This window comes from Planctomycetia bacterium (genome assembly GCA_021413845.1).
Taxonomy (GTDB): Bacteria; Planctomycetota; Planctomycetia; order Pirellulales; family PNKZ01; genus PNKZ01.
Genome location: JAIOPP010000077.1, coordinates 1 through 40,723 on the forward strand (window position 1 = coordinate 1; position 40,723 = coordinate 40,723).

At 61.4% G+C, this 40,723-nt stretch carries 22 protein-coding genes; 13 read left to right on the plus strand and 9 right to left on the minus strand.

Annotated elements, in window-relative coordinates; genetic code table 11:
• Positions 1 to 331: 331 nt before the first annotated feature.
• From K8U03_13925 to K8U03_13970, 10 genes are all read left to right on the plus strand, one after another.
• Positions 332 to 4,132, plus strand: coding sequence for a hypothetical protein (locus K8U03_13925; GenBank protein ID MCE9605989.1), 3,801 nt, complete (start codon positions 332 to 334; stop codon positions 4,130 to 4,132).
• Positions 4,129 to 5,400, plus strand: coding sequence for a hypothetical protein (locus tag K8U03_13930; GenBank protein MCE9605990.1), 1,272 nt, complete (start codon positions 4,129 to 4,131; stop codon positions 5,398 to 5,400). The genes K8U03_13925 and K8U03_13930 overlap by 4 nt, the downstream gene beginning before the upstream one ends.
• Positions 5,397 to 6,062: a hypothetical protein gene (locus tag K8U03_13935; GenBank protein ID MCE9605991.1), complete on the plus strand. Its 666-nt coding sequence runs from the start codon at positions 5,397 to 5,399 to the stop codon at positions 6,060 to 6,062. Before K8U03_13930 ends, K8U03_13935 begins: the two co-directional genes overlap by 4 nt.
• 814 nt (positions 6,063 to 6,876) lie before the next feature.
• Complete coding sequence (locus K8U03_13940; protein MCE9605992.1) at positions 6,877 to 8,775, plus strand: PKD domain-containing protein; 1,899 nt, start codon at positions 6,877 to 6,879, stop codon at positions 8,773 to 8,775.
• Between the two features lie 44 nt (positions 8,776 to 8,819).
• Positions 8,820 to 10,409: a right-handed parallel beta-helix repeat-containing protein gene (locus K8U03_13945; protein ID MCE9605993.1), complete on the plus strand. Its 1,590-nt coding sequence runs from the start codon at positions 8,820 to 8,822 to the stop codon at positions 10,407 to 10,409.
• Positions 10,406 to 11,944, plus strand: a complete 1,539-nt coding sequence (locus tag K8U03_13950) for a DUF4159 domain-containing protein (protein ID MCE9605994.1) — start codon at positions 10,406 to 10,408, stop codon at positions 11,942 to 11,944. The genes K8U03_13945 and K8U03_13950 overlap by 4 nt, the downstream gene beginning before the upstream one ends.
• A 94-nt stretch (positions 11,945 to 12,038) precedes the next feature.
• Positions 12,039 to 12,986, plus strand: a complete 948-nt coding sequence (locus K8U03_13955; protein MCE9605995.1) for a MoxR family ATPase — start codon at positions 12,039 to 12,041, stop codon at positions 12,984 to 12,986.
• On the plus strand, positions 12,986 to 14,020 hold the full coding sequence (locus tag K8U03_13960) for a DUF58 domain-containing protein (GenBank protein ID MCE9605996.1): 1,035 nt from the start codon (positions 12,986 to 12,988) through the stop codon (positions 14,018 to 14,020). Before K8U03_13955 ends, K8U03_13960 begins: the two co-directional genes overlap by 1 nt.
• Before the next feature lie 21 nt (positions 14,021 to 14,041).
• Positions 14,042 to 16,270: a BatA domain-containing protein gene (locus K8U03_13965; protein MCE9605997.1), complete on the plus strand. Its 2,229-nt coding sequence runs from the start codon at positions 14,042 to 14,044 to the stop codon at positions 16,268 to 16,270.
• An 8-nt stretch (positions 16,271 to 16,278) separates the two neighbouring features.
• On the plus strand, positions 16,279 to 18,534 hold the full coding sequence (locus K8U03_13970; protein MCE9605998.1) for a VWA domain-containing protein: 2,256 nt from the start codon (positions 16,279 to 16,281) through the stop codon (positions 18,532 to 18,534).
• Between the two features lie 122 nt (positions 18,535 to 18,656).
• Here the strand turns inward: K8U03_13970 and K8U03_13975 are convergent, their stop codons facing one another.
• The 4 genes from K8U03_13975 to K8U03_13990 all read right to left on the minus strand — a co-directional run bounded on the left by K8U03_13975 (position 18,657) and on the right by K8U03_13990 (position 26,414).
• Complete coding sequence (locus K8U03_13975; protein MCE9605999.1) at positions 18,657 to 20,417, minus strand: hypothetical protein; 1,761 nt, start codon at positions 20,415 to 20,417, stop codon at positions 18,657 to 18,659.
• A 246-nt stretch (positions 20,418 to 20,663) separates the two neighbouring features.
• Positions 20,664 to 22,745, minus strand: coding sequence for a pre-peptidase C-terminal domain-containing protein (locus K8U03_13980; protein ID MCE9606000.1), 2,082 nt, complete (start codon positions 22,743 to 22,745; stop codon positions 20,664 to 20,666).
• 81 nt (positions 22,746 to 22,826) lie between these two features.
• The gene (locus K8U03_13985; protein MCE9606001.1) at positions 22,827 to 24,167 is read right to left on the minus strand and encodes a DUF1501 domain-containing protein; all 1,341 of its coding nucleotides are present in this window, start codon (positions 24,165 to 24,167) and stop codon (positions 22,827 to 22,829) included.
• Positions 24,168 to 24,215: 48 nt separating this feature from the next.
• Entirely contained in the window at positions 24,216 to 26,414 is a 2,199-nt protein-coding gene (locus tag K8U03_13990) for a DUF1553 domain-containing protein (GenBank protein ID MCE9606002.1), read from the minus strand.
• 573 nt (positions 26,415 to 26,987) lie between these two features.
• Between K8U03_13990 and K8U03_13995 the strand changes: the two genes are divergently transcribed.
• Positions 26,988 to 28,274, plus strand: coding sequence for a DUF1552 domain-containing protein (locus K8U03_13995; GenBank protein ID MCE9606003.1), 1,287 nt, complete (start codon positions 26,988 to 26,990; stop codon positions 28,272 to 28,274).
• A gap of 159 nt (positions 28,275 to 28,433) precedes the next feature.
• The gene (locus K8U03_14000) at positions 28,434 to 30,911 is read left to right on the plus strand and encodes a DUF1592 domain-containing protein (protein MCE9606004.1); all 2,478 of its coding nucleotides are present in this window, start codon (positions 28,434 to 28,436) and stop codon (positions 30,909 to 30,911) included.
• Between the two features lie 102 nt (positions 30,912 to 31,013).
• Here the strand turns inward: K8U03_14000 and K8U03_14005 are convergent, their stop codons facing one another.
• The 5 genes from K8U03_14005 to K8U03_14025 all read right to left on the minus strand — a co-directional run bounded on the left by K8U03_14005 (position 31,014) and on the right by K8U03_14025 (position 39,640).
• Positions 31,014 to 32,324, minus strand: coding sequence for a hypothetical protein (locus K8U03_14005; GenBank protein MCE9606005.1), 1,311 nt, complete (start codon positions 32,322 to 32,324; stop codon positions 31,014 to 31,016).
• A gap of 61 nt (positions 32,325 to 32,385) precedes the next feature.
• Positions 32,386 to 33,279: an SgcJ/EcaC family oxidoreductase gene (locus tag K8U03_14010; GenBank protein ID MCE9606006.1), complete on the minus strand. Its 894-nt coding sequence runs from the start codon at positions 33,277 to 33,279 to the stop codon at positions 32,386 to 32,388.
• Between the two features lie 367 nt (positions 33,280 to 33,646).
• Complete coding sequence (locus tag K8U03_14015; protein ID MCE9606007.1) at positions 33,647 to 34,939, minus strand: DUF1552 domain-containing protein; 1,293 nt, start codon at positions 34,937 to 34,939, stop codon at positions 33,647 to 33,649.
• A gap of 53 nt (positions 34,940 to 34,992) precedes the next feature.
• A complete protein-coding gene (locus K8U03_14020; protein ID MCE9606008.1) occupies positions 34,993 to 37,452 on the minus strand; it encodes a DUF1592 domain-containing protein in 2,460 nt (819 codons plus the stop codon).
• Between the two features lie 214 nt (positions 37,453 to 37,666).
• Positions 37,667 to 39,640, minus strand: coding sequence for a hypothetical protein (locus K8U03_14025; GenBank protein ID MCE9606009.1), 1,974 nt, complete (start codon positions 39,638 to 39,640; stop codon positions 37,667 to 37,669).
• 195 nt (positions 39,641 to 39,835) lie between these two features.
• Between K8U03_14025 and K8U03_14030 the strand changes: the two genes are divergently transcribed.
• Positions 39,836 to 40,717, plus strand: a complete 882-nt coding sequence (locus K8U03_14030; protein MCE9606010.1) for an SGNH/GDSL hydrolase family protein — start codon at positions 39,836 to 39,838, stop codon at positions 40,715 to 40,717.
• The last annotated feature ends 6 nt before the right edge of the window (positions 40,718 to 40,723 follow it).

Genomic DNA, 40,723 nt, shown 5'->3' on the forward strand with positions numbered 1-40,723 from the left:
TGCGTCCCCTGTCCGCAGTCGCACGCCGCCAAAATCTGACGACGGAATTCCTTCGAGTAAATCATCGATCACCTCCGGTGATCGCCTAGCCTACTCAACTCCCGCCGATCGCGCTACGGCAATTTGGGATGCGCTCTAGGTCGTGTCGCGACGGAACGATTGCGACGTGGAGCGTCTTACCGAGCCGATTTGCAAACGGCAATCTGCGAGCTTATAAAAGTGAGTGCATTTACCCTCGCATGCGAATGCGTGGCTGTCTCGTCCCCGCCTTTCGTCGCTCCAGCGACCAGTCCGATTTGCCTCCGCGATCCGCCCTTCGGAACGTTAGCTTATGAGCGAAGCCGCGATGCGCACCGATTCGCCTGCGACGTTGCTCGGCGAGAATCCTCGTCTGCGGCAGGTCCGCTTGCTCGTCGACGGCAACATGCGGCGCTGGAAACTCCTCACGCTGCTCGAAGGTTTCGGGTTCGCCGTTTCGATTCTGCTGGCATACCTGTTGGTGGTCGTGTGGCTCGACGATACCTTTCATCTCCCGCGTCTCGGCCGCATTCTTGCCGGGTCGGGCTTGTTGATCGGCTTGGCGGTTATCGCCGTCGGGCTCGTTCGTCGTCGCCGTCGGTTGCGGATGTCGGAAGATCAGGTTGCGCTGGCGATCGAGCGTCGCACGCAAGGCGGCTTGCAGAATCGATTGATCAATGCTCTGCAACTCGCTCGGACGACCGATGCGAGCTCGCTGGAGATTAGCCGCGCGGTGATCGAGGAGAACGTCGCGGGGATGCAGCGGCTCAAGTTGGAGCAAGCCGCGGCGTTGAGCCCGGCGTTGGTGCGCGTCGGCGTCGCCGGTTTGCTGGTCGTCGTTGCCGCAGGATTCTACTATCGGCAGCCCGGTCGGTTTACGAACTCCGCACAACGCATTTTGCTTCCGTTCGTCGATGTCGAGCCGATTTATCGTACGACTCTCAGCGTAACGCCCGGCGATATCGAAATAGCGGGAGATGTCGAGATTTCGATCGCTATCGAAGGGGTGCGACCGACCGAATTATTGCTCATGAACGAAAGCGCCGGGAAACGGTCGGACTCGACCATCCCCGTCCCGCCTCAAGGGGTCGTTCGTCATACGATCCGTGATGTGCGTCAAACGCAGCTCTACGCCGTTCGCGGCGGCGACTTCACTACTCCCTTCTATCGGATCACGGTCCCGACTCCTGCGAACGTCAGTCTGCTCACGGCACGATATCGGTATCCCGAGTACAGTGGCCTAGCCCCGCGGACGACCGAGAGCGCCGCCGGCGATCTCGAAGGCTTGAGCGGCACCGAGGTCGAGCTCACGTTCGACTTCGATTCGCCCTGCGCCGAAGCGACGATGTGCATCGAGCGTCGCTCCACAGCTGAGAAAAAGATAGACGACAAACGCTCGGCCCCGCCGGTCGAACGCCTCGCGCTCCGGAGTGTCTCGCCCGTTCGATTCACCGGCAAGCTCGTGTTGCGCGATCAAGCGGAGTATCGCGTCGAATCGCGTCGATCCGAGCGCGCACCGTTCGTCGGCCGAGCCTACCCGATTCGAATTCTTTCCGACATCGAGCCGCAACTCCAACTCACCGGCTTCGACGGCAAGTCCGAGACGACGATCGACGCGGTCTTGCCCTATCGCGCCGTCGCTTCCGACGACTGGGGCCTCACCGAAGTCGGGCTCTTTATTCGTCGGCTAGGTACGACCTCGCCGGCGACCGTCGCGACCGACTCGGCGACGAAACTCTCGGACGCGAAGGGGGCCACCGTCGCGAGCGGTCCCGCTTGGGAAAAGATCGAGCTCTGGTCGATCGACGGCAAGAAGGAGTTCGACCACGCCGGCGACCTCACGCTCTTGTCGCTGGCCGCCGCGGAAGGAGAACGGATCGAGCTCGCGCTTCGAGGCCGCGACCGCGACCCGGCGAAAGCCGAGCGCTGGACCGAAGGCACCGTTTATTCATTGAGCATCGGCGGCGATGCGGCGGCGTTACAGCTGCTCTACGAGCGCATCCTGCGTACCGAAACGGAGCTTAAGCAGGTGCTCGCCGAACAGCGGCGCATCCTCGTGCAAACCGTCGATTGGTTGCGCAAACTCGATGGCGAAGGGGGCCTCAAGTGGGACGACCCGAAGAACATCACGGCCCTGCATACCGGAGTCGGCGAGCTGACGAAGCAACAGGCCGCGCTGCGTGCCAAGAGCGGCGCCGCGGCCCGCGCGATGCCGACCGAAGCGGGGAGCCTCCAGATGTCGGTCGGGCTCTTGGCCGACACCGAGATGGTCCGCGCCGAGCGGATCTTCGAGAGCCTTCCTACGCGCGACCTCTTGCAAGCCAAACGCTCGGCGATCGCCGACGCGCAGCTGACCGAGCAGCGCACGATCGTGAGTTTACAACAGATCCTCGACGGCTATGCGACGTTTCGCTTCGAGTGGGAGCTCGATCACCTGACCGGCTTCGCGAAGATGCTCGCCGAGCGTCAAACGGCGCTGCACGAGACGTCGTTGATCAACGCGGCGCGTCCACGCGATAAGCCGAGCGAGCCGTGGCAAGCGTCGGCCGTCCGTCGCCAAGAAAAGCTCACGGAGCTCGTCGCGCTCGTCGAAACCGGCTTCATCGGTATCGGGGAGAAACTCGCGGATGCGGCGCCGGAAGGCAGCGATGCCTCGCTGGCGACGGCATTCACGACCGCCGGCGAAGCAGCAGGCGCGGGAGAACTGACCGCGGCGCTCGCCCAATCGGCCGAACTGTTGAAAGCCGGAAAATGGAACGACGCGGCCTCTCGGCAGCAGGTTGCCGCCGCCAAGCTAACGGCACTTCACGACGCGCTCCGCAAAGCGCAGGTCGACGCGGCGCAAGCGGCGCTGAAGGCTCTCGAAGAAATGGCGAAGGGCGACGTCGCCGCGCAGCAAGCAATCGAGAAACTCAAGGCCGGCACCGACAAACAGTTCGGCCTGTTGCCCGAGAAGATGCCGGTGAAAGACCTGATCGAGATGCGCGAGAAGCTCGACCTCGATAAAAAGGGAGGCCCGCAGGAGAAAACCGGCAAGGTTACCGACTACACGGTCAGCGCCAAAACGATCGAAAGCCTGAATCGGCCCGATGGCGGGAAGCGACAGGACTTCGACGTTCTCAAGCTCGGCGGCTCGAAAGGACAAAAAACGCCGAGCTACCCGGGAACGTCCGACACCGAATCGAACGTCGTCAACGCGCCGGTGCAAGAAGAATTGAAGGATCTCGTCGGCGCGCTGCTCGAAGAAGCCGATGAGATGCAAAAGAACTTCGAAACATCGACCCTCAACACGGCGTTCAACATCAATGAAGCCGGGGAGGTCGGCAAGCTCGGCGGCGATATGAACTCGTTCGCCGCCGCCGCCACGACCGGCAATAAGAAGCCCCCCACGCGCAACGTCGGCGGCGCATCGCGCTCCGGCCGTCGCGGAGCGCGAGCCCACGGCGTAGTCGTCGGCGATGAGTCGGTCAATCGGCGCGGGCGCGATCAGGTGCAGGAAGGCCAAGAGCGCGTCGCCGATCAGGCCGGGCTCATCAAAGAAACTATGAGCGGCGATCCGCAGAATGACACTTCGACCGGCGTGGGGGGCAAGCGCGTGCAGTCCGACGACACGAAGTTCAGCACGGCGAACGTCGGCAAATGGACCGACGACATGGCGAATCGGATGGGAAAGCCGCAGAACAAGAACTATATCGTCGAACGGCAGGACGGCCGGATGGATCCGCAAGTCGCCGAGATGCTGCGCGACATGACGAGCCGACACGAGCAGATCATCGAGCGCGTGAAGGCGATTCGGAAAGAGCTGAAGAACCTCTATCTTCCTACGGATCATCTCGACGCGATCCTCGCCGAGCTGCAAGGTCAGCTCGATCAACTCAAGGAGCGACCGACGGCCGAAGTGTTCCGTCTGCAGAACGAAACGCTCGATAAACTACGCGGCACGGTGCGTGTGTTCCAGCAGCCGGCCTCCGGCTTTCAGCCGAGCTTGCCGCGCGAGCAAGTCGTGCGCGGTCGTGTGTTGGACGACGCCGATCGCCCGCCGCCGCCGGAATACGCCGAGGCCATCAAACGCTACTACGAGCGGCTCAGCAGCGGCGCGGGTGCGAAACCGTGACCGGCGCTCGAATTCTTTTCATCGTGATGCTCCTGCCGGTGGCGTCGACTTCGCTCGACGGCCGCCCGACGCGCGCCCAATCGCCGGCTCTTTCGCCGATCGTGACGAAGCGCGAAGTGTCGCTGGTCGGCAAGCCCGGCACGCTTGACGTGCTGACCAAGGTGCCGGCCGCGTCGGCGTTCGTTTCGGTCGTCAGCGATACGTCCGGCGTGCTCGCTGTCGCTCATGCGCCGCAGCCGACCGTCACGAAGGCGATGCCGGGCGACTACGAGATCACGAACGATCCCGATGTGACGCTCTATCGGTTGGATGCGAAGGGAGAACTCGGCGCGACGACGTCGATTCGCCTGCCGCGTGCGCCGAAGCTCGCCGCGCGTCGGCACTACCCCCTCGCACTCGCGGCGCATCCCAAGCTGCCGCTCTTGTACGTTTGGCAAGATGTGATCGTGTCCGGCGAAGCATCCCCGGCGAAACCGGATCCGACCGACGATTTCGCCGGCGACGGGTTCCGGCATCTTCACGTGTACGATCTCTCGTCGCCCGAGCCTCGGCTCGTGCAAAGTGCGCTCGGCGGCGAGAGCTTCTCGCGCGGCAACTACGCCGCCGCGCTCGCTTTCGATCGCAATGCCGGCCGGCTGTTCCTCCCCAACCTGCAACGGCGCATTAAGACCGGCTTCGCGACGGCGATCGGCTACATCAAGCTCCGCGACGACGGCAAGCTGGTCGACGACTCGCCGGCGGCGGAGCCCGACGCCGCGAAGGTCTCGCTGTACGGCGAGTCGCCATGCGGGCTCGGTTTTCTCAATCTTTCCGATACGCGCACGATCGTCTGCGCAGGGCTCGGCCCCGCGACGTGGGACGAAGCGAATCGGCGCGGGCAATTGAGCGTGATGACGTTCTTTCCCACGGTGGGCGGCGGCTATCGCTACCGGATGGTTCAGCACCCGACTCTGCCGGTCTTGTTTCTCACCGGACTCGGCGGCAACTATGTCTTTCGTGTCGAGCACGTCGACGGCTTCATGACGATGTTCCCGCAGCGCGGCCTGCTTCCCGATGCGGTGCTCACCTCGCCGCCGGTGATCGTCGGCAAACGCCCGTTCGTGGCTTGCTACAGTTTGGGGGTCTTGCATCTGCTGGGGTTCGACGCCGAAGGGTATTTCAACGGCGAGCGAACAGACATTCCCTTGTCGACGCGCAAGGTCGAAGCGTTGGCGTACTCTGCGAAGTACGATCGGCTCTACGTGACGCATGAGGAGGCGAAGAAGTGACCCTCGCTCGACGACGCTTCCCGTACTTCTCGATGTTCGCGGCGCTTGCGTGCGCGGCGGCGTCGGCTTGCGCGGTCTCGGCGCGGACGATCGAGCTCACCGATTTCGATTGCGATCGCATGGCGGTCATCAGCCCGCAGATTCCGCTGTCGGGTTGGGCCGGCGCCGAGAACGTGCCGGGGCAGTTCACTTCGTCGCTCTTGGATCTCCAAGGACAGCGGGTGTTTCTCGTGCGGTATCCGCTCGATCGCATCCCGACCGGCCAGCGAATCGTGCGGGCCGAGTGGATCGTACCCGTCGATCTGATCGCCGGTGCCGGCGAAGCGAAGATTTATGTGCGGCGTGTGCTTGGCCCGTGGGGCAAGGGAGTGTGCTACGACTTCCGCACGCGCGTGCCGAAGCCGGTGCCGTGGGGACAAGCCGGCGCGAGGGGAGTAGCTACCGACCGGGCCGCGCAGCCCACGGCGATCGTTAGTGTCTCGGAAACCGCCGAGGTGACGATCAACGTCACGGAAGACGTGGAGCTTTGGAACACCGGCGCCGCGGAAAATCAGGGCTGGCTCATGACGGTCGAACATCCCACGGCTCTCGTCCGATTGGCTTCGCCCCTCTGGACCGGCGTAGGAAGGTACAAACTCCGGGTGACTTATGAACCGGAATAAGACACCGTCGATTTTCCTCGCGCTCGTCGTGCTCGCGCTGCTGCCGGGCCGAAGCACGGACGCTGCGCCGCCGAAGATCGAGCCGCCGCATAATCCGGTCGAGGCGATTCCGGCTGATGCGCCTACAGAGCTTGCGCCGTTTCGCTTGCGCTACGCGTTGCACATCGGCGGCGATCGGACGAAGTCGCCGGCGAAGTCGGTCATCGCCCATTTGCCGACCGGCGGTCGACTACGCAGCGACGCATCGGACCTCGCGGTCGTCGATGGGACCGGCGCGCGGTTGCCGGTGACCATCTTGTCGCACGACCCGCAGGGGACGACGCTCATCCAGTTTCCGCGCCGCGGCGATGCCGCTTGGTACTATGCCTTCGCGTCCGCACCGGAAGGGGCGACCTTGCCGCCGACGATCGCGCCTGAGGCGAAGGCCGTGCAGGAAGGATTGACGTTCGAGATTCGTCGCTGGGCCGGCGAAGAACTCGGCGACTGGGCGTTGGTGCGGGAAGGACTGACGTCGAGCAAGAACGTGATCGGCAACGGTCCGGTCGCGGAAGTAATCGAGAACTGCAACCCGATGCGGCCGAATGACCCGTCCAACTACGCCTCCTCGTATCGCGGATTCCTCAACATTCCGACCGACGGCACCTATCGCTTCTTCCTCAACGCGGAAGACGCGGCGTTTCTCTTCATCGACGGCTTCAAGGTGACCGAACGCACGGGGACCAACGCGCGGATCACCGGCGCGGTGAAGCTGCGCGAGATCGGCAACGACGTCGAGTTGAAGGCCGGCATTCATCCGTTCGAAGTCCATCATGTGATGGGGAACAATCCGACGGCGATCGGCTATTGCGCGCTCATGTGGGCGCCGCCCGAGGCGAAGACGTGGGCCTATGTGCCGCACGGCTTGTTCGTGCAGGCCGATTACGCGCGCGTGGCGGGCATCGATGAGTCGAAGCATACGGCAGCCGCGGCGTTCGTCTTCGGCATCGACGACACGCTCCGCTCCGGCGACGGCGAGCTCGTGTATCTCGTCGATTTCGCCGCGATCGGGCCGACGAAGCCGAAAGTCGTGCAGGATCCGAACTCGCTCGTGTGGGATTTCGGTGACGGAACGACGGGCCGCGGCGCGCGGCCGAGCCACGTTTACTTCCAAGGAGGCGACTATAACGTCACGCTCACCTCCGGCGGTCTGCCGCCGTATCGCGCGAACGTGCATATTTGGCCCGCGCCGGGGAACACGAGCCCGAGGTCGCTAGCGAAGACGCTCACGGCGCTGCGCAACTCGGAGTGGGAGAAGCTCGACGCCGAGCGCTTGAACCGGATGTTTCAGTTTCTGCTCGTCTGCGAGCAGGCCGATCGTTGGGTGCTGATCGACCGTGTGGCCGAAAAGCTGCTGGCGGAGCCGGGCCTGGAGCTCAAGCAAAAAGTCGTCATTCAACGGACGCGGATGGAATCGCTGGCGCATCAAGGCAAGGGGGACGAAGCGATCAAACTCGGCGAGAAGATTCTGACCGAGTTCGGTCGGGTGCCGAGCTTGCAGGTGGGGATTAAGCTCGAGACGGCGCAGATTTATCATCGGCATCTGAAGAAGTTCGACGACGCTGCCGCTCAATACGAAAAGATCGTGAATGAGAACCGGCGGGTCGAGCATCCCGACGTGCGCGTGGCGGCGATTCGTTGGGGGGATCTGTACGCGGAAACCGGCGATCTGCGCCGCGCCGGCGAATGTTATCGGATGGCGAACGCGCTCGGCGGGCAGGCCTTCGCGGAGTCGTCGCTGACCGGCGCCGTGACGCGCGGTGGATTGTTACGGATGGCCGAGCAACGTCTGAAGGCCGGCGACATCCAACAAACGCGGCATCTACTCGAACGGATCGAGCTCAATTATCCGGAAGAGAAACTCGAAGGGCTGTACCGCGTATTGCGCGCCGAAGCCGATCGCCGGACCGGACGCTATGAAGAAGCGCTGCGCAACTACGAAATTCTCTTGAAGCTCTCGCAATGGTCGGGCTTTCACGACCGCGCGCTGCATGGGATGGCCGACACCTACTTCCGGTTGAATGATTACGTGAAAGCGACGGAGTGGCTCGATCTGCTGGAGAAGTCGTATCCGAAGTTCTACGAGAAGCAGAAGCTCGCGGACTTTCGCAAGTTGGTGCGCGAACGCAAGGCCAGGGCCGAGGCTTTAGCGGCGCTGAAGCAAGGAGGCGCGGAGTTCGCCGATGTGTTGTGCGGCTTCGAGCCGGAAGAAAAGGAAGCCTGGGGGAAGCCGCTGTATTTTAAGGTCGGCGGCGGGCTCGGAATCGCCGGGCCGCACGTCGGCGTCGGGATCAACTTTCCGACGTACTACTCGTACTTCGACATGTCGCGCGAGATTCCGGTGTTGCCGGGCGGTGAGTACTGGATCGAGATGTGGTACCGCGAGACGCTGATGCCGATGAACATGGCGCCGCACCTGCACATGTACTTGCTCGACGAAAAGAAGTCGACGGACACGCTCCATCAAGGAACGAGCCAAGTCGAGCGAAGCTACAGCGGCTGGCGCAAGGTCGGCTTTCCGATGCAGGTGCCGCTCTCGGCCTCGAGCGGATCGGCGGCCTTTACGATCCGCCAAGTCGCCGGCGTGTTCGAGTTCGACGGGCTGGCGATCTACGCGGTTACCGATCAGCAAGCGGACGCGCTCAACAACTTCTTAAAGGGGGCCGACACGGAATGATCTCGCGGCCCATTCGCTTACATCCGTTTATCTTTGCGATCGCCTTGTCGATCGCTGTTTGTTCGACGACCGGCGCCGCGTTCGCGGTCGAACTCCACTCGAACGGGCTGGGCGGCGGTGAATGGAGCGATCCGCTTTCGTGGCGCGAGAAGGTGGCCCCGACGGCGGCCGACGACGTCGTGATCTCGCGCGGCGACGTCATCACGTTCGATCGCAATGACGACGGCAAGACGAGCTGCAACCGGATCTATATCGACCCCAACGGCTCGTTTGTCTTCAAGACCGGCGCGGGGCGGATCGTTTGTTGTCCGGCCGGGCAGGTGGAATCGTTCGGCGTAATTCTGATCGACGGCACCCGCAGCGCCGCCGACAAGTTCGAGCTACGGATGGTCGGCGCCACGGCCGACGAGCGCGTCGTCACGCTCTTGAAAGGCGGCAAGCTCACCATCAACGGCCGCCGCAATCTCGCGCACGGAAAGCACAACGTCGTTATCTCGACGGCAGTCGAGCCGGCAGTGAAGGACGCACCCGTCAAAGCGCCGATCGAAGCGACCGTCGCCGCGAAAGACGGCGCGAGCATCGACGCACAGCGGGCCGAAATCATGAACGTGCATCTCACGGCCAACGACATCGACAACACCGGTGCCGAAGTCGGTGAGCGGGTCAACCTCGTCGGTAACAGCTTCACCGGCGTCGCCCACATGTCGATCACGAGTTGCGACAGCCCGCTGATCGCCGATAATCGCTTCGAGCTGGCGGCCGGTCTTGCGTCGCCCCATTCGGCGATGTTCGTCAACGGCTGTTATTTGGCCGAGATTCGCGGCAACCTAGTCCGTGGCCGCTTCAGCTTCGGCATTCAAGCCCGATCGATGACCGATTCGACTCTTACCGATTGCGACTTCGAAGGGCAAGCTACCGGCGTTTATTGGTACGGCACCAACGGCATGCTCAAGGATCTGATGATTCGCAAATGCGATACCGGCCTTACCATGACATCGGCCTCGGGCGTCGTCGAAGACACTCTCGTCGAAGGGTGCAAGACCGGCTACTACCACGGCCCATCGACGGTGCAAATGACGAACGTCCGAATCGTCGACCTGCAGAAAGACGGCACGAGCGTCCTCTATTACAACGGTCCGCTGAAGCTCCTCAACTGCAATGTCACGGCCGAGCAAATCAAGACGGCCGGCACCGTCGACCGGAACACGCCCGACGGTTCGCCCCCGATCGAATGCTTGAACTTTTTGGTCGTCCGCCCCTCGGGCAAGTTGCCGCCGGGGACGCGCGTCGAAGTCGTCTCGGCGGACCGTGCTACGGCCGCCGCGAAGTCGCCGGCCGCCGCGCGAGCCGCCGACCCGAACGTACGCAACTCACCGTCCACGCTGCGCTCCGACGGGCTCACTCCGCTGCCGGACTCGCTTGAGCCGCTCATCGTCCGTTCCTGGTCGTTCGATGCGGCGATGAAGCCGATCGCGGCGCCGAGCTACGTTGTCCGCGTCTTGCTGCCGGCCGGCGATTCGAAGTCGGCCGCCGCAACGAAGCCGCTTGCGGAGCTGAAGGTCGCGCCGGATGCCTCTTGGTATCGCGAAGAACCGAACAAGCCGACGCCGACTCTCGAGGTGCCGATCCCATGAGCCGATTTATTCTTGCTTGGCTATTGATCTTCGGCCTGGCGGCTCCGCTCGTCGCGCAGACGCGCAGCGTCAACTTTCCGCCGGCCGAAAGCAAGCCACCCCCGCCGGCGAAGTCGCCTCCGAAGACGCAATCTTCGGGCGAAGAAACCGGCATTTTGCCCGACGCCGGTCCGACGATGCGCAAGACGCAAGATCGCGCGCCGCCGCCGCCGACCAACCTCACGGTCATGTACAAGCTCGAATACGGCACGACGCTCGAGTACGTCCATGAAGACGGCACCGTTCAGAAGTTCGAGCAGTGGAAGAGCTATCCCAACGACGGCTCGACCCTCATGTCGATGGTCAATCGGCGTTTGGCCGACGGCAACAACTATCAATACGCGACGAAGAAGCTCGCGAGCGAAGGGTTCGATCCGGTCGACATTCCGCTGTTGTTCATGGCCGGCGATTACGACTTCGTCTTCACCGATGCGGAAGTCGAGAATCTCCGCAAATTCATCCACGACGGCGGTACTATTCTCTTCAACGCGGCTCGCGGCCGCGACGAGTTTACGCAGGCCGTCGTGCGCGAGATGGGAAAGGTTTTCCCGCAGAAACGGTTCATGAAGCTCTCGCTCGACCATCCGGTCTTCAACGCGCGTTATCGGATTCAACAACTCCTCACGATGGTCAGCGGCGTGCAATTCATGCGGCCGCCCGAGGTCTACTCGATCGACATCGGTACCCGCGCCGCCGCCATTCTCGTGCCGACGGGCATGGGAGCCGCTTGGAGCGGCACGACCTATCACCCGCAAGGGAAGCATCTCGTCGGCGAGTCGGCTTCGCGTCTGGGCGTGAATCTCATCGGCTACGTGTTGGGAAGCACCGAGTATGGCCGGTTCCTCGCCCAGCAGTTTCCCGAATACGACGGACGGACGGCGAAGGGGGATATCTTCCGCTTCGCGGCCGTCGAATACTCGGGCAGTTGGAACGTCAATCCGGCGCTGCAGAACAGCGTCTTGCAGGGCTTAAAGGACAACACCGGTATCGACGTCGACTACGCTCCGGAAGCCGTGCCGCTCGACGATCCCGGCCTCGGCAACTTTCCGCTCGTCTGGATGACCGGTCACTACGACTTTCAACTTACGCCCGAAGAAGTCGCGAGCCTCACGCGCTACCTCAAGCAAGGGGGCATGCTGATGGCGACTGCGGCGGCGGGCCTGAAACCGTTCGATGCGGCGCTGCGTCGCGAGTTGAAGAAGGTCTTGCCCGACGCCGAGTTCGTGAAGCTCCCGCCGACTCATCCGCTCTTCGTCGGCGGTTGGAACGCCGTCGAAAAGATCGCCTACACGCCTGCCGCCTTGCGCGAAGACCCGTCGCTCGAGTATCCCGAGTTTTACGGCCTCTTCATCGCCGGCCGCTTGGCGGTCGTCTACACCCCGCTCGATCTGATGAGCGGCGTGAATCGCGAATCGAACGCCTACGCCAAGGGGGTGACCTCGGACGACGCGCTCCGGCTCGTTACGAATCTCATCACCTACGCCCTCAGTAATTGATTCCTTCCCGCTGTCATTTTTCCTCCGACGGACCTTCACCGTGCCCTCTGCCATCGAAACTCAGATCGCCGACCTGCAATCGCATTACCAGCGCATGCTCGACGAGTTCGCCAAGGTCGTCGTCGGCCAGCGCGACGTGCTCGAAGAGTTGCTCATCACCGTCTTCGCCGGCGGCCACAATCTCCTCGAAGGAGTGCCGGGCCTCGCCAAAACGTTGATGATCAACACGCTCGCTCAGCTGCTGAACTTAGAGTTCAAGCGCATCCAGTTCACGCCCGACTTGATGCCCTCGGACATCGTCGGCACCAACGTCATCGAAGAAGACCACACGACGGGCAAGCGGGTCACGGTGTTCGTCGCCGGCCCGATCTTTACCAATATCGTGCTTGCCGACGAAATCAACCGGACGCCGCCGAAGACGCAAGCCGCCTTGCTGCAGGCGATGCAAGAGAAGGAAGTGACCGCCGGCGGCAAGACCTACAAGCTCGAGAAGCCGTTCTTCGTGCTGGCGACGCAGAACCCGATCGATCAAGAAGGAACTTATCCGCTGCCGGAAGCGCAGAAGGATCGGTTTTTGATGAACACGCTGATCAAGTATCCGCAACTGGCCGACGAAGAGGCGATCGTCGAACGGACTACGGCGAACGACGCCGGTAGCGTGCAGCCGATTTGCGATCGGACGAAGTTGCTTGAGTTCCAACGCTTGGTTCGCGATATTCCCGTGTCGAAGCATGTGACCGGTTATGCGGTCGATCTCGTCCGCGCGACGCGCCCGAACGAGCCCGGCGTGCCGAAGTTCGTGAGCGAGCAGATCGGCTGGGGCGCGGGGCCGCGGGCGAGCCAAGCTTTAATTCTCTGCGCCAAGACCTATGCCGCGGTCCATGGCCGCGTGAACGTTTCTTGCGACGACATCCGCAAACTCGTCCTCCCGGTCTTGCGACACCGCATCCTGTGCAGCTTCGCCGCCGAAGCCGAAGGAATCACGACGGATCACATCGTGCGACGATTGATCGAAGAAGTACCGGAAAGGGCGGATCGCTAATGTCGTCCGACTCGGCATCCGCCGGTTCCTCTTCTTGGCTGCCGCGCCTTGGTCCTCAGGCTCGCGGTATCTTTGCCAAGCTGCGCCGCGCGCTCGGCGAGAGTGCCGGCGGGGTTACGCAAGCCGAGGCGATGACGACCTTCGATCCGCAGCGCTACTTCGACCCGGCTATTTTGGCCAAGGTCGGGTTTTCGCCGTTGTTGGCGCGTGTGGTCGTCGAGGGTTTCATCAACGGCTTGCACAAGAGCCCGTTTCACGGCTTCTCGGTCGAGTTCGCCGATCATCGCGAGTATGTGCCGGGCGACGACTTGAAGTTCCTCGATTGGCATCTCTATGCCCGAACCGACCACTACTACATTAAGCGCTTCGAGGAAGAGACGAATCTCCGCTGCACGATCTTGCTCGATCGTTCGGCGTCGATGGGGTTCGGGACCGGCAAGTTGACGAAGTGGGACTACTCGTGCTTTCTGGCTTCTTGCTTGGCTTATCTCATGTTGCGCCAACAAGACGCCGCAGGCCTGGCGTTGTTCGGCGCCGCGCCGGGCCTCGTCGTGCAGCCTCGCTGCCGACGAACGCACCTCCGGCAATTGATGAAGGCGATGATGGACCATGCCCCCTCGGGCACGACGAACGTATCGCTTAGTCTCCAAGCAATCTCACAGCGATTGAAGCGCCGCGGCCTCGTGGTCGTGATCAGCGACTTGATCGACGAGCCGGAAGCAACACTCCGCGCACTGCGGATGCTCTCGAGCCGCCGGCACGACGTCGTCGTCTTCCACGTGCAAGATGCGGCCGAGACGAGCTTTCCCTTCGAAGGGGCGGCGTTGTTCCAAGATCTCGAAACCGGCGAAGAGATCGAGATCGATCCCGTCTCGGTGCGGAAAAGCTATCTCGAACGCATGCAGGCCCTTACGGCATTCTATCGCAAGGGGCTTAACGAAATGGGCGCCGATTACCACCTGATCGACACGACACAACCGTACGAGCAGGCCTTGTCGGCCTACTTGAACCGCCGCACGAAAATCCGCAAGTAAGAACGCTTCGCCAGCCATTCGATGCTGACTTTTCTCGCACCCGCCGCGCTCTTCGGACTCTCGCTGCTCGCGATTCCGATCGTCATTCACTTACTGAAGCCGCGGAAGATGCGCCGCACACCGTTCAGTAGTTTGCGCTGGCTGCAACTCACGCAGCAAAAGCTTTCGCGGCGGTTGCGGTGGCACCAAGTGTTGCTGTTTTTACTGCGCGCCGCGTTCATCGCGCTCTTGGTCGCCGCGGTCGCGAAGCCGATCGTCGATCGACGCACGACCGCGGCGCCGAGCGAACGCTTCGTGATTCTCGACGTGAGCCGAAGCATGGGCTACCGCGCATCGGAGCAACCGACACCGCTGGAAGTGGGTAAGCAGGCCGCCTCGGCACTCCTCGCCGGCGGCGGAGCCGACGATCGCACGGCGCTGCTGACGGTCGCCGCGAAGACGAAAATTCTCGGACCGCTCGCGCGCGGCGGCGAACGGCACGCGCCGAAGCTCTCGCCCGTCGCCGTTGAATCGACGGCGACCGACATCGGCTCGGCGTTGGATACCGTGCGCACGCTCATGGCCCGGGGTCGCACGGAAGCTAAGATCGAACTGTTCTTGATTACCGACCGCCATCAAGGCTCGTGTCGACCCGAAGCGGTGGAGGCGTTCGTCGCCGAGTTCCCGAACCGCGTCACGGCGACGATCGTCGATGCGGCTGCTCCGAAAGCCGCGAATGGTTGGATCGCCGACGCGGTGTTCCTGCCGGCTCAGTCGGGTGAGCCGCCGGCGGTCGAGGTGCAGTTACGCGCCGTCGGCCTGGCGCAAGAGCGGACGGTGCGGCTCGTCGGTATCGCCGGGCGCGACGATCGCTCGCAGACGATTACACTCGATCCGGAGAAGCAGCTTTCGGTCACATTCAAGTTGCCGGCCGATTTCGATTCGCGCGGCAAAACCTGCGAGCTCGTGCTCGACCCGCCTGACGGGTTGCCTACCGACGATCGGCGGCATCTACCGTTCGACGGCGGTGCGGCGTTAGAAGTACTGATCGTCGAGGGGCGCGATCGCTCGGGGAACGTCGCGGCGGGGTTCACGCTGCGAACGGCGTTGGAGGCGCTGTCGTCGTCGACGAAGCCGATTCGGGTAGCCGCGAAGAAGTACAACGAAGTCGAACCCGCCGACTTCGCCAAGGTCGACGTCGTCTTGTGGGCCGACGTGCCGCAACTTTCCGATCTCGCCATGGATGCGCTGGCCGCACGGGTGCGCGGGGGCCTAGGGCTCGGCATCTTTCTCGGGCCCGACGCGGCGATCGAGTTCTACAATCGGCGGCTGATCGATCCGCTCGACCGCACGAAAAGTTTGCTACCTGCCCAGCTCGACCGGATCGCCGATGTGCCGCGCTCGTCAGGCGGCTCGGCTCTGCTCGAATCGGTCGAGTGGAAGCATCCGCTGCTCGCCGGACTGTTCGATCCGATGATCGGCGACCTGGCGCAGACGCGCGTACGATCGTACTTTCGCTTCGTCGCGCCGATCGGCCGCAACGCGACCGTCTTGGCATCCGCCGCCGGCTCGCCGCTTCTTGTCCAACAGCCGGTCGGGCAAGGAAACGTCGTGCTCTTCAACACGACCGCCGACGACGCCTGGAGCGATTTGGCACGTCGCAAGAGCTTTGTACCGCTATTGGATCGATTGCTCGACGAACTCTCGGGCGGGATGACGAAGCGCACGTTCATGACGGGCGAAGCGATCGCGCTCTCGATGCCGATGCCGGCCGAAGGAGAGTCGCTCAAGGTCGTAACGCCGGGGGGTGGCGAGCTTGTGCCGGTCCTGGCTACTACAGGTAATAAGACGCGAGTTAGTATTCCGCCGCAAAATGAGGCCGGCATTTATCGTATTCGGCGCGAAGGGGGAGCGGCGAGCAAGCCCGACCCCATCGAAACCGCATTCGTCGTGCAGGTCGATCGGGCGGATAGCACGCTCGTGCCGGTTGCCGAAGAACTCATCCGTACGTGGTGGGAGCCGGCGCGGTGCGAATTTACGACCGCAGCCGCCGTGATCGAGGCACCCGGCCGGGATCAAATCTCGCTCGTCGGTTGGGCGGCGCTCCTGGCGGCGTCGCTCCTGACGATCGAGATGTTCGTCGTGCATCGCATGTGTCCGAAGATGAATCCTCAGTCGGCCGAATCGATCGTTCGCCGACAGTCGATCGTGTCGACGACGCGCAGCGAAACATCGGAAGGTTCGATTCCCGCTATGATCCGCAACGCTTAACGACTTTCATGCCGCCACGATTCACCATCGACTGGTTTCCGCTGCTCCCTCTCGACGCGATCGCGCTAGTGGCGCTGGTGTTATCGGCGCTCGTTGCTTGGGGCTCGTGGATTCTCGCGCGGAAGCAAGTGCCGCGACGCTCGATCGTCGTCCTCGCGGTGTTGCGAGCGGCAGCGGTGTTGCTGTTTGTCGCTTGCTTGCTGCAACCGGTCGTTTCGTATTTCGGTAGCCATACGCAAGAACCGGAACTCATCGTGCTCGTCGATGCTTCGGCGAGCATGGGGCAAGTCGATTCACCGAACGGAGGGACGCGTCTGCAGGTTGCGACCGCGGCGATCAAGAACTCGAAACTGCTCGACGAGCTCGGGCGCAAGTTCGACGTGAAGCTATTCACGTTCGATCACCGCGCCTATCCACTCGATTCGGTCGAGATGAGTGCGCCTTCGGCAGCAGGAGCGACGACCGACTATGCCGCGAGTTTCGCCGCGGCCGGCGATCTACTGGCCGCCGAAAGCGACGGCGGCTCGCCCGCCGATTCGCCGCGGCGCGTGTTACTCGTTAGCGACGGGCTCGACCACGGCGACGAAAACTTCGCCGCGGCGGCCGAGCGAGCCGGTGCGATCGTCGACGTGTTGCCCGTCGGTCAAGCGAGGTCCTCGGGACCCGATGCGGTGGGAATCGCCGACGTGCAGGCGCCGTCGCGCGTGTTGCTCGCTTCCGAAACGAAGTTTGTCGCCACGCTCCGCCGCAGCGACGACGGGGCGGCTCAATATGTCGTGACGCTTTTCGAAGACGATCAAGAACAGAGTCAACAGGAAGTCGAGTTCGCCGCCGAAAGCCGCGAGCGTCAGGTGACGATCGCCCATCGCCCAACGGAAACCGGCCTAAAGCATTACGAGTTCGAGCTGCGCGCCAAAAATCAGCCGGCCGGCGCGGCTGCGGCCGAGGTCGAACGTTACGGTGTCGACGTCCAGGTGATCGACGACAAGGTCGAAGTGTTGATCTTGGAAGATCGTTGGCGTTGGGAGTTTAAGTATCTGAAGCGAGTTCTTGAAGACGATCCGAGCTTCAACCTCACGGCATTGCTCGCGCGCGGCTCCGGTGCGTTCTTGCAGATGGGTGAGCCCGAGGCGAAGGCCGATCTCGGCGCGTTTCCGCAGAATCGTGCCGAGATAGATCGATTCGATTGCATCGTCCTAGGAGACGTACGACCGACGCGCTGGCCCGCCGGCTTGAGCGGGGCGCTGGCCGACGCGGTAATCGAAGACGGGAAATCGCTGATCATGGTCGCGGGCCCGTCGCTCGGCGAGTTGGCGCAAATCGCCGAACTGCAATCTCTACTCCCCGTTGAACTCTCGGTCGATTCGGCCGCGCCGGTCGAAGGGCCGCTGGAAGTCCGGCTTACGCCGGACGGAGCAGCGAGCGGGCTCTTTGCCGACGGCGGCCGCGTAGGCACCGCCGCGATGCCTTCGGTCGATCGAATCTACGCCCCGTTGCGGAAGAAGCCCGCCGCGTCGGTGCTCGTCGAGGCGGCGAGCAAGGCCAACACGTCGGGCCCGCTGATCCTGGTGGCCGAGCAAACCGTCGGGCGAGGCCGGGTGTTGTTCATCGGCACCGATGCGCTTTGGAAGTGGCAAACATTACCTGCAGCCGATGAAGATGGCCGCACGCCGTACGAGAAGCTGTGGCAACAGGCGCTGCGCGCCTTCACGCCGCACCGCACATCGGGCATGCCGCTTCGGCTCGTTACGGCTCGAAGTCGCTATGAAGCCGGCGAACGGGTGGTCTTGCATGCTCAAATTCCGGCCGGCGACGGAGACCAAAACAAGCTCGAAGCGACGGTCGTGTTGCCGGACAAACGTCGTCTGCCGCTGTCGTTAGAACCCGATCCATCGACAGCCGGCATGGCAACGGCAACGTTCGACGCCGTTGCACCTGGCCGGTATCGCATTACGGCGACCACGACCGCCGCAGGCCGGCCGGTTGCTCAAGCGTCGACTGCCGTGGTGGTCGTGGCAAGCGGCGGCGAAGCCGATGATCGAGGCGTCGATCATGCGGCGCTGGCGAAGATCGCTGCGCGGACCGGCGGACAAGTCGTCGACCTCGCCGATGCGCGCAGTTGGCCGACGCCGGGAGAGAGGCCCGTCTCCGTAGTCGAAGAACGCCGCAGCATCAATCTCTGGGACGATTTCGTACTTCTGACGTTGCTCTGCCTCGTCCTCGGCGCCGACTGGCTGCTGCGTCTCCTGCGCGGCTACGTTTAACTCGAACGCTTCGGTCGAAGTATCCGACACTCTTGAGCCGGTGAGCCGGCATTGGGCGGGAAAAGAGCGGCTCACCTGTGTAAACCAGCCGCAGAGACTCGCTTCGAATTTCGAGCGCCGTTTTAATCGAAGGGAAACGCGAACGTGGGAGCATGGGCGTAGCGTTTCATGCGGAATGTAAGACGTCCTCCCGCCCCGGGAAGCAATTTGACTCGTACCGTGCTGGAGTCGATCGGCGTGATTTTGCCCGTGGAGTCCGACAGTGTGATTACTTCGTGTTCTCCATAAGCGCCGGCTTGCACGACGAGCGTTCGCTCGGCAAGTTGGTTCACATTCACGAGCGTCACGTCCGTCTCGTCGTTCGTCATCCGACTAACCAGCGCAGCGACGTCGGCGGGCAGACCCGGGCGACGGGTAATGGGATCGAAGTACCGGACGCGAGCGCAGATCGGATTACATCCGCGACCCGGATGTGGCGCCCCAAGCGTCAGTTCGAGTAAGGCGGAGACGCTTGCCGGATTAAAAGCCATCGGATCATCGGCGAGCCGCGTGTCGGGGGTCGTCCGGTCGGCGCGGAACTCGGTGACGCGCTGAGCCACTCTCGCCAAATCGGACCGCAATGCCGTTTCGGGATAGCTGGGATTGGCGCCGCGAAGGTATTCGAGCCAAGGATGTTTCGGTACACGATCGCGGTCCGAATCTTTCATCGACAAACAATAAAGGGCCAGGGAGTGCTCGGTATAGGGCTCGGCGCTCCAGCCATACCAACCTCCGTCGCCGTACATCCGTGGGTATTTCAAGCGACCCTCGATCATGCGGGCTTGAGCGTTGATCGCATTGCTTTGTTTGCGCCATACGTCGAGGTAGGCGTCGTCCCCCGTCAGCATCATCGCGGTCCACAAACCCGAGAAGCCCGCGGCCGTCGTCGAGCGGTCGATCGGCTTGCCGTCGTGAGGCTGAATGACGGTAAAGCCCCAGCCGTACACGCCGCCATACCATTTGCCGCCCGCAGCCCCACCGATCTTGCCGTCGAGACCGATGTTCGAAGGAAAGATGTCGCCGTTTGCTCCGGCTCGTTGTCGCCAGGCGTCGACATATTCGAGCAGCCAGTGTTTATACTTCTCTTCCTGCGTCAGTGCGTAAGCATTGAAGGCGAGCGTCGTGGCTTGCAAGTTTTGCGGATGATCACCGACAATGTCGTTGTAGTCCTTGAAGTGTGCGAGCATCTCTTCGTAGCTTCGTTCTTGGTGTTTCGGAGCGAAACGATGGGCGATCTCGATCGGGTCGCCGGCCCAATCGACCGCCGTCGCCTTACGAAGCAGCGGGCCTCGACTTCCGTTGAACAGGCTGCGGATGATCTTCTTCTCGGCATCGTAGTTAGGCGCGCCGGGATCCTCGTTCATATAGAAGCCCGCATAACGTCGCACGCGCTGCTCGAACGCGCGGCCGTGCGGAGCGGCGAGCCCCAAGCGATTAAAGACCCCTAGGCCCTCACCGTTGTGAAGCCAGTCGAACGACACCGGGAACTCCTTGTAGTACATGCCATCGCGAGCCATCGGCACCTCGATGGTCTTCGCCGCCGTGTATTGGCGCAGATGCCCTTCCCAGGCCCGCTCGACCAGGAGGCGAACATCGTCATGTGCTCCGAGGGCGTACAATAAGGGCCAGTCGTTGCAATTCTCGATGGCGTCGTCGGGCCCGTCGTCGCCTCCCCAGCGTTCGACGCACAGCAGGTACCCGCGCTCGTCGAAATACTTAGCATAGAACTCGCGACATCCCTCGGCCGACGTATCCAACAGTTGTCGTTCGAGCAGCGCCCAGATCGGCGGCGACATCGGAGTTGAGATCGTTAATGTCGCCGGTCGTGCAGCAACGGCGAACATACCTTGCAATACGATCAACCAGAAAGCGGCCGCCATCAGCCGCCACCCGTGACAAAGATGAATCATGATGCGACCTTACATTGCGAGCCGGGGTTCTCCACATCGGCAACGCTAACCGATGCCGATACCCGGAGCAACCGACTCGGCGGATTGACTCACTGTGCAAAACGAAAGGCGCGATCGAATGCTATTCGCGAGCACGTGCCGTACTCTTAACGAGCATCACGGACTCCAATTGCCGACATCTTATTTAGCCGGTAGGACCGTCAACCGGATGAGAGGTGTGCAGGGACCGGGCATGCCGATGCGAATGTCGCTGCGCCAAGTCTGTGCGATAGTGATTCCGTAGGTGCCGGGATGCATCTCACGCGCAATTTTAAGCGGCACCTCGACCATGCCCTTCACGACCGGAATATTTTGTGGCGTCGACAAGCCACAGGCCACGCCGGCGCTCGCGAGGTTGACGACGATAGGCATTGTTTTCAGATCTTGTGCGCCGCAGACCTTGACGGCGATCAGTTCGCTTTCTCCCTGAGCGATCGAAAGCTCACGGACCGCGGTTTCCAGCCACACGCCTGGCGATTTGGCAACGGCGGCACGCGACGTCGGGCTCGCGCGGAAAAAACCGGTGTCGCTCGAATAGAAAAGCGTGAGCGGAATCGACTGTCGCTCGATCGCGGTGCCGTCGGAACGCTTGGCCCGTCCTACGATCCGAAACGGCACACAAGTGCCGGGCGCCGCATCGGCCGGCGCGGTGAGCGAAAGGAAGACTTTGAGTTGATATGGGTCGTAAGGTCGCGTCCCTTTATTGCCGAGCGACACGGCCGACTTCGTCGACCAGCCGCTGGGAAGATCGACGACGGAGAGTTCGATGTCGTCGTCACAGCCGCCGCTGCGATCGATACGAACTAATACACAAGCGGAAGACCCGGGACCCCAGATCGGCACCGCATCGGGAAAGTGCGACAATCGAAAGTCGGGACGCGCTTCGTCGATCGACAATCGGTAGATCGCGCGCAGGCCGTTCAAACCGGATTGCTCCGTCACCTTGATGAAGTATTCACCGGCATTCACCGCCGTAAAAGTGAACTTGCTATCGGTCGTCTTAAAGTCGTGATACGACTCGTAGCCGGGCTCGAACACGTCGTCGTCATTTTCACCGAGCGGCTTTCCGCTCGCATCGTAAATCTGCAGCAGCGTGTCGACAGGGGAGCGAATGAACCGCTGCGCATAGATCTCCAGCGTGATCTTCCTGCCGGCTTCAAGCCGCACGCGATACCAATCGACATCACCCGATCGTTGGAAACGACCGTTGATCGTGCTCGGCCAAGCGACCAACGCCGATTGCGAACGCTCGTCGTTAGGCTCGACTTCGAGCGATTCCGGCAAGTCGCCGACGACGAGCGGAACATCGAGCCCTGAAGTCTCGGCTTGCTGGAGGGTGACGAACTGCAATGGGCCAGAGGTCGCCGGCGAAACCGGCGGCGATAGCTTCGTATTCGGCGGGACATTAGAACCGAGCAGTTCGATTTCGGACTTGGTGCCGCGCCGATAACCGGCCGGGAACGCACCGACGATGTACGGCGTTTCGCCGAGCGTAAGACGATAGATCGCCTCAGGATAGCCGCCGTAGTTCAAGAGCTGCACGCGCACGAAATAGTCGCCGTCGGTGGGCAGCGTATGCTCGATCAGCGGATCGAAGCCGAGTACATCGTCGGCCACCGCGAGCGTACGGCCTCGTGCATCGATCAGTGCGAGGTCGAAATCGGCGATGCCGTAGTTCTTACTCTGACCGTGAACGTCCAACGCGTGAGCCGCAATCGCCGCGACGAATCGTTGCCCCGCTTTGCCGTGGAACCGAAACACGTCGAGATCGGCGGTCGGGTTGATCCTGCCGTTGATGACCGTCGGCATCACGACCGATTGCGACTTCTCCGTGTCCGGGTTTGGTTCGATCTCGATCTGCTCGGGCAAGTTTCCGACGACGAAGTAGGCGAAGTTCGTGAGCCCGCTATGTTCGTTAAGGACTCGCAGCCAGCGTCGCCCGAGCGGCGCGTCGGCGGCGATGTCGAGCACAGCTTCCAGCGTGTTACCGTTGACCGACTTGATTCCTTTGACGGTGAGGCCCGGTGCGCCATCGATGACGATATCGCGCGGCGATGTCAAGCCTGCCCCGGTCCCCTTGAATTCGACGGTTACCCTCGTGCCTCGTCGGCCGCCGTTAGGAAAGATGGAATCCAGGCGACACTCTACATACGACGGCGCCTCGGGCTGCGCAAGGAGCGGTGTCGGCGTACTCGGCAGTTCGAGAAAGATCGATAAGCCCACCAGGAAACGAATAACGAGAACGCACAGCCACACCTGCGCTCGACGTGACGTCTGCTCCGATTTCATAGTACCCCGTATTTCCTAAGTCAGTGCTTCGGCGATCGCACTGCCGCCGTTGTTGATCTGAATCGGACGGCCGTCGTTCGAGATGTACTCTTGCGAGTCGTCGATCCCCATCAGGCGAAAAATCGTGGCGGCGTAGTCGAGCGTGCTATGACGACGGCCGACGACCTGCTCGCACTTCGCGTCGGTCGCGCCGACGACTTCTCCCATGCGAATTCCCGCGCCGCTGAAGCCGATCGTGTTCGACAACGACCAGTGATCACGACCGGCCGCAGCGTTGATCCGCGGAGTGCGTCCGAACTCGCCGGCGCATAAGACGACCGTGTTGCTGAGCATCCCGCGCTCGGAAAGATCTGCGAGCAAGGCCGACCAGGCACGATCCAATGTGGGCAGCAACTTATCCTTCAATGTGGTGAAGTTCTTGGCATGCGTGTCGTAGCCGCTGAAATCGACGGCGACGAAGCGCACGCCCGACTCCACCAATCGCCGCGCTAATAGCGTGGCCTGCCCTTCGCGCGTGCGCCCGTAACGATCGCGTAACGCGTCGGGCTCGGCATTTAGGTCGAAGGCTCGTTTTGCCGTGGGAGAAGTGATCAGATCGTAGGCCTGCCGATAGAACACACCTCGATCGGCGACGGCTCCGGCCGAGCGATCGATCTGCCGCTGCCATGTATCGAGTCGATCGAGGATTCGCCGGCGGCGCTGCGTGCGCTCGTTGCCGACTTGCGAAGGGATGGAGACATCGTCGACGGTGAAATCTTTTTCATGAGGGCTACGCCGCACCATCAGCGGATTGTACGCCGAGCCGAGATACCCACCGCCGGAGTACATCATCGACTCCGACGCGCATTGCACATACGGGGGCATCCCGTTCTTCCAGCCGAGTTCCTTCGTCACCACGGAACCGAAGCAGGGATAAATCGTCGAGCCGACCGGAGCACCATTCACGTCGGGCACCTGAGGGTAGCCGGTCAGCATCCAATGTGTTGCTTCGGAATGCTGACTCCCTTGATGAACGATGGAGCGGACTTGGCACACTTTACTCATCTGCCGACTCATCAGCGGCAGGTGTTCGCAGACGCTGATGCCTGGTAGGTCGGTCGCGATGGTCTTGAACTCGCCTCGATACTCGACCGGCGCCTGCGGTTTCATATCGAGCGTATCGATATTGCTCATCCCGCCGTTGGTCCACAGCAGAATGAAATTGACGTCGCGAAGCGCGGTTCGAGACTGCGCCTGCTCTGCGGCAAGCAGTTTCGGCAACGACAACCCGAACAGGCCAAGACTGCCCACTTGCAGCAAACTGCGGCGAGAAAGACTCTCGCAGGTTTGCGTCGGCCGATTATCGACTTCAAACATCGTCGTGCATCCTGAGAAGAGGCGATGTGCCGGTTTCGTTTCGAGCACTCAATGACCGAACATGAACTCGGAACAGTTGATCAGCGCCCACAAAATGTCCTGCCAAGCCTCGTCGCGCGAGGGTCCGGCCGCGAGCACCTCAGTCACGATTTGTGTCTCGCTCGCCGTCGGCCGTCGCGCAAAGGCCGTCAAATAGAGTTCTTCCGTTAACTCTTGATCGGAACGCTTCGTCCGCAGGCGTTCCGATAAGCGACCCTTCGTGGCGATGATCTTTTCATGCAAAGCCGTCCCGTTAGCGAAGTGCAGAACTTGTGACAAGTCAGGAGCGATCCCACGCGCACAGTCGCAAGGGCTGCTTCTCGGCGGTCGTCCGAAAGTGTTTAAGAAGTGCGAGGCGATGCTCGGGTCAGGGAGCGCAATCGCCCTCGTTCCTAGCGGTTGCCCGACGAAGGTTTCAACGTTCCCAGTGACCTGGTTGACGGCGTCGAGCAAGACCTCGGCCGAAAGCCTGCGCGGCACGCGGTGCGTAAAAAGCGAACCGTCGGCATCGCGCTGCGGGCTGAGTTCCGGTGCGAGTTGGTAGATGCGCGAGTTGCAAATCGTACGCAGCAGGTGCTTCGTATCGAAACCGTGATGAGCGAAGTCTTCGGCTAGCGCGTCGAGCAGTCGGGGCATCGAGGCCGGATTAGTGGCCCGCATGTCGTCCACCGGCTCGACGAGCCCTACTCCCATGAGCGCTGCCCAGTAGCGATTCGCGAAGTTGCGGGAAAAGTAAGGGTTGTCGCGACGCGTGATCCACGTGGCGAGTTCGGCGCGAGGATCGACGATCGACCCGGCAGCCCCGGGCTCGGCAGGAACGAGATCGGCCACACCGAAGGCGCGCGGCGCGGCGGCCATCTCCGGCATCCGATTCGGATTGACGGCTGCCGACGGACGAACGCTCTTCGGTCCGCCGAAGCGAGCGCCGGCTTGGCCGCTGTCCTTCGTTTCAAGTTTCGAAAAGAATGCCGCCAACCCGTAGTAGTCTTGTTGACTCCAAACCTCGTTCGGATGGTGATGACACTTCGTACACTGTAACCTCACACCGAGGAAGACTTGCGACGTCGTCTCGGCCAAGTCTTCGACTTTTGCATCGATGAAGTAGTAGGCAACCGGCCCGTTGGTGAAGAGATTGCCTTGCGCCGTAAGCAACTCGCGCGTCATGACGTCGAGCGGCTTGTTGTCGCGAACCGATTGTCGAATCCAACCGTTGAAGCTTGCTAGTCCTTTGTCACCTAAGTATCGGCGATGCGCACGGAGCAAGTCGCCCCAACGGAGGGACCAGTAATCGACGTACTCGGCCCGTTCGAGCAACGCATCTACGACGCGGGACCGCTTATCGAATGCCGCATCGGCTAAGAATCGTCGAGTTTCATCGGCGGTCGGTAACGTCCCGATGAGGTCGAGATGCACACGCCGCAGAAATGTAGAATCATCGGCCAAAGCTGCCGGTTGGATACCAAGTCGCTTCCATTCGTCCGCTGCAATTACATCGAGAAAATGTCGGGAGGGAAAAGAGAATTCGGTAGGAGCAGCGAAGGGAACCGAGACGCTTACCGACGCCACTTGTCCAAGAAAACGGACGTTCACCGGCGTCTTGCCTGCCTCCAGCGCCGTAATTCGGCCGGCATCGTCGACGTCGACACGCGCTTTGATTCGGCTATCGTACTGCGCGAGCTTCGTGACGTCTTGCGTTGTCTTATCCGACCAATGGGCCGTTACGACTAACTGTGCTTCGCTGCCGACTCGCAGCGTTAATTCGCGCGGCGAAGTTTCCAGCCGAACGATTTCCGGTTCTCGAATGCCGGGTGGGTTAGCACCTTGAGCGATATAGTCTCGAATCGCTCGGTAAGCTACGGAGTCTTCTTCGAAACGACGGCCTCCGCCGTGCGGAACCGCAGCAGTTGCTTTTCGTAACAACAGGCTTTGATCGGGAGCGCTCGGGCTCACTCGTCGTCCACGGCTTTGCTTAAAGAGCACGTCATAGTCGGCCGTGGGATTAAATCCCAGCAACGACAACGTCATGCCGCCGCGACCTTGAAACGATCCGTGACACGCCCCCATGTTGCAGCCGGCCTTGGTCAAAACAGGCACGATATCGCGTGAGAACAGCAACGACTTGTCGTGAGTTCGTTCTTCGCCGACCGACGACTGGGACGTCGGCTGACCCGCGTCGAGAATGCCTCCGCTCGCGAGTATCGCTAACATCCCGCAGATCGTCTGCATATTTGCGAGCGCGATCAACGATTATTCCTCATGAGGCCGATGAATGTTGCGCATTCGTGAGGGGGAACGCAACGTGTCGATATCGGGTATGTTGTCGTCAGTCTAGCCCCTAGCGCACGACCGCGTCCACGAAGTTAGGGACGAAGAAGTGTAACGTTCCTTATTCGAGACTTGAATCGTTGCTAAAGTGAAGACATCTACATTCGTAGGAATGATCGCCCCACTCGATATCGATGGCCGCGCTCCGAACGAAGAAACGATGGAATAACGCCGTTTGGAAACCGATCGTCCTCGAAGGAATCGACGAACCCGACGTTATCACGTCATATGACTAAGTCCGATGCTCAACTTCGGCAACGACACCGGCCGGGCCGGTTTTCTGTTGCCCGTCACAAGGCGCATGCATCGGCGAGCGTTGCTTCGTCGCGTCCGGCTTCGCGAAACATCGCGGAACTCTCGAAAAATCCGTTTTCAGAACGACACGTGGATTATAATTTCGGAACCGCAGTTGGGCGCTTTCACTCGACCGAAGATCCGTGGAGTTGAGGATTGAAGATGCAAGATTTCGACCGATGCCATCGCGTGACGCGCCGGACTTTTCTCCGCGGCGCCGGCGTGGCGATGGCGCTTCCTTGGCTGGATGCCATGACTCCCGGTTTGTTCGCGCGAGCAGCCTCGCCCAAGCCCTGGCGCATGGTCGTCGTCTACAACGACATGGGCTTCATGCCTCAATTTTTCTTTCCCGAACAAGCGGGACGGGACTACGCGCTCACGCCTTATCTAGAAACGTTGAAGGACTTTCGCAAAGACTTCACCGTCTTTTCCGGCGTTTCGCATCCGGGTGTCGATGGCGGCCACGCGGCCGACATTTGTTTTCTCACCGGGGCACCGCACCCCGGCAGCGGCGGGTTTCGCAATACGATATCGCTCGATCAATACGCCGCCGAGCGCATCGGCGTGCATACGCGCTTTCCGCATTTAAACTTAATCGTCGGCAACGAGCTCAATCAGAGCCTGTCGTGGACTTCCAACGGCGTGCGGCTTCCGCCCGAGCAAAAGCCGTCGGTGCTCTTTAAGCGATTGTTCCTGCAAGGCAATCCCCAGCAGGTCGAAGCGCAGGTTCGTCAACTCCGCGAAGGTCGGAGCATTCTCGACGTCGTCGCCGATCGGGCTCAAAGCCTAGAACGGAGCGTCAACGCCGGCGACCGCGGCCGGCTCGATCAATACTTTACCGCGGTGCGTGAACTCGAAGGCCGCATGGTGAAGGCCGAGGAATGGGAACGTCGGCCGAAACCGACCGTCAACGTCGCTCCACCTCGCGACAATGAAGACCGCAACGACACGTTGGGGCGGAGCCGGTTGATGTTCGACATGGTTCGGCTCGCGCTGCAAACGGACTCGACACGGCTGATCACGATCATGGTTCAAGACGGCGGCTCGACCCATAACGTTGCCGGCGGCGACCAGCATCACAATCTCACGCACCACGGCAGCCGTCCCGAGGTCGTCGGAAAGCTTCGCCAAATGGAAGAGGGCCAACTCAAAGTCCTGAACGAGTTGCTGACAGCGCTTCGCAACACGCCGGAAGACGGCGAAACGCTGCTGGATCGCACGATGGTTCTTTCGGGAGCGGGCATGGGAAACGCCAACGCGCACAGCAACTCGAATTTGCCTGTCTTGCTTGCGGGCGGCGGCTTCAAGCATGGTCAGCACTTGGTCTTCGACAAGCATCGCAACTACCCGCTGGCAAATCTGTACGTCAGCATGTTGCAGCGCCTGGGGATCGAAGCCGATCAGTTCGCCACAAGCACGGGCACGATGCGCGATTTGGAAATGATTTGACACCGCTTGCAATAGATCGCGTGGGGCGTGCTTTCTCCTTCTACGAAGCCGAGTCGTTTTGAAATGTCGAGCGAACGCTTACTACGAAAAATGCCACCGATGCAGCCGGCTCTATGTTGGAAGGCGCTAGTCGTAGCGCTGATATGGGCATTGCCCTTAGTGGCTCTCGCCGCCGATGCAAAGCCTGCCGACACCGATGCGTTTCATCAACGAATCAAGCCCTTCTTGGTCAAGCACTGTGACGAATGCCACGGCGCGAAAAAGGCAGAGGGAGACCTGAGGCTTGATACTCTCTCGGCCGACTTCGGTGACCAAAAGACGGCCGACGTGTGGGCTCGAGTGCGCGAACGGATGCGCGACGGTGAGATGCCGCCCCCTAAACGTCCTCGACCCGACGATGCCGAAGCGCAAGCCGTGCTCACCTGGGTAGCCGAGCAAACGCGTTCCGGCGTCCGGCCGCCGGTTATGCGGCGATTGAATCGAATCGAGTACGAGAACACGCTCCGCGATCTGTTCGACCTCCCCGGCCTCGAGGTCAAAGAATTGTTACCGCCCGACGGCGACGCCGAAGGCTTCGATACCGTGGCCGAGGCGCTCGATATTTCTTACGTGCAAATGGCCCGCTATCTCGAAACGGCCGACGTCGCGCTCGATCTGGCCATCGCACTCGGTTTGCAGCCGACGAAGCCCGAACCGACTAAGCAGCTTCTCTGGCCGCAAGATTCCGGCGACTGGGATGTCAGGGTTCACGATGGCGCCGTCCTTCCGCTGGGGCCGAATGGTCCCGATCCGATCTGGAATCCGGAAACCGGTTTCATCGACAAGAGTATTCGTCTGCCGAAATATACTCGCCGGATCCGCGCTCTCGCGTCGTTCTTTCATGCCGACTCGGCGGGGCAGCTACGGTTCAACTCGCTCCGGATTCCAGTGCCGGGGATGTATCGCGTTCGGATCTCGACCTTCACGTTCGATTGGAACAAAGGGGAGTATCTACCGGCGCAAGCGTCGCAGCCCTTCTCTTTAACAACCGCCACGCGCACGTTCGGCTACTACGACGCGCCGCCGAACGAAGCGGCCGCGACCACGATCACAACCTGGCTCGAACCGGGCGAAGTCTTTCATTTCAATCCGATTGGTTTGCGACATGGAGCGGGGCTGCAACAAAAGGGATCGGCGCAGTGGAAAGGGCCGGGCGTGGCGGTCGAGTGGATCGAAGTGGAAGGACCGATCGCCGGTCCGTGGCCCCTCGTCGCGCGACAACGATTGTTCGGCAACCTCCCGTTGCAAGAGTGGCAAGCGGAGTCGAAGACGACCCGTCCGATGCGCAAACGAAATAGTCCGATCCTCTACTCGCCCGTCACTGCCAAGCCGATGGAGGATGCGAAGCGGCTACTGCATGATTTTCTGAGCCGCGCGTGCCGGCGACCGATGCCCACGACCGAGGTCGAGCGCTATCTACCGTTGGTCCGCGCGAAGCTCGACGACGGAGCGACGTTCGAGGAAGCCATGCGGTATGCCTATCAAGCGATCCTCTGCTCGCCCGATTTCTTACTCTTACGAATCGAAGCGACGAAGAACGGCTTGCCGGACGGCTTCGCGTTGGCTTCGCGGTTGTCGTACTTTCTATGGAAGTCGATGCCCGATGAGGAACTGACGAGGCTCGCCGCCAACGGTTCGTTGAACAAGCCGGACGTTCTCCGCGCTCAGACGGAGCGGTTGCTGAACGATCCTAAGTCGCAACGCTTCGTCGACGACTTTACGAACCAATGGCTCAAGCTCCGCGATATCAACGCGACCCAGCCCGATCGGACGCTCTATCCCGAACAGGCTTTGGAAGGAGATGTGGCGGCGTATCTGATCGATTCCATGGTGAACGAAACTCGGCAATTCTTCACCACCATGCTGCGAGAAGATCTCAGCGTGGCGAACATCGTCGACTCCGAGTTTGCAATGCTGAACGAGCCGTTGGCGAAACTCTATGCGATCGACGGCGTGCAAGGGGCGGAGTTGCGCAAGGTGCGGCTGGCCCCCGATAGCCATCGCGGCGGCATCCTCACTCAGGCCGGCGTGCTCAAGGTAACGGCCAACGGCACGACCACGTCGCCGGTGACGCGCGGAGCCTGGGTCACGACTCGGATCCTCGGTCGCCCGCTGCCGCCACCGCCACCCGATATCGCGGCGATCGATCCCGACGTGCGCGGCGCTACGACGGTTCGCGAACAGTTGGCGAAACACCGCGATGTCGAATCGTGCGCCGCCTGCCATGCCAAGATGGACCCGCCCGGGTTCGCGTTGGAGAGCTACGATGTCGTCGGAGCGTGGCGCGAGAACTATCGCGTACTCAAAGATAATCGTTTGGAACGAAAGGGCCCCGCCGTCGATCCCACGGGCGAAACGGCGGACGGACGAGCCTTCAAAGACCTGACTGAGTACAAACGAATTCTCTTGGCCGACCAGGATCAACTAGCCCGCAGCCTTGCGTCGAAACTACTTGTTTACGCGATCGGCCGCACTTTGAGCGGTGCCGATCGATTGGAAGTCGATGACCTCGTCAATCGCCTGCGAGACAAAAACCAAGGAGTCCGTTCGCTCCTGCACGAAGTCATCCAAACCCGCGCGTTTCGTGCCTCGCAGTGAGACCTGCGAATGAAACCTGCAAGTGTTCGTTCCGCGGTTAGCGCCGATTGCGACGCCGCTTGGAGCAAGACAACGAGCGCTAGCGAACCAGTCACCGCGTACTCACGGTTGCTTCGGCTCTTCCAGCCGTACGAGAAGGATCTGTTGGGTCTGGCCGTCGGCGAAGTGTACCAGCGCCGATCCGGTATCCTGAGTGAGGTTGCCGATCCCGGTCTCGACGATCGGGCGCGGCTTCCCTTTCACGCTCCAAGCGGCTCGCTGGCTCGCTTTATCGATCATCCCTTCCAGCGTTTGCGTTTCTTTCGTGGCGTCGTTGTTGAGCGTGCCGGAGATGATCCCTTCTTTGCTGACGGCCAACTGCATGAACAACGTCGGATCGCTCCCCGACTTCTGTCCGTCTTGCGTCACGGCGAACACACCGAGCGGTAGCCACTCCGAATCTTCCGGCTTCGTATTCGGCGCGCTCGCGGCGATGGCGTCGGCCTGCTGCGCGTACTCTTCAGCCGTCGCGACTTGTTGACCGCCGCTATAGACGGCATCGTCTTGATAGTAGACGTCGCTGCCGTAATCATACGAAGTCGCCGATCCTGCTCCGTAGCCGACCCAACCGGCGAGAGCGCCCCATGTGGCCCAGCGATAAGGACGATTGATCCGCCACGCAGCCCAGTTGGGATGGTCCGACCAGAAGTCGAGCCGCGGGTGATTCTCTTGGATTTGGTTCCGCACCTCGTCGCGGCGCTGCATTCGATCGTCTTGCCACTGTTGGCGATTCTCGACCCGGCTCGGGCGGTTGTCGGCGAAGTCTTGGCGTCTTTGTTGGCGATTGTCTTGTCCTGGGCGAGTGCCGGCGGCAGGGAGTTGACCGGCACCGGAACGATTCTCGACGCCGGGGCGATTCGCAATGCCTGGACGATCGGCTACGGCCGGACGCTGCGCGGCGGATGCCGCACCGCCCCCATCACGAAAGAAATCGGCCGCCGCTCCGCCGGCTCCCGGCCGAGCGGTGGCGCCGCCGATAGCGCCGGTCGAAGCCCGCGGCACATCGAGGAAGTTGTTCAATTGTCCGGCGTTCGGTCGGCCTCCTCCGGCGATGCCCGCTCCTGCGCCGCCGGGTCGAGAATCTGCCGAGCCCGGGCCTGGTCCGGGTCGTCCGATTCCCGCACCGCCGGTCGCGGGTCTGTTGGCGATCCCGGGATTCGGTCGTGCACCGCCTCCTCCACCCAGTGAAGGCGAGTGCCCGATGGCCGGCGAGGGGCGCGACATTCCGCCACCACCGCCGCCCATGCTTGGTCGCGCGCCACCACCACCACCGCCGGCACGTGCACCACCTCCGCCGCCGCGACCATAAAGGTCTTGCCAAGCCACGAAGTCCAAGATGCCGGCGATGATCAAAAGCCAAGTGATGCGTTTCATGGGAGCAGCTGCCTTATTGTTGTATGAGGATGAGGCGAACGATCGCGCCGTCGGTCGAAAACTATTTGCGAACGATCTGCACTTCGTTGACGTTGGGAAGCAACTCCCCGCCGGCCGTGCGCTCGATCGTTTGCCAAGTGAAGGAATCGGCATCGACCGGCTTCATTACGTTCACCGCCGAAGCCTTGCGACCGTCTGCCAGAATGCCGGTGTTGCGGATCAACCAGCGGTCCTTCTTAAATGTCCAAGCGGCTTCGGCAAAGCCGCCGTCGGAGTCGAACGTCCACGAGCGGATCGACTTCGTCGAAGCATCCCAGCCGATGATCTGCATGCCCGAAAGATCGATCCGATCGCCGACGGTGATCGAATACGACCGTGTGAGAAAATTGCGGTTCTTCGCCCAGTTGCACTCCGTCGTGATGGTCGCGTTGTCGTCGTCGTCGACCCAGGTGCCGACCATCCATTCAAGCACTTTCAATTGCTCGTAGTGCGACGGCGCCTCGTCGTCGTCGTTGTCCGTCACGCGGTCGAGCAGCCAACGCCCGTCGCGCTTGATGTAGATGGCCGTGTATTTCACGATCTCGGGCTCACCTTTCGACGCGATCAGTTTGGCGGTGCCGTGTTCGACCGCGGCGTTCGGTGAGAGCAATTGCACCGATTCCGAAGTTGCGTCGAGCTTCAAGTCGGGCTGCGCTTTGAAGATCGCCGCAAATTGCTCGGCGATGGCGGCGCGGCCGACGACCTCTTCGCCCGTCAGGCGGTTGGTGTAGACCGCTTCCGGCGACCACAACTCGGCTAATGCCTGAGCATCGTGCTTGCCGAAGGCTTCTACATAGGCGACGACGGCTTGCCGAACGGCGGCTTCGTCGGGTGTCGGCTGAGCCGCCGCCGGCTCCGCAGCTTCTACTTTCACCGAAAGCAATACGACCAATAGATAAATGAGTTTTCGTGTCATATCAAGTTGCTCCCAGTTGAGAAAATGAGCGCTCGCCGTCGCGCCACGCTCGGGGCATAGTCGTGCCTGCGATCGGAGAGTTGACTGTGAAGGTCGAATTCACGGAAGTGCCGCATCGGTCGGATCGTGCCTAGTGCGGATTCCAGCCTTATATCCGATCAACCGGTGGATTGCGAAAAATCCCCGTTGGAAAATAGGGAATGGCGCATCAAGGCGGATTTATGATACCGACGCCGACCGACGACTCGATGAGCCGAATATTTGTTTTGCGCCTACTTTTCCCTGTCGTGCATGGACTTCGAATCGCCGGATGCAACGGCGCGAATCGAGGCCACGACCGGCATGTGGCAAGCGAGTCGCATGGTTTTCACGACAGCCCCGACATCGTGCCGGTGCTCGATGCAAAGCGATCGGCTTGGATCCCGAGTTTCTGTAGCACGCTGACATAGAGATTGCATAACGGAAGGTTGTTCTTCCGGTCGAACGCCAAATGCCGCCCATGGCGGAATCCGCCGCCGAACAAGAGCATCGGCATGTTGGTGTTCGTGTGCAGCCCGGCGTTCCCGAGTTGCGATCCGTACAAGACGACCGTGTCGTCGAGAAGCGTCGTTCCGGAATCGCCCGATCGTTTCATCGCTTCGAGTAGGCGAGCCAACTCGCGGAATTGCGCCTCTTCGACCAACTTCAGTTCTTCCCGCTTGACGGGCGAACCGCTCTGATGCGTCAGCGAATGGGTTCCGACCGTGACGCCTTCGATGTTCGGCTTGGCGTTCGTCGCTTGATCCACGAGGATCGTCACAAGTCGGGTCGAGTCGGTCTCAAGCGCGAGTCGCGCTAGATCGAACATCACTTTCGTCTTGCCGATCAGTTCCCCGTTGTCGGCGATGTCGACCGGCGGCTTTACCTGCACCGTGATCTTGGGCTTGCGCTCCCATTCTTCGCCCAACTTCAACCGATTTTCGAGTTCGCGAACGCTGGTGAAATACTGATCGAGCTTATTACGATCGTTTCCGCTTAGGGTTCGTTGCAGCTCTCGGCTTCGATCGGCGACTGCGTCCATGATGCTGCGGCCTTCGCGAAGCCGCGCAACCTGCAAGCCGACTTCTTGCGCCGAGCCTTGCAGGAATAGTTTGGCGAACAACCGCGAAGGCTTCAACTCTCCGGGAATCATCACCCCGCCGCCGGTCCACGAGAGGCTCCGCTTTTGCTCTGGTCCGACGACGATCGTGATCGAGGGGAATCGTGTCTGATGCCCGTTCTTCGCGGCGATGTATTGGTCGAGAGAGATCGAGTTCTTAAAACCGCCTCGATGCGGGTGCGGTGCGGCGGTAAGAAAGCAATTATCGGCGTCGTGCCCGCCGTCGACTTCCGGGTGTGAAACGCCGGAGAACACGGTCTTGTCGCGCCGAAACGGATCGAGCAGTTTGAGATACGGCGTCGCTTCGTAGTTCTCGCCGACGGCTTGAGGGGTGAAGTACTCGGAGAGAATCCCCATGTTCGTGCAGATGGCGAGCATTCGCTTCGGAGGCGAGTTGCTCGGAGCCGCCGCGAAGGCGGGTGTCATGGCATCGAGCAGCGGGAGAGCCAAAGACACGCCCGACGCACGGAGCATGGCGCGCCGCGAAAGAGTGCGGGAGGATACGAAATGAACGGGTTTCATAGAGACTCTCTCACGTTAATCGCGTCGCTCAACGAGCGGCGCTCATCGGGTTGTCATTTATAATGGAACATTCGGCTCGCGACCACTTCCTGCACCAGCGAACGAATGCCGAAATTCTTGTCTTTCAAATTCGTGACGATCCGCTCGACATCGCGTCGATCGGCGAATTGCACCGGCGCGCCGGTCGCGAACGTCGTGAGTCGTTCGACCAGATTGCGAGCCAGCTGCGCTTCGTCTTGCAACAATAGCCGCTTATATTCGCGAATGTCTTGGAACTTGCGACCGTTGTCGAGCTCGCCGCTTGCATCGACGGGCAAGCCGAGGCGATACTTTTTTTTGTGTCCGCGGAAGGTCGAAGTCACCGCATCCCCTTTGCCGAGCGAACGGTAACGATCGCGGTAAGCGCCCAGAACATCGAACGATTCCAAGGCAAAGCCGGGCGGGTCGAGCTTGGCGTGGCAACCGGCGCAGGCTTTCGCCTCGCGATGCTTCGACAATTGCTCGCGAACCGTCGTCGCTCCTTGAATGTCGGGCTCGATCGCCGGCACGTTCGTCGGCGGCGGCGGAATCGGACGTCCGACGATTCGCTCCATGAGCCAAGCCCCTCGCGGCACCGGCGATGTCGTCGTTCCGTTCGCCGTCACTTTAAGTACGCTCGCCTGCGTGATGATGCCGCCGCGAACGTGATCGGCCGGCAACTTCACTTTTCTAATCTCTATGCCTCTGGCCTCCGCTCCGGCGGTTATCGGCAGTTCGTACAGTTCGGCGAGCGTTCGATTCACGCAGACGAAATCGCCGGCGACGACATATCGCACTCCCAAATTGCCGCGCAGCATCTCGGCGAAGTACGCCCGCGTCTCACGAACGAGCGAATCGATCAGATGCATATCCTCATACTCGGGATACAAATCTTCGTCGGGCTTTGTGAAGCCGATCTCGCGGAGGTCGAGCCATTGGTCGGTGAAGTCCGCGACGAAGCGTTCGCTGCGCGGATCGTCGAGCAATCGCTCGACCTGCTTATGCAGTTCTTTCGGATCGCGCAGTCGACCGGCCGCCGCCGCGCTCAGCAAGGCCTCGTCCGGCAGCGATCGCCATAGGAAAAACGAAAGCCGAGATGCCAAGGCGTAGTCGTCGAGCGAGCCCGGCCGTTCGACGAAGTACAGAAAGTCCGGCGAGCAGAGAACTCCTTTGTAACCAGTAAGGACTGCTTCGTAGAGCGGCGCGCCGGCGGTGAGCCGTTCGCGTGCCAGCGCTATGTAGCGTTCGATTTCCTTCGCCGGCACCGGCCGGCGAAAGGCCGACTTTGCGAAGCGTTCGATCAATCGCGCGGCGTCGGCCGGCGGATCGGCCGATTCGGTCACGAGCGGCGGAGGGGGAACCAGCGGCGGAGGTGTTACGCGCGGCGGAACCACCAGCGGTACTTCGCCCAACACACGGCGATGGCTTTCGGGAGGCCAGGCATCCCAAATCGGGCCGTCCCCCACGAACGAATGAAAAGCGATCGCCGGTCCACGGTACTTCAGTTTGCGATCGTTGGTTTGGTAAGGCGCCGCACTGAGATTCATCGTCGGCGCAATCATGCGTATCCATTCACCTTCGTACAGCCAAGTCGTCACCTCAAGATCGGCCAAGCGGTCGATCGGCGCCTCGAACGTCGCAACGTGCCGCGACGAGGTTCCGACTTCGGCGTAGAGCATCAGGACCTGCGGCTTTTCTCCGTCCAGCAAATTACCGTCGTGATAGGTCGTCGTCCGCGCGCGAAGTTTGAGATGAAATCGACCCGACGCGCGGGCGACGAAATGCCCGAAGTAAAACGGCGGCCCGAGCGTGAAGTTCGACATCAGAGCGAGCCCGTCGGCCGGCCGAGTCTGAGTCTTCGGCATCGCTAAGCCGCCGATCTCCAGAAACGACATCGAATAAAGCTTACGTTCCGGACGAGGTTTTAGGGTCATCGCTCCGGTCAATGCGGCCTCGGCCGTTTGCAAGTAAGCGGCCTGTTGCACATACGACATCGGCAACGCTTCGCCGACCACATCGAACCCGTGTGACGAAGGATCGGCCGGAAGCATGTCGCGGAAGTCGGCGTGCGGCAGAGCGAGCAGATCGCGCAACGCGTAGTCGAACTCAACCCGATTGAGCCGCCGAAACGTCGTGCGGCCGAATGTTTGTTGCCGCACCAGATCGGCGGCGATCAATCGTTCGCGGAGCGGTTCGAGTAGTCGCCGTAGCTCGTCCGCCGGCGGACGTGGTTCGTCGGGCGGAGGCATCTCGCCCGCTGACATCTTATCATGCACCTTCACCCAAGCGTCGAACGTCGCTCGGTCGGTTAGGTCGACGAGCGGAAGGTCGAGCCGAAACCCGGCTTCGGCCTTTGCTCCCGCATGGCAAGCGACGCAATGTTTCTGCAAAAACGCTTTCTCGCCCTCGGACGATTTAGCATCGTCTCCGACGACGCTCGTCGAGTGGAACAATAGCAACAGTGCCGTGGCGGCGATGAGGCGGGAGGAGGGCATCGAGAGAGCCGGTGGGACTGAACGACCGTCTGGTGACATTCATCTTAACTCAGCGGCGCTATCGATGCACGCTCGACTTTCATCACGCGCGACGAGCGCGCAGGATCCTATAGAATCTCGCCGCTATTCATCGACCGCGATCGGACCTGGAAACACCGTGAGCTTCTATCACGGCGAGTGATATTTCGCATTCGTCTTGAGAGCGGAGCCGGCCTCAGTCGGCCGATATTTCTTCGCTGAGCGGTGTCGGATCGAAGAGCGCGAACGTCGCCACGCCGTCTTTCTCCGGATCGAGGCCGTAGTAGAGCAGCCGGCCTTGGTACTCGAAGAGTTGCGTGTTCGCGCAGCCGGCCGGTTGATTCTCCAGCAGCGTCGTCCATTTGTCCGTTTTCGGATCGTAGACTTCGAGCGAAGGAACCGTCTTCGCTTCGTTGCTGAAACCCGAAAGACCGCCCGAGAGGTAGAGCTTGCCGCCGGCGGATGCAAGGCTGTTGAACCAGCGAGGCACATTGGGCGATGCCGCATTGCTCCAGGTTTGCGTCTTCATGTCGAACACGTCGACATCCTTCGCGATCTGGGAATCGGCACCGAGGCCGCCGACGAGAAAGTACTTGTCGCCGATCTGAGCGCCGCCGCCCGAACGTCGTGGGTGCGGCAACGGCTTTCCTTCCACGATCTCGACGGCTTTGCTCGAGTCGCCGCTCCAGCGCCAGAGCACGCTGCCGACGCCGCGCTTACCGTCGCTCACTTCACTACCGCCGAAGATCCAAAGTTTGCCGTCGTGACGACCGACGCGGAACATCGAGCGCTGCGTCGGCATGAGCACCGTCTCTTCCGCCCAAGTCTTCTTGCCGAGGCGATATGAATAGATCGTGTTCGTCGAGCCGTACTTGCCGTCGGCGACCGCGAGCCCACCCATGACATGCAGCAACTGATCGGGCCGCTCTCCGGTAACGGCGAGCGTGCCGCTGCGCAGGGCGCGGGGCATGTTCGACAGCTTCTCGACCGAGCGATTGGCTACACTGAAGCGGAACGCTTGATCGGAGAACGAATCGGCGGCGTTGCCATGCGTGTCGCGGCTCTTGTTGCCGCCGAATGCGAACAGCCCCCCCTCATGCAGCAGCACGAGTTGGCTTTGTTTCGCCTCTCCTTCGAACTTCGTTTCCCAGCGCGTGAACTTCGGCTCGCCCCGATTCTTCGCTTTCAAGTCGACGACCTCGACGTTGGCGAGATAGCCTCCCCCCGACACGCCTGCCATGACCACGAGCGTGTCTGTCGACACGACCAAACGATGAAACGAACGCGGATGCAGTAAGCGCTCCAATAGCTTCCACTCGCGGCCTTCGTGCAGTTCGTAAACGATCCCATCACTGCCGCTGTAGAACAAGCGCCCATCGGCGGCGAAGGCGGAGATCGCGAAAGCCCCGAACTTGCCGGCGGCCTTAAGTTCCGGTCCTTTGCTCCACTGGTTCGTCTTGGGGTCGAACACATGGACGGCCTTCGTAATCTCGTGGTCCGCGGTCATGCCGCCGAGCACGTAGAGCTTACCGTCGTGGCCCGCGGCGGCGATCGCTCGCGCGACGAACGGCGGCTTCGCGATCGGCTTCCAGCTTCCCTTATCGTCGGCCAGATCGAATACGAGCGCGTCTTCATTCCAAGCGGCGTCGTCGCTGCCCGAGGCTTGCAGATTCCACCCGCCGACGACGTAGAGTTTGCCGTCAACGACCGCCGCATCGAGCGACGAGCGGGGCTTAGGAAGCGGCGCCAATTCGCGCCACGCGTTCGTCGCCGGATCGTACTTCGCGAACACGTCGAGCGACTCGTAAACGGTTTTTTCACCGGCCTTATTCTTGAAGTTGAGGCCGCCGACGCGATAGACCGCGCCGTTCCAAGCGACGAGGCCGGGACTTTGCGACGGCCGATGCATCGCGAGCGTTTCCCATTTCGCACCGGGCTTCGAGATGTCGAGCCGGGAGAAGTTCGGATTCAGGCCGTCGCTGGAGTTGCCGCGCACGCGCCCCATGTGGCCGCTGAAGGCATAGACGTAGTTGCCGTCGACGGCCGCACCGAAGCTCGAAACCGCTTCCGGCAGCGCGGGAAACGGCTGAGGATCGCGATATTCGCCGGCGAATATCGGAGCGGAGATGAGCGCCGACAAGACCGACGCGGCAAGTAGAGTTGCTTTCATGTGTGACCTTGATGCTGCGGCGAAGAAAATTCGTTGCAAAGGCTAACCGACTACTTTTTATCAAACCGTCTACTGTACCCCAACGAAAAAGAATTTGCTTAGAATACAACTCAGCGTGTGAATTGAATCAGAGGATGAAACGTCATGATGTATACGACGAAAACCGCAACTCCTTTGTCGGAGAGATGTCGGCGCATGTTCGTTCCTCGTAGTTTCGCTCTCGCTTTGTGCTTGAGTGTCGTGTTTCTCGCGGCCGGCACCTCGACGGCAAATGCCGCCGCACCGCAGGGGTTGGGGCGCTCTTTCCAGAAGCTGCAGAAGGAAAAGAAGCTCAGGATCGCCTACTTCGGTGGATCGATCACCGCGGGCCAAGGCGCGTCCCGTCCGTGGCGGGCCCAAACCACGGCTTGGTTTCAGAGCCTCGCTCCGCAGGCCGCGATCACGGAAGTGAGCGCCGCGGCCGACGGCGGATCCGAATACGGAGCGTTTCGGTTTCGCAAAGAGATCGTGGAGCAGGATCCCGATCTTGTGTTCGTTGAGTTCGCCGTCGACGACGCCGACTTAGACGAGCAGCGAGTCTTGCGAAGCGCGGAAGGAATCGTCCGGCAATTTTGGACGACTAACCCCTGGGCCGAAATCGTGTTCATTTACACGGCGAGCAAGAAAACTTCACCGAGCAACGATCGTGACGAAGTGCCTAAGGCCGTCGGCTATCATCAAGCCGTGGCTCGACATTACGGCATTCCGGCGATCGATGTCGGCAGCGCACTGGCCGAAGATATTCGATCGGAAAAGAGCACTTGGGAATCGCTGACCACGGACGGCGTTCATCCGAACGACGCCGGAACGGCCGTCTACTTCCGCACGATCGAAGCGTTTCTCGCGGCGCATCGAAACGACCGTATCGAGGAGCCCATGACGTCGTTACCCGATCCCCTGACGAAAGACCCTTTCAGTGGCACGCACCTGATGAAGGGGACGACCTTGTATGCGCCGGGATGGCGCAAGGTGACGACGCCGGCCGATTCGCTTCCTTTTATCTATTTCTATTTGATTGGAAGAGATTTGTTTATGTAATTATTG

Coding starts and splice junctions, on each gene's coding strand:
- K8U03_14020 (MCE9606008.1), bottom strand. CDS start 37,452: ATGCCCTCCTCCCGCCTCATCGCCGCCACGGCACTGTTGCTATTGTTC.
- K8U03_14015 (MCE9606007.1), bottom strand. CDS start 34,939: ATGAAACCCGTTCATTTCGTATCCTCCCGCACTCTTTCGCGGCGCGCC.
- K8U03_14010 (MCE9606006.1), bottom strand. CDS start 33,279: ATGACACGAAAACTCATTTATCTATTGGTCGTATTGCTTTCGGTGAAA.
- K8U03_13965 (MCE9605997.1), top strand. CDS start 14,042: ATGCTGACTTTTCTCGCACCCGCCGCGCTCTTCGGACTCTCGCTGCTC.
- K8U03_13995 (MCE9606003.1), top strand. CDS start 26,988: ATGCAAGATTTCGACCGATGCCATCGCGTGACGCGCCGGACTTTTCTC.
- K8U03_13955 (MCE9605995.1), top strand. CDS start 12,039: ATGCTCGACGAGTTCGCCAAGGTCGTCGTCGGCCAGCGCGACGTGCTC.
- K8U03_14030 (MCE9606010.1), top strand. CDS start 39,836: ATGTTCGTTCCTCGTAGTTTCGCTCTCGCTTTGTGCTTGAGTGTCGTG.
- K8U03_13970 (MCE9605998.1), top strand. CDS start 16,279: ATGCCGCCACGATTCACCATCGACTGGTTTCCGCTGCTCCCTCTCGAC.
- K8U03_14005 (MCE9606005.1), bottom strand. CDS start 32,324: ATGAAACGCATCACTTGGCTTTTGATCATCGCCGGCATCTTGGACTTC.
- K8U03_13990 (MCE9606002.1), bottom strand. CDS start 26,414: ATGTTAGCGATACTCGCGAGCGGAGGCATTCTCGACGCGGGTCAGCCG.
- K8U03_13940 (MCE9605992.1), top strand. CDS start 6,877: ATGGGGAACAATCCGACGGCGATCGGCTATTGCGCGCTCATGTGGGCG.
- K8U03_13960 (MCE9605996.1), top strand. CDS start 12,986: ATGTCGTCCGACTCGGCATCCGCCGGTTCCTCTTCTTGGCTGCCGCGC.
- K8U03_13975 (MCE9605999.1), bottom strand. CDS start 20,417: ATGTTCGCCGTTGCTGCACGACCGGCGACATTAACGATCTCAACTCCG.
- K8U03_13985 (MCE9606001.1), bottom strand. CDS start 24,167: ATGTTTGAAGTCGATAATCGGCCGACGCAAACCTGCGAGAGTCTTTCT.
- K8U03_13925 (MCE9605989.1), top strand. CDS start 332: ATGAGCGAAGCCGCGATGCGCACCGATTCGCCTGCGACGTTGCTCGGC.
- K8U03_13950 (MCE9605994.1), top strand. CDS start 10,406: ATGAGCCGATTTATTCTTGCTTGGCTATTGATCTTCGGCCTGGCGGCT.
- K8U03_14025 (MCE9606009.1), bottom strand. CDS start 39,640: ATGAAAGCAACTCTACTTGCCGCGTCGGTCTTGTCGGCGCTCATCTCC.